General features: G+C 46.8%; 39 protein-coding genes. 24 read left to right on the top strand and 15 right to left on the bottom strand.

All coding sequences use genetic code 11. From position 1 onward, the window contains the following. Nucleotides 1-60: 60 nt before the first annotated feature. From AC1RR2_RS19575 to rlmF, 10 genes are all read right to left on the bottom strand, one after another. Nucleotides 61-657 (bottom strand): hypothetical protein, encoded by a 597-nt coding sequence (locus AC1RR2_RS19575; protein ID WP_493223960.1) that lies wholly within the window; start codon nt 655-657, stop codon nt 61-63. An 84-nt stretch (nt 658-741) separates the two neighbouring features. Further along, nucleotides 742-1056: a c-type cytochrome gene (locus tag AC1RR2_RS19570; RefSeq protein WP_493223963.1), complete on the bottom strand. Its 315-nt coding sequence runs from the start codon at nt 1054-1056 to the stop codon at nt 742-744. Nucleotides 1057-1072: 16 nt separating this feature from the next. Continuing rightward, nucleotides 1073-2788, bottom strand: a complete 1716-nt coding sequence (locus tag AC1RR2_RS19565; protein WP_493223962.1) for a cytochrome D1 domain-containing protein — start codon at nt 2786-2788, stop codon at nt 1073-1075. 261 nt (nt 2789-3049) lie between these two features. Further along, on the bottom strand, nt 3050-4912 hold the full coding sequence (locus AC1RR2_RS19560; protein ID WP_493223959.1) for a nitric oxide reductase activation protein NorD: 1863 nt from the start codon (nt 4910-4912) through the stop codon (nt 3050-3052). 20 nt (nt 4913-4932) lie between these two features. Continuing rightward, on the bottom strand, nt 4933-5970 hold the full coding sequence (locus AC1RR2_RS19555) for a 4Fe-4S binding protein (protein WP_493223958.1): 1038 nt from the start codon (nt 5968-5970) through the stop codon (nt 4933-4935). Nucleotides 5971-5991: 21 nt separating this feature from the next. Further along, entirely contained in the window at nt 5992-6399 is a 408-nt protein-coding gene (locus AC1RR2_RS19550; RefSeq protein WP_493223957.1) for a magnetosome magnetite crystal formation protein family, read from the bottom strand. Beyond that, the gene (locus AC1RR2_RS19545) at nt 6396-7247 is read right to left on the bottom strand and encodes a CbbQ/NirQ/NorQ/GpvN family protein (protein ID WP_493223956.1); all 852 of its coding nucleotides are present in this window, start codon (nt 7245-7247) and stop codon (nt 6396-6398) included. The genes AC1RR2_RS19550 and AC1RR2_RS19545 overlap by 4 nt, the downstream gene beginning before the upstream one ends. Nucleotides 7248-7328: 81 nt before the next feature. Continuing rightward, entirely contained in the window at nt 7329-8717 is a 1389-nt protein-coding gene (locus tag AC1RR2_RS19540) for a cbb3-type cytochrome c oxidase subunit I (RefSeq protein WP_493223955.1), read from the bottom strand. Between the two features lie 36 nt (nt 8718-8753). Further along, on the bottom strand, nt 8754-9179 hold the full coding sequence (locus AC1RR2_RS19535) for a c-type cytochrome (protein WP_493223954.1): 426 nt from the start codon (nt 9177-9179) through the stop codon (nt 8754-8756). Nucleotides 9180-9461: 282 nt separating this feature from the next. Further along, nucleotides 9462-10451: a 23S rRNA (adenine(1618)-N(6))-methyltransferase RlmF gene (gene rlmF / locus AC1RR2_RS19530; RefSeq protein WP_493223953.1), complete on the bottom strand. Its 990-nt coding sequence runs from the start codon at nt 10449-10451 to the stop codon at nt 9462-9464. 283 nt (nt 10452-10734) lie between these two features. Between rlmF and AC1RR2_RS19525 the strand changes: the two genes are divergently transcribed. Continuing rightward, entirely contained in the window at nt 10735-11571 is an 837-nt protein-coding gene (locus AC1RR2_RS19525; RefSeq protein ID WP_493223952.1) for a beta-keto acid cleavage family enzyme, read from the top strand. Nucleotides 11572-11574: 3 nt separating this feature from the next. Continuing rightward, entirely contained in the window at nt 11575-12252 is a 678-nt protein-coding gene (locus AC1RR2_RS19520; RefSeq protein ID WP_493223951.1) for an acetyltransferase, read from the top strand. Nucleotides 12253-12498: 246 nt separating this feature from the next. Here the strand turns inward: AC1RR2_RS19520 and AC1RR2_RS19515 are convergent, their stop codons facing one another. The 3 genes from AC1RR2_RS19515 to AC1RR2_RS19505 form a co-directional block, all read right to left on the bottom strand. Continuing rightward, nucleotides 12499-12915, bottom strand: a complete 417-nt coding sequence (locus AC1RR2_RS19515) for an SWIB/MDM2 domain-containing protein (RefSeq protein WP_493223950.1) — start codon at nt 12913-12915, stop codon at nt 12499-12501. 670 nt (nt 12916-13585) lie between these two features. Beyond that, nucleotides 13586-14944 carry a signal recognition particle protein gene (gene ffh, locus AC1RR2_RS19510; protein WP_493223949.1) on the bottom strand — a complete coding sequence of 453 codons (1359 nt, stop codon included), beginning with the start codon at nt 14942-14944 and terminating at the stop codon, nt 13586-13588. A 286-nt stretch (nt 14945-15230) separates the two neighbouring features. Further along, nucleotides 15231-17393: a S46 family peptidase gene (locus tag AC1RR2_RS19505; protein WP_493223948.1), complete on the bottom strand. Its 2163-nt coding sequence runs from the start codon at nt 17391-17393 to the stop codon at nt 15231-15233. 351 nt (nt 17394-17744) lie between these two features. On the opposite strand from AC1RR2_RS19505, the gene AC1RR2_RS19500 reads away from it, so the two are divergent. The 11 genes from AC1RR2_RS19500 to AC1RR2_RS19450 all read left to right on the top strand — a co-directional run bounded on the left by AC1RR2_RS19500 (nt 17745) and on the right by AC1RR2_RS19450 (nt 32472). Then, the gene (locus AC1RR2_RS19500; protein ID WP_493223947.1) at nt 17745-18554 is read left to right on the top strand and encodes a cytochrome C assembly family protein; all 810 of its coding nucleotides are present in this window, start codon (nt 17745-17747) and stop codon (nt 18552-18554) included. Next, nucleotides 18551-18832, top strand: a complete 282-nt coding sequence (locus tag AC1RR2_RS19495; protein WP_493223946.1) for a PP0621 family protein — start codon at nt 18551-18553, stop codon at nt 18830-18832. Before AC1RR2_RS19500 ends, AC1RR2_RS19495 begins: the two co-directional genes overlap by 4 nt. Before the next feature lie 15 nt (nt 18833-18847). Further along, a complete protein-coding gene (locus AC1RR2_RS19490) occupies nt 18848-20584 on the top strand; it encodes a sensor histidine kinase (protein ID WP_493223945.1) in 1737 nt (578 codons plus the stop codon). Continuing rightward, complete coding sequence (locus tag AC1RR2_RS19485) at nt 20581-22149, top strand: sigma-54-dependent transcriptional regulator (RefSeq protein WP_493223944.1); 1569 nt, start codon at nt 20581-20583, stop codon at nt 22147-22149. Before AC1RR2_RS19490 ends, AC1RR2_RS19485 begins: the two co-directional genes overlap by 4 nt. Continuing rightward, nucleotides 22133-22762 (top strand): 1,6-anhydro-N-acetylmuramyl-L-alanine amidase AmpD, encoded by a 630-nt coding sequence (ampD, locus tag AC1RR2_RS19480; RefSeq protein ID WP_493223943.1) that lies wholly within the window; start codon nt 22133-22135, stop codon nt 22760-22762. The genes AC1RR2_RS19485 and ampD overlap by 17 nt, the downstream gene beginning before the upstream one ends. Nucleotides 22763-23448: 686 nt before the next feature. After that, a complete protein-coding gene (locus AC1RR2_RS19475) occupies nt 23449-26373 on the top strand; it encodes a ribonucleoside-diphosphate reductase subunit alpha (protein WP_493223942.1) in 2925 nt (974 codons plus the stop codon). A gap of 156 nt (nt 26374-26529) precedes the next feature. Beyond that, complete coding sequence (locus tag AC1RR2_RS19470; protein ID WP_493223941.1) at nt 26530-27726, top strand: ribonucleotide-diphosphate reductase subunit beta; 1197 nt, start codon at nt 26530-26532, stop codon at nt 27724-27726. Nucleotides 27727-28246: 520 nt separating this feature from the next. Then, nucleotides 28247-29185, top strand: a complete 939-nt coding sequence (locus tag AC1RR2_RS19465; protein ID WP_493223940.1) for a transcriptional regulator — start codon at nt 28247-28249, stop codon at nt 29183-29185. 87 nt (nt 29186-29272) lie between these two features. After that, nucleotides 29273-29827, top strand: coding sequence for a YggT family protein (locus tag AC1RR2_RS19460; RefSeq protein WP_493223939.1), 555 nt, complete (start codon nt 29273-29275; stop codon nt 29825-29827). A 59-nt stretch (nt 29828-29886) separates the two neighbouring features. Then, a complete protein-coding gene (locus AC1RR2_RS19455; RefSeq protein WP_493223938.1) occupies nt 29887-31335 on the top strand; it encodes a DUF4139 domain-containing protein in 1449 nt (482 codons plus the stop codon). Nucleotides 31336-31536: 201 nt separating this feature from the next. After that, on the top strand, nt 31537-32472 hold the full coding sequence (locus tag AC1RR2_RS19450) for an exopolyphosphatase (protein WP_493223937.1): 936 nt from the start codon (nt 31537-31539) through the stop codon (nt 32470-32472). Nucleotides 32473-32693: 221 nt separating this feature from the next. Here the strand turns inward: AC1RR2_RS19450 and AC1RR2_RS19445 are convergent, their stop codons facing one another. Further along, nucleotides 32694-34013, bottom strand: coding sequence for a hypothetical protein (locus AC1RR2_RS19445; RefSeq protein WP_493223936.1), 1320 nt, complete (start codon nt 34011-34013; stop codon nt 32694-32696). 138 nt (nt 34014-34151) lie between these two features. Further along, entirely contained in the window at nt 34152-35039 is an 888-nt protein-coding gene (locus tag AC1RR2_RS19440; RefSeq protein ID WP_493223935.1) for a hypothetical protein, read from the bottom strand. A 567-nt stretch (nt 35040-35606) separates the two neighbouring features. Here AC1RR2_RS19440 and AC1RR2_RS19435 point away from each other — a divergent pair. The 11 genes from AC1RR2_RS19435 (at nt 35607) to AC1RR2_RS19385 (ending at nt 47723) form a co-directional block, all read left to right on the top strand. After that, entirely contained in the window at nt 35607-37091 is a 1485-nt protein-coding gene (locus AC1RR2_RS19435) for a M20/M25/M40 family metallo-hydrolase (protein ID WP_493223934.1), read from the top strand. Nucleotides 37092-37357: 266 nt separating this feature from the next. Further along, nucleotides 37358-38506, top strand: a complete 1149-nt coding sequence (gene dgoD / locus AC1RR2_RS19430) for a galactonate dehydratase (RefSeq protein WP_493223933.1) — start codon at nt 37358-37360, stop codon at nt 38504-38506. After that, nucleotides 38500-39495: a 2-dehydro-3-deoxygalactonokinase gene (locus AC1RR2_RS19425; protein WP_493223932.1), complete on the top strand. Its 996-nt coding sequence runs from the start codon at nt 38500-38502 to the stop codon at nt 39493-39495. Before dgoD ends, AC1RR2_RS19425 begins: the two co-directional genes overlap by 7 nt. After that, the gene (locus AC1RR2_RS19420; RefSeq protein ID WP_493223931.1) at nt 39492-40181 is read left to right on the top strand and encodes a 2-dehydro-3-deoxy-6-phosphogalactonate aldolase; all 690 of its coding nucleotides are present in this window, start codon (nt 39492-39494) and stop codon (nt 40179-40181) included. The genes AC1RR2_RS19425 and AC1RR2_RS19420 overlap by 4 nt, the downstream gene beginning before the upstream one ends. Nucleotides 40182-40184: 3 nt before the next feature. Beyond that, on the top strand, nt 40185-41087 hold the full coding sequence (locus AC1RR2_RS19415) for an SMP-30/gluconolactonase/LRE family protein (protein WP_493223930.1): 903 nt from the start codon (nt 40185-40187) through the stop codon (nt 41085-41087). Between the two features lie 46 nt (nt 41088-41133). Continuing rightward, nucleotides 41134-42126 (top strand): arabinose ABC transporter substrate-binding protein, encoded by a 993-nt coding sequence (locus tag AC1RR2_RS19410; RefSeq protein ID WP_493223929.1) that lies wholly within the window; start codon nt 41134-41136, stop codon nt 42124-42126. 13 nt (nt 42127-42139) lie between these two features. Continuing rightward, the gene (gene araG, locus AC1RR2_RS19405; protein ID WP_493223928.1) at nt 42140-43633 is read left to right on the top strand and encodes an L-arabinose ABC transporter ATP-binding protein AraG; all 1494 of its coding nucleotides are present in this window, start codon (nt 42140-42142) and stop codon (nt 43631-43633) included. 464 nt (nt 43634-44097) lie between these two features. Then, a complete protein-coding gene (gene araH / locus AC1RR2_RS19400) occupies nt 44098-45027 on the top strand; it encodes an L-arabinose ABC transporter permease AraH (protein WP_493223961.1) in 930 nt (309 codons plus the stop codon). After that, complete coding sequence (locus tag AC1RR2_RS19395) at nt 45020-45796, top strand: SDR family oxidoreductase (protein WP_493223927.1); 777 nt, start codon at nt 45020-45022, stop codon at nt 45794-45796. Before araH ends, AC1RR2_RS19395 begins: the two co-directional genes overlap by 8 nt. A 49-nt stretch (nt 45797-45845) precedes the next feature. Then, nucleotides 45846-46790 carry a LysR substrate-binding domain-containing protein gene (locus AC1RR2_RS19390; RefSeq protein WP_493223926.1) on the top strand — a complete coding sequence of 315 codons (945 nt, stop codon included), beginning with the start codon at nt 45846-45848 and terminating at the stop codon, nt 46788-46790. An 18-nt stretch (nt 46791-46808) separates the two neighbouring features. Then, nucleotides 46809-47723 (top strand): aldose 1-epimerase, encoded by a 915-nt coding sequence (locus AC1RR2_RS19385; RefSeq protein ID WP_493223925.1) that lies wholly within the window; start codon nt 46809-46811, stop codon nt 47721-47723. The last annotated feature ends 404 nt before the right edge of the window (nt 47724-48127 follow it).

The raw sequence follows: 48127 nt of genomic DNA, 5'->3' as shown, positions 1-48127 counted from the left end.
CCAAACAAAATCGAGCTGGAACCCGCGCCGTTATGGTGTTTCTTAAGCTTTTATTGCAATTTAACCGGACACTAGTGAAGTCGCCTCTGTGTTTTCTATCTTGCTTTCACATGGATAGACTGGATGCGCAAATTGCTGTTCGACGATCTTGCGTCGTATATCCAAATTGATGATTTGTAGTTTCCCGTATTGATCTGCTCCTGCCGCATAATTGCCACTAGCATCGAAAATAAAACAAGCCAACGCAAGCTCTAGTTGGGTTTTACGTGGCGCAAATAATTGGGTATCGGCGATGCCTTCTCCCATTTGATAATCATGCACCCAGCCTTGATAGACGGGTTCTGCTTTGGGGTTGTAACTGAGTTCCCATAATTCAGCGATATCATTTAAAACGAGGATAAAACTCTGGCGTTGAGGATTGGAATAGAGTGCGCTGACAGCCGATAATTTTCCATCCTTGTTTTGTAGTCTTAATTGCCGGACGATGGCGTTGGTACGCAGATCGATTGCTTGTGCGCGATGATGCATTTCGTCGATGTTGAGCGCGTACCTGCCATCCGCAGAGATAAGTTGTTGTGGAACGCTCGTTTGCGCTAGCAGTGCAACTGGCGCCAGCGACAAGAGTAAGAAACTCAGATATCTGATGAATACTTGCATAGTGTGAATTCGACCAATAAAAAAGCGTGCAGCTTTTCAGTCTGCACGCTAGTTATGCTTCCATAACAGTGATTGCTGCTAGTGTTAGTTCAGCGCCAACACGTATTCCACCATCACTTTAATATCCGCATCGCTGACTGCCTTATTCGGTGACATAGGGATTGGACCCCAAACACCGCTGCCGCCATCTTTCACTTTTTTCGAAAGTAAGGCCACTGCATCGGCATTACCCTTGTACTTTTTGGCGACATCTTTAAAGGCTGGGCCGACGATTTTTTTGTCGACGCCATGGCAATTCATGCAGTTGTTTTTCTTAGTGAGATCGGCACCACTATCCGCCATTGCGGGTAAGCTTGCTACCGCCAGTGCACAAGTCGCCAAGATTGTTGAGAGTTTCAAGTTCATAAATCGCTCCTTAATACACATCATGTTGAGTATTGTTGACGTTGAATTTACCCGTTGGTGTAATCAGTTTTGGATCACGGATGACTTTTTTCAATTTACGTGTTTTATCGTCAACGATCACAATAGCAGATTCTTTGTCTTTTGCACTCCAGACGGAGAACCAGACTTCATCACCAGCTTGATTGTATTCAGGTTGTACGATGCGTTTTGCGCCTTCGCCTAAACCTGACCATTCGCCGATAGGCAATACTTCAAAGCCTTTGCCGAAATTGTTGATGTCATACACGGCAACGGATTGGCTGATTTTTGCATCAGGATTTAAAGGTGTATCGATCCACAGATTTTTGGATTTTGGATGCGTCTTGATGAATAAAGAACCACCGCCTTGACCTTTAATCGTATCAACGACTTTCCATGCCTGCGCTTTGTGTTTAACTGGATCGGTACCGATCATGGAGATGCTTTCATCACCCAGATGGCTAGTTGCCCACACTGGACCAAACTTAGGATGGACAAAGTTAGCGCCACGACCTGGATGCGGTGTCTTGCCGACATCAACAATCGCTGCCATCTTGTCTTCTTTAGTATCAACGACCGCGATCTTATTCGACGCATTTGCTGCGACTAAGAAGTAACGACCAGTTGAATCGAAACCACCATCATGCAAGAATTTTGCCGCATCTAAAGTCGTGACTTTCAGATTGTTCAAATCTGAATAGTTGACCATCATGATTTTGCCGGTTTCTTTGGCGTTGATCACGAATTCTGGATGATAGTGAGAAGCCACAATCGATGCCACGCGTGGTTCTGGATGGTATTCATTATCCACTGTCATACCGCGTGTAGAAACGATCTTCAATGGCTTGAGTGTTTCACCTTCCATCATCACGTATTGTGGCGGCCAGTAAGAACCCGCTACCGCGAATTTATCTTCATAGCCTTTGAACTTGGATGTTTCAACGGAACGAGCTTCCAAACCGACTTTGATTTCAGCGACGTTATCTGGTTTCTCCATCCACAAGTCAATCAGATTCAAACGTGCATCGCGACCGATGACGTACAGATAGCGACCAGAGGCGGAAATGCGGGAAATATGTACGGCGTAACCCGTTTTAACGATGTTGATAATCTTCTTGGTATCGCCATCGATCAAGGCAACTTCACCAGAATCACGTAAAGTGGTGGAGAAGATATTCGCGATGTTGTACTTATTCATCTTCTTGGTCGGACGCTTAGCCGGCGGGATGATGTCTTTCCAGGTCGCCAGCATTTCTTTCATACCGAATTCTGGTGGGGTTGGTGGCTCTTGCTGAATATAGCGCGCCATCAGGTCGACTTCTTTTTCGTTCAAGTCACCCGAGGTTCCCCAGTTTGGCATACCGGCAGGTGAGCCGTAGGCGATAAATACTTTTAAATACTCTGTACCTTTTTCTAAGGTGATATCGGGTGTTAAGGCTTTACCTGTCGCACCTTTACGCAACACGCCGTGGCAACCAGCACAACGTTGGAAATAGATTTGTTTACCGATTTCAAATTCAGCTTGTGTCATCGCCGGTGCTTTGGGATTGATGTTTTGATGCATCGCTTCGCTGGCTAATGGCGAACCACCTGCCTGATATTTTAACTCTGCCGCTGTGTGCGTTTTTTCATCTTTCTTTTCTTGCGCATACGCGAAACCGAACGTGAGTGGCAGACAAGCAAGAGCGGCGACGAGAGGGCGCAGCATGGGAGTTTTGTGTTTGAGTAAAGAGCTCGATAAATTTATTGACTTCATTTTAGATCCTCTTTTTTTGTTGAAATTACGATAAAAAACCGGTGCGAATAGTGTCAGGCTACGCCGCTGGTTTTTGTAAATCATTGACCGCAATCAAGAACAGTTTTGATTCGAGAAAAGTCTGCGTTAGATCAAACTAAGATCAAACTCAGGAGAGGAAATCACCAAGAAATAGACGAATTCGCAGAGGAAAAACAACGATTTTATTAATTTCTATTCTTGCGTCAGTTGGGCATATAGGCGCGGTAATAGTTGCGGCAATTCCGCAGCATTGTTGACCACGATATAGCCCTTGGCACCAAATAGATGTGGCAAATAATCTTCTGCTTTTTCATCTATCGTCACGCAAAAGGGAATCAGTCCTAATTGACGCGCTGCATGAATCGCGACATGCGTGTCTTCAATGCCATAACGACCTTCGTATTGGTCGAGATCATTCGGTTTGCCGTCCGTGAGTATTAAGAGTAAACGGCGGGCATTTTTTTGCTGTTGCAAAATCGCAGAAGCATGGCGGATTGCTGCACCCATGCGCGTATAAAAACCTGGTTTGATATCAGCTAGACGGCCGCGTATTTGGTCGTTGTATTGTTCGTCAAAGCCTTTGAGTAAATGGAAGCGCACATTGTCGCGTCGCACAGAAGAGAATCCATATAAAGCGAAGCGATCACGGGTTGCGGCTAAAGCTTCGCACAGTAAATATAAACTATCGCGTATCACATCAATCACACGCGCCTGATTATTTACCCAGGTATCGGTAGACATCGATAAATCCGCGAGTAAGAGGCAAGCCAGGTCGCGGTTTTGTTGACGATTATCCAGATACAAACCGGGGCTCGCTACTGCTAGTCCATGACGATACGCACTGCACCGTTCGGCACTGAAACGCACGCAGGCATCGATATCAATATCGTCGCCATTCACTTGTCCGCGCAGGTGTTGCCGTTCTGGCGTCAAGCTTTGAAATTGTTGGCGTAATCGTTTGGCGGTGGCGCGTAAATGCGCGGGTAAGGCTTGTGCCTGAGCATCACGTGCCAACAACATTTGTACGCAGGCATGTTTTTCTAAGAGTTGCTGTTTTTTGTAATGCCATTCGGGATACAAGATGCCATCGGCGAGTAGTAAGTCATCGTCGGCTTCGGCGGGTAAGTCGAGATCAAAGCGCACGCGACTGGCGGTACTTTTTCCATCATTGGCAACACTTAAGACATCAAAGTCATTCGCTGCTCGTTGTGCATCGGGATTGTCATCTTCATCCAATGGGCGATTGACTTTCACATATTCTGCCCAGGAAAACAAACTCTCGGCGCGGAATAAGAGCATGAATGGACTAGGGTTGTCGGGCATGTCGGTGTGCTCTGCCATGCGCTTGCGCTGCTCGGTATCTTTTTGTGTGGTGCTGTTTTGTGCTTGTTCTGGCGTGAGTTTGCTGGCGGGTTTACTATTTTTAATAGTATTCTTGGGTGGCGTATCCAACCACATCGGAACAGGAACGAAGTTGAATTCTTTACGTCCGACTTTTTTTAATTCAGCATGAACGCTGCCCGGTTGTAACAGCGCTTGACGCAGTATTAATTCGTTTTCTGCTTCGTATTTTTTTAAGTCATTAGGATCAGGGCGGCGCAGCAAGCTCGCTTCTACCAAACGGTGATAGCGTTCTAGCAAAGAGGGAAAAGCAATTAACAGTGCCAGCGTTGCAGTTTGATTGCGCTGTAGGTAGGGGGCATCGGGTCTGACATCGTGCGCGACTAGGGCCAGCAGCCATAAATACAATTCACGATTAAGTTCGCGTTCTGGAAAATAATCGATAAAAGCAGGTAGGTGTAAGGTAGTGTCATCTGCCCAAGTCAGTTCGGTTTTTTCACCGATACCTGCAATTCTTTCCAACCAACTGCGGCGTGCGCCATGGGTACTAGCCGAGCCAGATTGCAGATTGATGCCAGGATCGCCACCGAGCGCGCGGAAGAAGGTCGCTGCGATGTTTTTCATCTGCGCTAGTTCAACCCGGGCTTCTGGATAACCTTGGTATGCGACACGGGTGATTAATTTATCCCACAAGCCGCCTATATATTCTTCCATTACTGTGCTTTCCTATGCATTCAATTTTGGCTAGTTTCCGTCGTGGCGTGGCGAGAGTTTTTCGCGGTAATTACATTACTTTTCTCTAGCTTAATTTGAATTACCCGCGCCGTGCTGCCATTTAATGCGGCTTCTGATTCGGCATAAGCTTGATTCACCCATTCCAGTAAATTACCTTGCGGATTGTCGCTTTGGGTTTGCGTGCAGGCGTCGGTGCATTGTCCGCATTGCACGCAGGCGAACATCAGACGTTTGACATTGCGGGGATTGAGGCGCATGGGGCAAACGTGATCGCAGGCCGAGTAACAGCTTGAACAATCTTTCGCTCGTTCGCGTTTGAAACCGATCACCATCGCTTTGTCATTCGACATCCATGCCAGACTTTGAAATAAACCGAGGGCGCAGGCATAGCGGCAAAACAGATGGCGCGCGAACATAAATTCAACGAAAAAGGCAATGCTGCCAGCGATCAGAAAGATGCTCTGATTCCGCGTCAATGTGCCATGCCAGAGATTGCTGTAGATTTCTGCTGGCGGTAGTAAATACGTCAGTAACACCGTTGCCCAAGTGATCGCACACAGGATTACCAGTGGGATGACGCCGAACCACCAGATCGCGTCTGGCTTAGTGTTGCTGCCATCAGGATTGCGTGTTGGCAGGGCTTCTTTATCCCATAAGCTTTGTTTGCCTATGGCGCGGCGCAGCGTTTGATTGATGGTTTCGACGATAGAAAAATGTGGGCACAACCAGCCGCAATAAATCCGCCCCCATTTCCAGGCGACATAAATCACGGCAGCTGCGACCAAAATTAAGGGCAAGATCGCATGTAGGAAAATCGCTTTTGCCGCTTGTCCTGCTGTGTCTTTTCCGGCGACGAAATCGTTCAGACCTAAAGTCCAATCCATGCCAAAAATGATGAAGTGTTTGAGATGTAAATCTAGCCGGAAGATATCAAATATGGGCGCAATGACGAACAGCAAAAAGAAGCCGACTTGTGTCAAGCGTCGCCATTGTTGGACAGGAACGCCCCATAAACCTGTATGTGTTTTCACTTGCATGCTGAAACTCGTTTAGCTCATTTAGCTCATTTTTGCGCGTTGACTCACAGATTTTCCTATCAACGGATAGAAATATAATTTTCCAGACAATGCCTTGGTCAGTGCAAAAACACCGAATAAGATGAAGACCGAGTGCACACACAAGACGTACAAAATCAACACTATCCAAGTAATTACTTGATGTAAATCGCCAAATAATAAGATACCGACGCTGACCAAGATCAGCATAAAGCCAGCGCAGATGCTGGCGCGCAGAGCCTGAATCAGATGGCATTGCACCAGTGTTGATACATTGTGACGCTGACGTTGATAAAGTAATAGCAGTAACACGAAAGCGGCAAATGGCAGAAGTAAGATATTCAATAGGTACAGCGTTGCTGCTGCACTTGCGATCTGAATTTCTTGCTCGGTGGGCTCCAGAATTTTCATACGGTTTTACCTGACAACTTAGCACTGCCAAAATGTAGTTTGACGACTTCCATTAAAGCAGTAATGGTGTCGAGATCGTCAGTCAAAGGCTCAACCAGTGCGGCGGCACAGGCTTCAATTGCTGGGCAACCAGCAGCGATTAAATTGGCAGCATAGACCAGCAAACGAGTGGAAGCCGCTTCATCTAAATCATGTTGCTTAAGCTGACGGAAGCGTCGTGCGATATCGACTAAGCGTGTCGCTAGTGCCAGATCGATGCCAGCTTCTTTCATCAAAATACTTTGCTCTAATTCCGCATTGGGATAATCAAACTGTATCGCGAGAAAACGTTGGCGCGTAGAGGGTTTGAGATTCTTTAATAAGTTTTGATAGCCAGGGTTATACGATACGACCAGCATAAATTCATTCGGTGCAGTGAGTTCTTCACCAGTACGTTCGATAGGCAGTATACGTCTGTCATCGGTGAGTGGATGCAATACTACGGTGGTATCTTTGCGTGCTTCGACGATTTCATCCAGATAGCAAATCCCGCCTTGACGCACGGCACGTGTCAGCGGACCATCTGACCACAAAGTTTCACCATCGCCAATCAAATGGCGGCCAACCAGATCTGCTGCTGTCAGGTCATCATGACATGCAACGGTAATGAGTGGACGCGCTAATTTCGCTGCCATGTGAGCCACGAAACGTGTTTTACCACAACCAGTTGGGCCCTTAATTAATACAGGTAATTGACGTTGATACGCAAGCTCAAACAGGGCGCATTCATTCGCAACTGGCTGATAGTAAGGAATGCTTAAATCCTTATCCAGCGCTGTAAGGTAGGTCTGCTGGCTTAAATCGTTCATACAAACTTTCGCTCTATAGTGCAAATTAGACTGACATTAAATTAAAAACGCCCGACGATGTTTTGTCGGGCGTTGCTCTGCTTATGAAGCCTGAGATTGATTCTCGGCTTGGTCTCCACCTACAAAGAAGCTAAAGATATACAGCCCCAATCCGATCAGGAAGATCACACCGGAGGCTAGACGTAACCAGTAGAAAATCATGAGTTGATCTTGGGTCGCCATGAAACTCAGCGGTGACGTCGCTACACGTTGTAACCAGACTTGCAAAATACCCGCAGCGGTCAGGAACAAGGTAATGAAGACCATCGACACTGTCATCAACCAGAACGACCACATTTCTACTACTTGCGATTTGTTGCTATTCGCTTGGCGACCACGCATGAGCGGCATGGTGTAGCTGATCATAGTCATCACCACCATCGCATACGCACCATAGAACGCCATATGACCATGGGCAGCGGTAATTTGTGTACCGTGTGTGTAGTAATTGACTGGGGATAAAGTATGCAAGAAGCCCCATACACCCGCACCTAAGAATGCCATTACGCCAGTACCCAAAGCCCACAATACTGCCGCACGATTTGGATGGTCACGACGACGGCGGTTAACCATATTGAATGCAAACACGGTCATCATGAAGAAAGGAATCGGCTCTAAGGCTGAGAATACACTACCCCACCATTGCCAGTATTCAGGAGCACCTATCCAGAAATAGTGGTGACCAGTACCGATAATGCCTGTGATTAAAGACATTGCAATAATGGAATACAACCATTTTTCGATGACTTCACGATCAACTCCAGTCACTTTAATTAAAACGAAGGCCAACATTGCGCCGAGGATGAGTTCCCACACACCTTCTACCCACAAATGCACAACCCACCACCAGTAAAATTTATCTTTGACTAAATTGTGTGGGTTGACGAAAGAGAATAGGAAGAAAATCGCTAAGCCCCACAAACCTGCCAACATCACCAGACTGATACTAGTCTTGCGACCACGTAAGACGGTCATCGAGATATTGAACAAGAACACCAGAGCAACGATGACGATACCGACCTTGGTTGGTAACGGTTGTTCGAGGAATTCGCGTCCCATGGTTTCGAGCAGATCATTACCTGTCATCTTTGCCAGCGATGCATAAGGCACCGCCAGATAACCAACGACAGTTAAAGCACCAGCAACCAAAAACACCCAGAACATTAACATCGCCAGTTTTGGGCTATGTAATTCACGTTCCGATTCTTCGGGAATTAAGTAATAAGCTGCTCCCATAAAACCAAATAGCAGCCAGACGATTAGCAAGTTGGTGTGCACCATCCTTGCTACATTAAATGGAATCAAAGGAAACAAGAAGTCGCCTATGATGTATTGCAAGCCCATGATCAGACCAAATAGGATCTGAGCAACGAACAGGGCGATTGCCGCGATAAAGTAGGGCTTCGCGACGGCCTGTGATTTGTATTGCATAAAATTCTCCACGAATCGTTGAAAGGTGTCGCGCTCTTAGCCTTCGATATTTGGGGGCCAGTTATTGGTATTGATCTCTGAGCTGTATTTCAGAAACTCGACCAAATCGTTCATTTCTTTTTCATTCAAATTGAACTGTGGCATTTGGCGACGACCTGGTGCACCCGTAGGTTGAGCGGCCATCCATGCTTTAATAAAATCTGGCCCACGACGCTTATAGACATTGCCTAACTCAGGTGCGAAATAAGCACCTTCGCCAAGCAGAGTGTGGCAACCGATACAGTTACGCGTTTCCCAAATTTTCTTACCACGGATGGCAGATTCAGTCAGGTTGGCACTGTTATCACGCTTGGGTAGCGTATTCATCGTATCGAATGTGAGGCCGAGAAATAACAGAAAGAAAAATACAGAGCCGCCATAAAAAATATTTCTGGCGGTTGACTTGGTGAACGTTGAGCTCATGTCGAGTTAACCCCTAGTGAATGTAAATCATAAAAAGCGCAGGCAGACAAATGCGATATGTCGACGCTAATTGATGTTGTGGATGTTATTTCCCCACGTCATTGAGTGTAAGTGGCTAAGGCATGGCTTTCCTTGACTGCAGTCAATTTTGGAAAGATGGCAACAAATTGATGAGAGATAATTGAGGAGTTTTCGAACAAGCTTTGCGACGTATCAAAGCTTATCGATATTTGTGAAGTGACCTACTTTTCTCGAGGGTATTGTTTGGTAGTGCCAATTGGATTAGCGCCAGCGTAATTTTGACCAAGCTATTTGTTGTGCTGGAGTGAGAAATGTCCAGGCAATAAAGCGGCTTTGCTTACTTCCCTGTTGCATGGAGATTAGTTTATGATCACTTACACTAGCTTGCCTGAGTTTGGCTCTTATAGGGGGGAGATTAGCAGACTTAGAAACCAAGCTACTAAACCAAAAGCACTGCGTAGAAAAATGCTGGCTTTCTTCTATCATCTGTGTGATAAATTGCAATTCGCCGCCAGGACACCAGAGTTCCGCAGCTTGACCGCCAAAATTGAGTTTGGCTTCAATAGGTAGCGCAGACTTCCCCAGATTTTGCCATTTTCTGTTAGTGCCGCTTTGCGCTTCGGCGGCTGAAGCGTGAAATGGAGGATTGCACATAGTGAGATCGAACCATTCATTTAGTTGCACGACATTGTGAAAAACATGATCGCGATTTTTCTGCAGGCGTAGTTCTATCTTTTTTTCAACTTGTGGATTCGCTCGCAAGATGTTTTGGAGATTCGCTAGCGCATCTGGATTAATATCAGCCGCGACAAAATTCCAAGTGTATTCCTGGTTGCCTATCAGCGGGTAAATGCCATTCGCCCCAGTTCCAATGTCCAATACGTGGACACTATTTTTCTTGGGCGCCTTGCCTTGATTCGATGCGATTAGTAAGTCTGCCAAACCGTGAATATAGTCAGCTCGACCGGGTACTGGTGGGCATAAATAATGGTCGGGAATATTCCACGCCTTGATTCCATATTGATGCTTAAGTAAAGCTCGGTTTAGGGCTTTGACGGCATGTGCGTTAGAGAAATCGACACTCAGATCGCCATAAGAATTGGGATGAACGAAATGGCCAAGCGCCATCGCGCCTGCATCTTGATCCGCCGTGATCAGGGCTGCGAGTTGGTATTCACCTTGATGTCGGTTGCGTGGATGAAACCCAACTTGTTTAAGGTCTTTTTGTGGCTTATGACTTGGGTTAGGCATAAAAAAATAGAAAAAAATAAGCAGAGTTGCGCTTATATATTTCATTTGTAAGTTGATTTCAATTATTCAATCTATGAAAGGCATCTTCGTTAAGTATCTTGCACTTTAGCACGATAGCTTGGCATGTAGGCGCTCCTCTTCGCGATGCTTACTGGAACAGCTGATAACATATTCCTTTTGGGAATTAGAGCGGCAAGAGATTGATTTTCTCGATATGATATAGGTTCAATCGATTGTGAGACTAACAAGGTCTGTTTAGCGGAACTTATGGTAAAAGATTTCAATGCAAGATTTAATAATTAATTTAGCTCCTACTGGCATGATCCCATCTAAGGATAAGACGCCTCATGTCCCGATTACGCCTTCAGAAATTGTTGAACAGGTGCTTAGTTGCGCTGAATTGGGTGTATCGATGGTGCATCTACATGCCAGAGATGAAAATGGTGCGCCTACTACAGACGAGAATATTTTTGCCGACATCATTGCCAGGATTCGCCAGCAAAACTCTGAGCTCATCATTACCACCACCACTAGCGGGCGTCGAGTCAGTGATGTCAATGAAAGAGCTAAGAGCCTTTTGTTAGCACCTGACTTGAGGCCTGATATGGCTAGCCTGACTCTAGGTTCTATGAATTTTGCCACTGAAGCGAGTGTCAATTCTCCAGCGACAATTATGCGTTTGGCGGAAATGATGCTGGAGCGAGATATCCGCCCTGAGTTGGAGGTGTTTGATTTGGGGATGATCAATTTCGCTAAAATATTGATAGAAAAAGATTTGATCAAGCCGCCATATTATTTCAATATTTTATTGGGAAACCCTGCCACGGCGCAGGCTTCATTATTGCATCTCGCTGTCTTGGTGAATGAACTGCCTGCCAATTCTGTGTGGGCATTGGCTGGTATTGGCCGTTATCAAAAGACTGCTAATGCGCTCGGTGTAGTAATGGCTGATGGCGTCAGACTCGGACTAGAAGATAATTTGTGGTTGGATGATGAAAGAACCCAGTTAGCTAGCAATGTCCAGTTGCTTGATCGGGTGCGAGCACAAGCATCTGCGCTAGGCCGCTCGATTGCAACAGCAACGGACGTACGTCAACGTTTGCAATTAAAGACATGGTAAAAAATGATGGCAACTGATTTGGTAATTCTTGGAAGTAGCAATATTCTCTCTGATATTTTTGACTGTGCGATCGCTAATCAACTCAAGATAAAGAAAATCGTATTGCATCACCCCGAAGTGGTCGGTGCGCGCGATCGTAGTCTAAAAGATCGTGTACAAGATCTGGCGTTGTTGGGACAATTTCCTGAACTTGTTTCTATGAGTGCTTTTCAGCCACAAGCAGGCGAAATTTATATTTTGGGGCCAACCACACCGACACGAGCACAGCTTGCTGAAGAATTACAACAAGGATTTCAATTGGCTTTTACAAGTCTGATACATCCTAGTGCTTATGTTTCGCCACTCGCTAAAATTGGTTCAGGCGTGTATGTTGGGGCAAACAGTGTGATTGGTCCCGGCGTGATTTTGGCTGATCACGTGTTTGTCAATCGGGGGGTGACAATAGGTCACGATACGGAGATTGGCGCTTATAGCCGAGTTCAGCCCGGAAGTAATCTTGGTGGATTAAGTAAAATCGGTGTCGGTGTCACTATTGGTATCGGCGCCACATTAATTGAACGTCTGGTGGTGGGTGATCGTGCCTTCATTGGTGCAGGTGCCGTGGTGACAGAAGATGTCAGCTCTGACGTGTTGGTGGTGGGAATTCCTGCAAAATTAAAGAAAAGTTTAAAGTCATCTTAAATTGAGATTGGAAATTCTTAGACCTAGAATCATGATGTTTTACATTTCAATTTTGGTTGATGCTGGAGGAACGAAGAAATGTGCTTTTTAATTCAAGCTGATCTGCATCTCTAGTGAGTTTTTTAGAGAATTCGTGATTCTACTAAAACAAAAACGCCCGCGCGATGCGGGCGTTTTTGTTTGGGATTTGGGTAGTAAAATTTACGACCCAAGCATTGCCCAAAGCAATATGGAAATCAAATCCGATTAAGACAGATGACCAGAAATGAGTTTCGTCATTTCAAACATGGAGACTTGAGCTTTACCACCGAAAACGGCTTTCAGTTTGTCATCCGCGTTGATATTGCGTTTGTTTGCTTCGTCTTGTAGCTTGTGCTTCTTGATGTATTCCCAGATCTTCTTGGTCACCTCAGTACGTGGCATTGGTGCTGCGCCGATTACTGCTGCTAACACTGGAGATAAAGTCATAGGCTTCATGAAAGCCGCATTTGGCTTACGTGCTGCTGCTGGCTTTGCTGCTGCTTTAGCTGGTTTTGCGGCTGCCTTCGCTGCCGGTTTTGCTGCGGCTTTTACTACTGGTTTTTTTGCTGCTGGTTTCGCTGCTGCTTTCGCGGCAGGCTTAGCTGCTGGTTTTGCTGCTGCTTTTTTTGGTGCTGTTGCCATATTGAGGCTCCTTCACAATTGTCTTGGAAAATGCGCCATTTCACGCAGTGCTTATAGTGGTGCTGATTACAGAGTGATGCAAGTGTTTTTTTTTGCTTTTTGCGAAAAAAGTGTGAGAAATCATAAGAGACGTGGTTTTCAGAAGGAAAAATGTCGTTTTTCCTCTGCGCGGTGAGAGAAATGATCGCTTTGTTGCCGATGAAAATGGGTCTTGAAAAATGTAAAAACAAAACCTCTCAACACGGAGGCAGAGAGAGGTAGAGGAAAAACAGGGGGTGTTTTAGGCGGGAAATGATGTGATATTTGAAGAAGAATTTAAGACTCGAAGTCAATGTGTTATTCAAGAAATGTTGGGCTTCACTTCGTTCAGCACGAACCTACAATCTTGGAAAAGATTGTGCTGATGTTCTTGTTTTGTTCGAAAAAATAGCAAAGCGATTTGCCTGCAGAAATTCAATTTTAGGGATGTCGCGCTAGGCGCCAAGCACAGCAATACTCAGGTATTACGAGGATGGTCGATCAGTTGCTTAGAAATCAGAAGGCAAATAAATAGGCGGCTTTAGAAATTCAATTATGGGGATGCAGTGCAAGGCGCGGCCCGCAGCAATACTCAGGTATTGCGAGGAGGCGCAACGCCGCAATGCGCCCCAGAATTGGATTTATATGACGCCTATCGCATCATGCCTTTGAGACCCCGCATCATTTTCATCATACCGCCACCCTTCAGTTTTTTCATCATGCTTTGCATTTGATCAAACTGTGCCAGCATGCGATTGACTTCTTGTATCTGTACGCCTGCACCGGTAGCGATACGGCGTTTGCGCGAGGCCTTAATCAGATCGGGTTTGGCGCGTTCCAGTGGTGTCATGGAATTGATGATGCCTTCCATGCGACGCATTTGCTTTTCCGCATTGTCCATGTTGGCACCGCTGGCAGCCTGTTGGAATTGCGCTGGGAGTTTATCCATTAAACTTGATAAGCTACCCATATTTTTCATTTGAGCCAACTGCATTTTAAAGTCGTTCATATCGAACTTACCGCCGACTTTGATTTTTTCTGCCAAACCTTTCGCCGCTTCGACATCCATGCCTTTTTGCGCGGATTCGACCAAGGCCAGAATGTCGCCCATGCCGAGAATACGATTCGCCATGCGAGTTGCATCGAAAGCTTCCAGTCCATCAAGCTTTTCAGAGACACCGGCAAACTTGATTGGTTTTCCTGTGACATGACGTACCGATAAAGCTGCACCACCGCGTGAATCACCATCGAGTTTGGTAAGAACCACACCGGTCAAAGGCAGTGCATCGTTAAAGGCCTTGGCGGTGTTAACCGCATCTTGACCCAACATGGCATCGACCACGAACAAGGTTTCGATAGGTTTGACCGCAGCATGCACGGCCGCGATTTCTTGCATCATGGCTTCATCAATGCCGAGGCGACCTGCGGTATCGATAATTAAGACTTCATGATGATGTTTCTTCGCCCAATCGAGTGCGGCTAAGGCGATATCGACGGGTTTGTCGTTAATCGTGGTTGGGAAAAAATCCGCACCTGCTTGTGCTGTCACGGTTTCTAACTGACCAATCGCGGCTGGACGATACACGTCGGCAGAGACTGTTAAAACTTTTTTCTTTTTCTTTTCGCGCAGATATAGAGCCAATTTACCTACGGTAGTCGTTTTACCTGCACCTTGCAGACCGGCCATCAAAATGATCGCGGGTGGTTGGGTGGCAAAATTCAGTTCGGATGCGTTGTCACCTAAATCGGCGCCAATCAAAGAAGCTAATTCTTTTTGAACTACGCCCACCAGAGCTTGACCTGGCGTCAGCGAGCCAATCACATCTTCGCCCATCGCTTTTTCTTTGACGCGGGCGATTAATTCACGTACAGCAGGCAAGGCCACGTCGGCTTCCAATAAAGCCATACGCACTTCGCGCAGCATTTCGGCGGTATTCGATTCAGTTAAACGCGCTTCGCCGCGCATGGTCTTGACGACTTTGGCGAGACGTTGGGTTAGATTGTCGAGCATAGTAAACCTTCAATTGAATTACAGATGTAATGCAGACCTGCTGCACCGATAAGATCTTTGCAAGCGGATGGGTAAGGCCGCACCGCTACAGATAACGCGGTATTTTACTCGAAATGAGGGTGTTTCCTTAGACCTGTAGCGAGTTTTGTTAGGGTCGGCGCTCGCTGCTAAGTGTTGTAGGAGTTGATTTGTAAGTCAAAACCCCTCAACGCCCACTAATAAAAAAGCCACGTTAAACTGATTAACGTGGCTTTTTGACTACTTTTGCGATTCAGAACTGAGCAGCTTATTCCGCGCCCATTTCTTTCAACAAGTTATCTGCTTTATCGACATGTTTCATCTGCCACAGCATGTAGCGCAAATCGACCTGGATAGAGCGGCTAGACGCTTTGTTGTAGTCCCAATCGGCAATGATGGAATCCAAAGTGCCGTCAAATGCTAAGCCTATGAATTCGCCTTTAGCATTCAAAGCGGCTGAGCCCGAATTGCCGCCTGTGATATCCAAAGTGGCTAAGTAATTGACTGGTACTGTTTTCAACATAGGGTCAACATATTTACCAAAGTCTTTGGCTTTGATTGCTGCTAACTGATTGGCTGGTGCATTGAATTCGCCGGTACCAGTTGCTTTTGCGGTAATGCCTTTTACTGTGGTGAACGCAGTCCAGGTGGTGCCATCCGCGCCAAATGGACGACTCGCGACTTTACCGAAAGTCACGCGCAAAGTGCTGTTTGCGTCTGGATAAACTGCCTGACCCTTGCTCTTCATGTAAGCGATTTTTGCTTTCATGTAGCTAGCGTAGGCTTTTTGCATATCGCCTGCAGATTCTTGATCCGCCACTTCGCGTTTCATGCCTTCCTCAAACATGCCGACAGCGGCTTTGATAAAACTATCGTTGCTGGCTTTGAAGTCATCCACGGATTTTTCTAACCAAGAGGCGCGGAACGCTTTGTCGCCAAATTGGCTGCCTGCATACATTTGATCGAGCAATGCTTTCAGTTGATCTTTGCTCATGTCATCTTTGATGCCCATGGCATTGTCGAAGTTCGCATTGCGCTCTGCTGCTGGCGCTGCTGCGTATTTGACTAAGCTGTTCAGCACTAACGCTTTATCGACTTTCTCATCGTAACTACGTTCTACGCCATCGACGCTGGCTTTGAAACGTGGCAAATCACGATTCTGGAAACCAGCACGACGCTCCGCATCTGGTTTGGCTTTTTCATGTGCCAGACGATATAAAGTACGCGCTGTACCTAAGAAACGTGGATAGGAAGAGGCAAGGAAAGATTCCTTTTTCGCAGTCGCATCACGTTTTGCGTAGATCGCTTCAATTTTTTCGATATCAGCGGCGTATTCGGCTTTGGTCTTAGGATTGGAATTAACCCAAGCTTTTAAATCAGCATGTTCTTTGGATTTGCGTTCCAAGATATCGCTGCCCGCATAGCTATCCAACATACCTTGACGGTTTTTGTAATAGTTATTGATGTTGGCAACCATGCCTGCGTATTTCAGATTGGCATCCTTGTTATCCTTGGTTTCATTAGCAATAATTGCTAAAGTTTCCGCAGAGCCTTTGACGAAATTCGGGTATTCGAAATCGAAGGTGTAAGCAATTTCAGATGGCAGGCGATGGCGGTTAGTGCGACCTGGGTAGCCGAGAACCATCACGAAATCGCCTTCTTTCAAGCCATCTTTCGCCAGTTTCAATACATGTTTAGGTACGTAAGGGACATTGTCTTTGCTGTATTCTGCTGGCTTGCCATCTTTGCTGACATAAGCACGGTAGAAACCGTAATCGCCAGTGTGACGTGGCCACATCCAGTTATCGGTGTCGCCGCCAAATTTGCCTACACCTTCAGCAGGTGCGTGAACCAAACGCACGTCTTTGATTTCCATTTGTTTGATCAAATAGAATTCCAGTCCACCGTAGTAGGATGCGACGTTACAGCGATAGCCGGCTTCTTTTTCGCAAGCTGCGACGATGGCTTTTTGATTTTTTTCGATCGCATCAACGCGTGCTTTACCCATTAATTTGGCGGCATTGCTATCAATGATTTTGTCGCTGACGTTGGTCACCTCAGTGGTGACGAAGATGCGTGAGCCAGGACCGGCTGGCAATTCTTCTGCCAAAGTTTTGGCCAGGAAACCATCGGCTAAGAGATTTTTTTGTGGCGTAGAGTTGCGTGCTACGCTGTCATAAACGCAGTGATGATTGGTAGCGACTAATCCTTGTGTGGAGACGAAAGAAGCAGAGCAACCGCCCAGACTGACGATGGCTCCCATAGGGAATTCTGTCAATTTAGTCAGCGAATTCGGGTCTAATTTGAGACCAGCTGCTTTGAGTTGTTTAGCTACTTGTGGTAACTGTTGTGGCATCCACATACCTTCATCGGCTTGCGCATAGCCGCCGATGAGTGTGAGTGCAGCTAAAGCGAAAAGTGATTTTTTCATTTTAATTCCTGCGAAAAGATAATCTGATTGTCCAAATAGCGTTTTTGTACTTTGTATGCATGGCGATTGAAATGCATGGCTGTGCATATACATAGACTGATTTTGGGTGCTTCGCAGTATCTAGAAGCCAATACGCTTAGTCAAGAGATTCACTTGGTGTTTTTGGGTATGCATTGCTTCTTGTTGTAATTGTGCTTAGGATTGTGCATAAGTATATGTATCTAGGCGGAAGAAAGTTTCCTTGGAGGATTTTTTGCCCATTTTGGACATGCGCTCCGCTTTGATTTTGACGCAGCGCAGTTTCATCACGAAAGCAAAAAAAGAAACACTGACTTAGTGTAAACTTGGCATATGTTAACTAATCTCTCTTTAGTGGCAGCGCTGCTTTATGTAGTCTGCCCATTTATCCCAACTAGCCGCAAGTTGCTGGGTCTTAGTCTGACCGCGATTGCATGGTGTCTACACGGTCTGGCACTAGGTTTGAGTATTTATGAGCCGCACGCATTGCGCATAGGTTTCGCGGTGATGTGGTCGTCGGCGATCTGGATTTCTATATTGGTGTTTCTGGTTGAGAATCGTAACTTCTCTTTAGATGGTTTGCGTATTTTGGTGTTGCCGCAAGCTGCTGTGACGGCGGTGATGCCGCTTTTCTTTCCTGGTAGTCTGATCGATTTGGTGAATAAACCTGCGATGTTTCCCTGGCATATAGGAATCGCTTTGCTTGCCTATGGGACTTTGACGGTTGCTGCGTTCCATGCCTTGGTCATGTATGTACAAGATTTGCATCTGCATCGTATGCGTGGTGCCCAGACACAATCTTGGTTGGAAAAAGCACTCGACAGATTGCCTGCTTTACTAAAGATGGAACATATATTGTTCTTATTGGTGACATTGGGATTCATATTTCTAAGCTTGACGGTTTTGTCAGGTGTGATTTTTTCAGAGCAATTTTTAGGCCTGGCCTTCACGTGGAATCATAAGACGGTTTTGTCTTTGCTCTCCTGGCTATTGTTTGCCATATTATTGGCGGGACGTCAGTGGCGTGGCTGGCGCGGTAAATCAGTTCTTAGAATTACTTTGTTCGGCTTCCTAAGTTTGTTGCTGGCCTACGTTGGTAGTCGTTTCGTCTTGGAAGTGTTGTTGCATCGGAGCGTGTTATGAAGTTACTGGTTTGGTTGCTATTGGGTGTGCTGGTGTATTTTGCGCTACGTAAGAATTTGCGCGCTGCTTCGGACAAAAAAACGCAAGCTCAAGCCCCCGCAAATGATTGGGCTGATGCCAGTACGACTTATAGTGCAAATAAAAAGGAAAGTGAGGCAATGTTGAATTGTGCGCATTGTCAGGTCTATTTTCCAGCCTCTGAAGCAGTGGTGCGTGGATCGCAAAGTTTTTGTTGTCTAGAGCATGCGGAGCTTTCCACAAATAAGAAATCAGACTAATTCGATGACTCATTGATGATTAATAGCCAGCACCCCGCTAGCGTCAGTGCCACATTGTGGCGTTCACTACAGACGCTGAACGCCTCGCGAGTTGTAATGGCGCTGGTGTTATTAGGTTTTTTGAATTTTAAGTTTTTCCGTGAGAACTGGGTTTTTGACATCGCTTCGCTGCGAGTTTTAAGCCTTAGCTATCTATGCATCGCATTGACATTTGTTGTATTAAAAGTGCGCTGGTCAGGACACTTTTACCTACAGCTTGTCACACAGATCGCGATCGACTTGATGGTTATTTCCATTTTGTATGTCGGATCAGGCGGTAGTAAAAGCGGACTTGTCATTCTTTATTTGTTCCCTTTGGCCGGAGCTGGTGTGCTGGCACCTATGCTGCTGGCTTTATTCTTTGTGTCAGCGGTTTCTTTGTTCGTGCTCTTGGTGAATACCTATCAAGTTCTGCAAAATGAAGATAGTCAGCTGATTTCTCAGGCGGGTCTGTATGGCGCAGCGTATTTTGCAGTCGTATATGTACTGAATCGATTGGCAAAAAATTTGATAGGGCAAGAAGAGCTGGCTATACAGCGCGGTTTTGAACTCGCTTTGCAACAGGCGATCAATCGTACGGTTATTGCCGACATGGACGATGGTGTTTTGGTGATAGATCAAGATGGTCAATTATTCGAGTCCAATCCGGCAGCTGACCGTATGTTAGGAGTTAACCCGCTGAGTTTTGCGAATGGTCGTAAGATAGGTTTACATCAAATTCCTGCTTTAGAGCCAATCGCTGCTGCCTTGGTACGCTGGAATGAAGGGCAGCGACCCGATACCACGAGTTGGCTCAGGAATGAAGCTTCATCCTTCGTGGTGTTAAGGCATTTTGTCGATGATAAACATAGATCCTCAGACTATTCCTGCGCAGAAGAGGCACATGAGGCAGTTACCCACCTCAAGTTACGTTTTATTCGTATTGAAGAATATGATTTTGAACATGTGGGCGGACAAGTTGCACCTTGCACGATTATTTTTATTCAAAACGTCTCGGATATAGAAAACCAGGCGCAGCAATTGAAATTGGCGTCGATGGGGCGACTCACGGCGAGTATTGCGCATGAGGTACGCAATCCCTTATCTTCGATTTCTTATGCGGCTTCTTTGTTAAGTGAAGACGTGCATAATGAAGTTCAGTCTAAGCGCTTGTTGAAAATTGTTGACGATAATGTCATGCGCTTAAATCAATTAATCGAAGATATTTTGAAATTGTCGCGTAAAGCGCAAATGAATTTGCAACCTATCTTGCTGATGGATGCATTGCGCGATATCGTGCAAGAATTCGTTGAGACACGAGGTATCTCGGATCAGATCATTCATTTAAGTGATTCGGGACGATTCTATATTGTGTTCGATCCGGGGCATTTGCACGAGGTCGTGACAAACTTGCTGTCAAATGCTTTACGCTACGCCAGTGGTAGGCCCGGCTGTATTCGTTTGATTATTAAGCTTGCATCCGGTAATCGGCGTGAGCTGCATATACAGGATGACGGTCCCGGAATCTCATCTGCGGTAAGGGCGCACTTATTTGAGCCATTTTATACAACGTCGAGTAAAGGCACAGGCCTGGGTTTATATATGGCACGTGAATTATGTTTGAATAATCATGCACTGTTAGATTATGAGTATAGAAATGATGAGACCGCGAGTTTTGGTATTGAGCCTGGTGGTCGTTTTGTGATCAATTTTTCTTCGAATGAAAAATCATGAGTCATGCGGTAAATAATACGCCATCTATTACACCGGCCAGAATTCTTGTCATCGATGATGAGGCGCATTTGCGCGAGCTATTGGAAATCACGCTGATTAAAATGGGATTGGAAGTGGATAGTGCGGAGTCACTTGATGCAGCGCGCCGTTATTTGAGTAAGCATAACTACTCATTGATTTTGACCGATATGCGTTTGCCCGACGGCTCGGGTTTGGAAATGGTGGAAGAGGTAAATTTGCATCACAAAAATATACCGATTGCGGTGATCACTGCTTTTGGTAGCACCGATAATGCGGTAGTTGCATTGAAAGCAGGCGCGTTTGATTATGTTTCCAAACCAGTGGCTTTAGATCAATTGCGTAAATTGGTGCGGTCGGCATTACAGATACAAAATGTAAAACCCATAGAAGAGGTCAGCATAGTCGCAACCAAACCGTCTAGCCCCTCTTTTCTCATCGGTCAGTCAAATGAAATTCAGCAAGTCAGATCGCAAATTAGTCGTTTAGCGCGCAGTATGGCGCCAGTCATCATTACCGGCGAATCAGGTAGTGGCAAAGAATTGGCTGCACGGGAGATCCATAGAAATAGTCCCAGAGCCGATAAACCCTTTGTTGCGGTCAACTGCGGTGCGATACCGGAAATGCTGATGGAAGCAGAGTTTTTTGGCTACCGCAAAGGTGCATTTACTGGGGCGAATGACGATAGAGACGGCTTTTTTCAGGCGGCGAATGGCGGTACCCTGATGCTCGACGAGGTGGCCGATTTACCCCTGGCGATGCAAGTCAAGCTCTTGCGTGCAATACAAGAGCGCCGCGTGCGCAAAGTCGGTGCGACGACGGAGGAGCCGGTGGACGTGCGTATACTAAGTGCGACTCACCAGAATCTCGAAAGTTGTGTCAATGCAGGTAAATTTAGGCAGGATTTGTATTACCGTTTGAATGTGATTGAGCTGGTATTGCCACCTTTACGCCAGCGATTGAGTGACGTGCCTGAGCTGGCCGGCAGTATATTACTGAAACTTGCTAGCCCAGGTTATCAAATAGTTTTGAATGAAGCGGCACTATCTGCATTGCAGAATTATGATTTTCCCGGCAATGTGCGCGAATTAGAAAATATTCTGGAACGTGCAGCGGCATTTGCTAATGACGGTTGCATCGATGTGATCGACCTTGGATTACGCAGTGCCATGCGCCATGAAGTACAACATGAAGCGCAGCATGAAGTACCACTGCATTCACAGTTTAAAGCCGTATTCACCGCAAATCAGGATGCTGTTTTTTTGCCAGAGCACCAGGCTGTGGCGGTCGACTCAGGTCTTATTGCCCAGAGTGTAGAGCAAATTACAGATAGTGGGATTTCAAACGCCGCCTCCTTATTTTTGGCGCCCACATTGCCCTGCAGCTTGCCGGCGTATCTCGAGAAAGTGGAGCGCGAAGTGATACGCAGCGCGCTCAAGCAAACCCGGAATAATCGCACTCAGGCGGCGGAATTGTTGGGGATTAGTTTCCGTCAACTGCGTTATTCGATTCAAAAATTAAAAATCAGCGATGTTGAAGCGAACTAAGCCCGGTATTTTGCTCCTACCTAGTGAGCTAGATAATAGTTGGCAAATTGATGAGCGGGGCTGGTGTCCCCAAGTGCCGCATTTACCTTCACCCAATTTCGGCGTTCGCCCGGCGCAGACAGAAGTGTCTATGCTGGTGATACATAATATTAGTTTGCCCGTAGGTGAATTCGGCGGAAGCTATATTGCGGAACTTTTTCAAAATACACTCAATTGCGATGCTCACCCCAGTTTTGCCAGCCTGCATGGCTTGCAAGTATCGAGTCATTTCTTGATTCAACGTGATGGCAAGGTGCAGCAGTTTGTCTCAGCGCTTGATCGCGCCTGGCATGCAGGGGTTTCGCATTTTCAAGGCCGTGATGGCTGTAATGATTTTTCTATCGGGATAGAATTAGAGGGCAGCGATAACTGTCCGTTCGAGTCTCTTCAATATGCAAGTTTGATTAGACTTAGCCAGACACTTATTAGTCATTTTCCTATCGAGCATATTCTTGGGCATGAGGAAATTGCACCTGGACGAAAAACCGATCCTGGGCCTCACTTTGACTGGTTTCGATATCAGCAGGGACTTTGTCTACCTGCTTTAACTGACTGGACTTACTTGGTCGTTTAAAGCCAAACCAAGCGCGACGAAATCTGAAACTAACTTATCGTGCCTGCGCTTTCATCTTGTCTCAGCAAGGTATTTTTTAAGTGCTAAAAAGAATTGCTTAGTCCTTATGATGGATTTGAATTTCCATCGTCTTTATCTTTTATCGCGTATTTTTTAATGCGGCACTTTATTTTTGTGCAAATAATTTAGGTCGAAAAATTTTTCTCTCAGACCAGATTTGCACAAAATATCAGCACCCTATGTTAGTGGTCACTTACCTTGTAGTCCGCATTGATTTGTGGGCTGTGCAATGTCAAACAGAACTATACAAAATTATCAAAATAAAAGCGTACCAACTTTTAAAAAGCGGTTGCGCTCTCGTACTTGAGACACTAGAATTAGTGCAAATAAAAATAAATGCACTAGATGTAGTGTTTTTTGGAATGTTTCCCAAAATTATTTTTTTCGTGTTCTTCTTCGATTAAAGCTGTATGACGGAGGTCATTGTGGTCATCAGTATTTGATATGTGACCATCAAGTAGTCAGCATCTACATCGAAATTGAGAGCACGTTTTCACCGAAGTTGAAGTTGGACTTGATGAATTTCAAGCTTATGCAGTACAGCATTTTGGTAGATCACGCAGTACATACGCAATATTCACTTTAGTAAATAAGACCCTTAATAAGACCCTGAACCTGGAGGCGAAATGCACTCTTCACTAGAAATATCACCATTGCAAGCTTATGACTCAGCCGCAGCACAAGCAAGTTTGACGGCGCAATCATATGTTGTCCCGACCGCTAGCTTTAACGACTATCGTATTATCCGCCGGAACGGCGCGGTAGTTGGATTTGAACCATCGAAAATTTCGATTGCGGTCACTAAAGCATTCTTAGCAGTGAATGGTGGTCAAGGTGCAGCCTCAGCAAGAATTCGTGAACTCGTCGAACATTTGACCTTCAATGTAGTTAACGCCTTGATGCGCCGTCAGCCCAATGGCGGTACTTTCCATATCGAAGATATTCAAGATCAGGTCGAGCTGGCCTTGATGCGTTCCGGTGAACACGATGTGGCACGCGCTTACGTTTTGTATCGTGCTAAACGCATGGACGAGCGCCGCCAACAACTGGAAGCACAAGCAGCAGGCAAGCCTGATGCAGCGGCGCCGCAAATTCATGTTCTCGTCGATGGTCGTCCGCAAGTGTTGGAAGTCGGTCAAGTACGCGCCTTGATTTCTGCAGCTTGCGTAGGTCTGGAAAAATTGGTCGATCCAGAAGCGATACTGATTGAGACGCTAAAAAATCTGTATGACGGCGTGCCAGTCGAAGAATTACACAAATCTGCTATTTTGGCGGCTCGTGCCATGATGGAAAAAGAGCCTGCCTACAGCCAGGTGACCGCTCGTTTGTTATTGCATACAGTCCGCAAAGAAGTGTTTGCTAAAGAAGTTGCGCAACAAGATGCCGCGACTGAGTATGTAGAATATTTCCCGAAATTTATTAAGAAGGGAATAGACGCAGGTTTGTTGGATGCCAAATTGGCGCAATTCGATTTGAAGAAAATGGCCAATGCGCTGGTGGCTGACCGCGATTTGCAATTTGGTTACATCGGTTTGCAAACTTTGTACGATCGTTATTTCTTGCACATCCGCGATGTTCGTATTGAAATGCCTCAGGCTTTCTACATGCGTGTTGCAATGGGCTTGGCCTTAAATGAGATTGACCGCGAAGCGCGAGCAATTGAGTTTTATAACTTGTTGTCGAGTTTTGATTTCATGAGCTCAACGCCGACGCTATTTAATAGTGGCACGCAGCGCTCACAATTATCTTCATGCTATTTGACCACAGTGGCGGATGATCTCGACGGCATCTACGAAGCGATTAAAGAAAACGCGCTGTTGGCGAAATATGCAGGTGGTTTGGGTAATGACTGGACGCCAGTGCGTTCTTTGGGTGCGCACATCAAAGGCACGAATGGCAAATCACAAGGTGTGGTGCCTTTCCTGAAAGTGGTCAACGACACCGCGGTCGCCGTCAATCAGGGTGGCAAACGTAAAGGCGCGGTCTGCGCTTACCTTGAAACTTGGCACATGGACGTGGAAGAGTTCTTGGAACTGCGTAAGAACACCGGTGATGATCGCCGTCGTACGCATGATATGAATACGTCAAATTGGATTCCAGATCTGTTTATGAAGCGCGTGATGGAAAAAGCTGACTGGACTTTGTTCTCACCTTCAGATGTGCCTGATCTGCATGATAAATTTGGCAAATCTTTTGAAGAAGCCTACACCGCTTACGAAGCTAAAGCAGCTAACGGTGAAATCAAGCTATCTAAAAAAGTCGCTGCCTTAGACTTATGGCGCAAGATGTTGTCTATGTTGTTTGAAACAGGTCATCCTTGGATTACATTCAAAGATCCATGCAATATTCGCTCACCACAGCAACACGTAGGTGTCGTGCATAGCTCTAACTTGTGTACAGAAATCACTTTGAACACGAATGACAGCGAAATCGCCGTCTGTAATCTTGGCTCTGTGAACATGCCTGCGCACATGAAGGATGGCAAGCTCGATCACGACAAACTCAAACGCACCATCACGACAGCGATGCGTATGCTCGATAACGTGATTGATATTAATTACTATGCGGTGAAAAAAGCACGTGATTCTAATTTGCGTCATCGTCCGGTCGGTCTGGGTATCATGGGTTTCCAAGATTGCTTACATATGATGCGGATTCCTTACGCATCGATGGATGCCGTGCAGTTTGCTGACACATCTATGGAAGCCGTCTGCTATTACGCTTATCTGGCTTCGACTGAGTTGGCGGAAGAGCGTGGCCGTTATAGTTCTTACACGGGTTCCTTGTGGGATCGTGGCATCTTGCCGCAAGATTCTGTGAAATTATTAGCAGAAGAGCGTGGTGGTTACTTAGAAGTCGACAATTCAGAAGCGATGGATTGGTCCATAGTGCGTAGCCGCATTAAGCAATTTGGTATGCGTAATTCTAACTGCGTAGCGATTGCGCCGACCGCGACGATTTCTAATATTATTGGTGTGGCTGCTTGTATCGAACCGACTTACCAAAACTTGTATGTGAAATCGAACTTGTCTGGTGAATTTACTGAGATCAATGAACATCTGGTTCGTGATTTGAAAGAACGCGGCTTGTGGGATGACGTCATGATCTCTGACTTGAAATACTTCGATGGCAGCTTGGCGAAGATCGATCGTATTCCAGAAGATTTGCGTGAGCTGTATGCAACGGCCTTTGAAATCAGCCCGACCTGGTTGGTCGAAGCCGCTTCCCGTCGTCAAAAATGGATAGACCAAGCACAGTCTCTAAATATCTATATGGCAGGTGCGTCCGGTAAAAAATTGGATGAAACTTACAAGCTGGCATGGTTGCGTGGCCTGAAAACGACCTACTACCTGCGTACTATAGGCGCGACTCATACCGAGAAATCAACTAGTAAGACAGGCGCATTAAATGCCGTAGCAGTTGACGGTGGTAATAGCGGATATTCTGCCAGCACAGAAGTGGCAGCGGCTTCCGCAATCGAAGCGGATGGCGCAGCTTGCTACCTGCGCCCTGGTGATCAAGGTTTCGAAGAGTGTGAAGCCTGCCAGTAAACCTCAGGTCGGATCTCTGTACATGGCATGTGCAGAGATTCAGACTATTTAATTTAACTCATTTAATCATTGTCTTGGCGCTTACCCATTTATCTATATTTAGATGTGTAACAAATAAGCGCCAACTCATCAACAGTACATCGTAAGGAAAATCACATGCTTTCATGGGATGATGAAGTAGCTCCAGCGGCACCGGCACCACGTCCAGTTGTGCAAGCAAATACGCAAACACAAACTGCGTTTGATCAATATCAAACGCGCATGCAAACGCAAGATGTGGCTTTGAATCCAGCTCTCGTGACTAAGCCTGAGCTTGTGACACCTGAAGAAATTGGTCGTCGTGTGAACGCCGCAGACAAGCGCATTATCAATGGCCAGACCGATGTGAATCAGTTAGTGCCATTCAAATACAAATGGGCTTGGGATAAATATCTGGCGGGTTGTGCGAATCATTGGATGCCGCAAGAGATCAATATGCAGCGCGATATCGAGCTGTGGAAAAATCCAAATGGCTTGACTGAAGATGAGCGTCGTTTGGTAAAGCGTAATCTTGGATTCTTCGTCACGGCTGATTCTTTGGCCGCCAATAATATTGTGCTCGGTACCTATCGCCACATCACTGCACCTGAGTGCCGTCAATATTTATTGCGCCAAGCGTTTGAAGAAGCGATCCACACGCATGCATACCAGTACATCGTTGAGTCACTTGGCTTGGACGAAGCTGAGATATTCAATGCGTATAACGAAGTCGAATCGATTCGTGACAAAGATCAGTTTTTGATTCCGTTTATCGATGTGCTGACTAACCCTGAATTCAAGACAGGGACTATCGAAGCGGATCAAACGCTGTTGCGTTCTCTGATTGTTTTTGCCTGCTTGATGGAAGGTCTTTTCTTCTACGTCGGCTTCACACAAATTCTCGCGCTAGGTCGTCAAAATAAAATGATGGGCGCCGCAGAACAATACCAGTACATCTTGCGTGATGAATCGATGCACTGTAATTTCGGAATCGATTTGATCAACACCATCAAAATGGAAAATCCACATTTGTGGACCACTGCATTTCGCGATGAAATTAAATCGTTGTTTTTACGTGCGGTAGAGTTGGAATATCGTTACGCAGAGGATACAATGCCGCGAGGAGTACTAGGCTTGAATGCGCCCATGTTTAAAGGCTATTTACGGTTTATCGCAAATCGTCGCGCACAACAAATCGGTCTCGATGTTTTGTTCCCACAAGAAGAAAATCCGTTTCCGTGGATGAGCGAAATGATCGATCTGAAAAAAGAGCGGAACTTCTTTGAGACCCGTGTCATCGAATATCAAACAGGTGGTGCTCTCAATTGGGAATAAATCAGTAGGAATAATTTTTTGTAGTCGAAAGTGTTCAAGACAAGAAATCGTAAAGACAGTAAAATGCGACCAAAGTAATTGAACAAGAAAGGCTTCACAAAACTGAATGAACTTTTTAGACTCATTCGATGTGGTAAGTTGACATAGCGCGACCCCGGCGATGCTGGGTGTTGCGCTTTTGTGTTTGGAAATTCTGTAAGCCGAATTTCGAATCGCTGATCACGTGAGTCTTGAATTGAGCATTGAATAGTAAAGAATTCCGACGCTAGTTTTATACAAGTAGCGTTTTGGCTGTTGTCATAAATCGTTAAGGTCTGCCTGTTATTAAGAATAAAAAGGGGCAAACGACAAAGCCATATGACCATCTTATTAGCCTGTAGGAGTTAATAAGTGGTTGGTGCCGAATTCATTAGCGCAACCAGAAATCATGTTTGTGCCGATGAATAATCCGCTTACCAGAAAGCGAGCGGATTTTAACTTTAATCTGATTTTTTTCCGACTAACGTGAAGGAGAAACAAAATGGCAACAGCACCAGAAGCCAAGAAAGCAGCAGCTAAGCCTGCGGCGAAACCGGCGGCAAAGAAAGCAGCAGCGAAACCTGCGGCGAAAAAAGTAGCGGCTAAACCAGCAGCAAAAGCAGCGGCAAAACCAGCAGCTAAGCCAGCAGCAAAAGCAGCAGCTAAACCAGCGGCAAAACCAGCAGCGAAAAAAGCAGCAGCTAAGCCAGCGGCAAAACCAGCAGCTAAGCCAGCAGCGAAAAAGGCAGCAGCTAAGCCAGCGGCAAAACCAGCAGCTAAGCCAGCAGCGAAAAAAGCAGCAGCTAAGCCAGCAGCAAAACCAGCAGTGAAAAAAGCAGCAGCTAAGCCAGCGGCAAAACCAGCAGCTAAGCCAGCAGCGAAAAAAGCAGCAGCTAAGCCAGCGGCTAAACCAGCAGCGAAAAAAGCAGCAGCAAAGCCAGCAGCTAAACCAGCAGCAAAAAAAGCAGCAGCTAAGCCAGCGGCTAAACCAGCAGCAAAAAAAGCAGCAGCTAAACCAGCAGCTAAGCCAGCAGCAAAACCAGCAGTGAAAAAAGCAGCAGCTAAACCAGCAGCTGCTAAGCCAGCAGCAAAAAAAGCGGCAGCTAAACCTGCAGCTAAGCCAGCAGCGAAAAAAGCAGCAGCTAAACCAGCCGCAGCTAAACCAGCAGCAGCTAAGCCAGCAGCAAAAAAAGCGGCAGCTAAACCTGCAGCAGCGAAGCCAGCAGCAGCGAAGCCAGCAGCAAAAAAAGCGGCGGCTAAGCCAGCCGCTAAAAAGGCCGCAGCAACACCAGCAGCGAAACCAGCAGCAAAGAAAGCCGCAGCTAAACCAGCTGCAGCTAAACCTGCCGCTGTAGCAGCAGTACCAGCGCCAGCAGAAGCAAAGACAGTTGTCAGCCCAACGGCAGCTTGGCCTTTCCCAACTGGAACTCGTCCAGCGTAATATTCTTACTTGGACGCCTGGTTTTATTCAGGCACAATACCCACTGTGTGTTAATCACCCAGTGGGTTTTTTTTTGAGGATACGTACATGTTGTTTGAAATGTTTAGCTTCGTTATCGAGATCGTGGCGGGCATTTTCGCCGGTTTTCTTTTACTCCGGTTTTGGATGCAAGCCTTAAGAATTCGTCCGCCCGCTTCATTGGGCCAGGCTATTTTTCAAATCACGGACTGGCTAGTCAAGCCCATACGTCGCATTGTGCCGGGCTTTCTTGGCTTGGACTGGGCGAGTTTGATTGCCGCTTTTTTAGTGTCGTGTTTGTCTTTTATGCTGGAGTCCCTATTCAGCGGGCAATTCAATATTGCCTTGATTTTGCTCTTGTCGCTGGTTCGTCTGTTGCAATGGATTATTTATGGCTTGATGGCGCTCCTGGTATTTGAGGCGATACTCAGTTTCGTCAATCCTTATGCGCCATTGGCGCCGGTCATCAGGGCTTTGAATCAACCATTATTGGCGCCTTTACGTCGTGTTATTGCGCCGATAGGCAATATTGATTTCTCGCCTTTAGTCGCTTTAATCGTATTGCAGCTATTAAGCCGTCTACTTATTTCCCTGGTGCCGCGTTTGTATATGTATGTGGTGTAGTGGCATAGGAAGGTCTAGCCTGCACCGTCTTTGTTGTGAACTCTCAGTAAGGATTTTCTATGTATCGTCCCGCTTCTTGTATCTCTTTATTACTCGCCTTGAGTGCAGCTACCAGCCTCCCCTTGTATGCACAGGAAGTCGAACAACGCACCGGCCTTGCTGATCAGCGTGAAGTCGCAGTGACTATTTATAATGAAAATCTAGCTTTGGTCAAAGACGCTCGTAAGCTGACTTTAAAGCGTGGTGCGTCTAGCTTGGCGTTTCGTGATGTCAGTGCCAAAATGCGACCGGAGACCGCCTTACTGCGCAGCATTTCAGCGCCAGGTAGTTTGTCAGTGTTGGAACAAAATTTTGACTTCGATCTACTTACGCCGCAGAAGTTATTGGAAAAATACGTAGGTCAGAGCGTCAATATCATACGCACCAATCCCGCTACTGGCATAGAGACGACCGAAGTCGCTCAGGTACTGGCTGCGAATGATGGCGTGGTTTTGAAGATAGGCAATCGTATAGAAACCGGTCTGCCAGGCCGTATCGTCTATAACGATGTCCCAAGTAATTTACGTGATCGGCCAACCTTGGTGATGTCGCTCAATAATACTAGCACCGCGCCACAAGATGTTGAGTTGAGTTATCTGACCGGTGGCTTAGCCTGGAAAGCCGACTATGTAGTCGAGCTCAATTCTGCCGAAGATAAATTAGATATTTCAGGCTGGGTCACTTTAACCAACACTAGCGGTGCCAGTTATCGAAACGCTAAATTGCAATTGGTGGCGGGTGATGTGAATCAAGTCAAAGAAAGTGTTGCGGCTGGTGGCTTTGTCAGATCGATGGCGGCAGCACCGCTGGCGAAGAAGAATGATATGGCAGAAGAGTCTTTGTTCGAGTACCACTTATATACCTTGAATCGACCCACCACGATCGCCGAAAATCAAACCAAGCAAGTCGCATTGTTGAATGCGTCTGCGGTGCCAGCACGCAAAGAGTTCTTATTAAAGGGTGCTGATTATTATTATCAAGGCAGTTACGGTGATCTCGGTCAAAAGATGAAGATAGGTGCTTTCATAGAGTTTGATAATAAAGAAAGCTCACAGCTAGGCATGCCTTTGCCGAAAGGGGTGATCCGTGTCTACAAAAAAGACAGTAATGGTAATGCTCAGTTTATCGGTGAAGACCATATTGACCATACGCCCAAAAACGAAAAAGTAAGACTTAAACTAGGCGATGCATTTGATGTGACTGCTGATAAAAAACAAACAGACTTTAAGAAAATGGCAAGCTCTTCTAAGTACGTCTATATCTTCGAAAGTGCTTATGAAATCACCTTGAAGAATGCAAAGAAAGAAGCGGTTACCGTGACAGTACAAGAACCTATGCCGGGTGATTGGCAAATGTTGAGCAGCAGTCACACGCATGTGAAAGGGGCAAGTAATACCGCCGTGTGGAAAATCAATGTGCCTGCTGAAGGGAGTACCAAATTAGTGTATCGTGCCCAAGTTCGTTATTAAAAAGTAAGCGCTTCGCTCACCGTAATTTGGTCTTACCTAAGCTCTGAAACCAAGGCCTAGCCGCGTTTCATTATAAAAACCTCCATAGAAATTGATGGAGGTTTTTTTATGGTTTTTTTGTTTCAGTTTCTTTGCAATAATTGTCGAAATCTTGATGGCTTTGAGTTAGACTAGAAATTCCTTCTTGCATAGAGGTGTGATATGTCAGCAGAATCTAAATATCGTTTAATTACACGTAGTGATTTTGATGGTCTGGTTTGTGCGGTGTTACTTAAACATCTGAACTTGATTGACGATATCAAGTTTGTCCATCCCAAAGACATGCAAGACGGTAAAGTCGAGGTCAACGAAAAAGACATTACGACCAATCTACCCTATGTACATGGTGTGCATTTGGCATTTGACCATCACTACTCAGAGACCTTGCGCAATCCTGGCGAGCGTACCAATCATATTATCCACCCAGAAGCACCGTCTGCAGCGCGTGTCGTTTATGACCACTATGGTGGGCGCTCTGCTTTTCCTGCGGATTGGGATGAGATGATGGCCGCGGTAGATAAAGGTGATGCGGCTCAGTTCAATCGGGAAGAAGTATTAAACCCCGAAAAATGGGATTTATTAAATTTCTTAATGGATGCACGGACGGGGCTAGGGCGTTTCCGTGAATTTCGTATCTCCAATTACAATCTGATGATGGATTTGATTGATTATTGTCGCAATCATCGCATTGAACAAATTATGGAGCTGCCCGATGTGAAAGAGCGGGTGGAAATCTATCAAGAACATACGGCAAAATGCAAAGAGCAGATTCAACGTTGTTCTCAGTTGCATGGCAATCTGGTCGTGCTTGATTTGCGCAAGGAAGAAGTGATTTTTGCAGGCAATCGTTTTGTGATTTATGCCATGTATCCAGAGATTAATATCTCTATCCATGTCTTGTGGGGATTGAAACAACAGAACACCGTTTTTGCCACCGGTAAGTCGATATTGAATCGCAGCTCAAAAACCAATATCGGTGCTCTGATGCTGGAATATGGCGGTGGCGGTCACGAAAATGCCGGCACCTGCCAGGTCGACAATGATAAGGCGGAACAAGTCTTGGCGACTTTGATACAGCGAATTAATCAGGATGGATAGCTGAGCTTCGCGGTAGTGCCGAAATACCGCTGTGGATAGAATGTAAATAAGAATGATGGTTTGAGATCCATAAATCTGTTCAGTGAAGTCACAAATTTTGTTTGGAAATATCGCTTGTATAGAGAGCTATTGCTTAGCCAATCGTTTTTCATTTCCATCTTAACGGAACGGCATTCGTTCGCGAACAGTCTCTTTTATTTGGTGCGCAATACCTATAGAAATCACCGTTTTGCTAAAGACTTCGTGCTTTTTAAGCTGCAACTACTTTGTGGAAAAGGCCGTTGCGCCTGATCAGGGTCAAAGGCGACTAATGCGGCTTTGGCCAGTGCCACATCTTTTGCGAATTCTGTTAAGTGACGATGGCGCTCTTCTCCATTCCATTCTGCGTCTGAAAAACTTTTTAAACTATAGTTTTTACTGACATGTGCGACGCCTTCCATGCGTGCTATTAAGGCACGATCGGGATCAACATTTTCTTTGAGTAAATAGCCATCTACATCGCGTAGGCTCACAGGAAAAATGGCTTCTTTATCTCGTAGTAAATTGCCCGCAACACTAAGGCGAATTTCATTGCGTCCGAGTGGCAGTAAGTCATTAAAGGTGAGTAGTGCAAATGGCGTCGCTTTGGCATCATCCAACCTGGCGTTGACAATATAGCGTCCCGCTTGTCGTACCTCGATTGGTAGATAAAAGACCAAGCTACCATTCTCTAAGACTTCACGAATCTTACCCGCCCAGATTGCGGGCAATTCAGGTGAATAGATCACATCAAAATACACCACACCGACCTGACCATTCACAGTGAAATTCACCTCGGTACGTATCGTTCCATTAAAACTCGCGAAGCCATTGCTGCCAGGACTCAGAGTGCCACCCGCAATGCCATCGTTGGCGAGTAAGTCACCATCGCGCCCATTGTCGGCGAATGTCATGGGGATTTTGGTGGGCGCTGGATGATTATCGAAATTCAGACCGGAAGCGACTGCGCGATTGACGAAGACGGGTAGCATTTGCTGATCTTTATCGAACGCTTGTACACTGAAATTGACAGCTTCGCGCGCCGCCATATACACCCGCGATTGACTGGTCGAAATCTGAATTGCCGCATTGCTGCTACCATCTTTATTGCGCATGGCATGCGATTCTTTTACTGCTTGATTGGGGTAAATTTGGTCAGGATGCTCTGAGATTGGTCGTGAGCTCAAAGGGTATTTGCTGCTCTCACTATAGCTACATAAAGTGTGATCTACTTCTTCCAATTGGCGTACCAGATTGCTATGAATTGCATCGCGGCTAGGAAGCGTTGCCGCATTAAGCACTGGCGTCATCACGGCTTGATCCGCATTCCTTAGGTTTGACTGAATGGCCCCGGTACGAATGCCAGTGAGGTCTTTGTCGTTCGCAGAGCCCTGCAACCAGGTAAAAATTGCTAAGCATAATAATAGCCCGACGCTCAGCCCTAGCATTGTGCGCCAGGTCTTTTTCTTAGCGCTAAGCGAGACTGGATTTTCAGTTTTGCTGGTTGTTCTTTTTGCGGACATGGATGTTGTTGGGGTTGTAGTTCGGGCCGTAGTTCTGGTTGTAGTTCGACCTAACGAGGCTAGGCTAAGTGGAGCACTCAAACTCGATGAGTGCTCCCTGTATCATTAAGACCGCACTAGAGCGACATTGCCCTTGGCTTAAAGTGCACTACTAACCATGGCACTTCGAACCACCGAAATAATGCCCTGCCAGTTGCTGTTGGCATAGTGATTGTAAGCTTCATTATTATCTCGGAAGGCTACCGAGTGGAACGACCATTTCACCGAGCCGCCTTCGTTGGCCGCTGTTCCCATATTCAAATCATTACATAGCCAATCGCTGGGATTACACAGGGAGCTGCCAGCAGAGCCTGCTACGCCGCCGCTGCTGTGATAGGCCACCGCCTCATCATCTTGTCCTGGTAAGATGCCTGAATATACGGTGCCTTTTGCTCCCGCATACATGTAGAACCAGACATTTGCCGTATTGTTGTGGTTGTACATGGCACGTGCAGTCGTGGTTTTCAAATCTTTGACCAAGGGCTCTGAGACTGCCCATGAGCCCGCGTCGGATAATTCCGATCCGCCACCCGCGCCAGAGGCGGCACGTACCCATTTAATATTCCAACCGGTCTGTGCAGTACCGTCGCTATTGCCACACTGTCCTGAGGAATTCGCGGAGGCATTTTTCTTCATGCGGGAAGAGCTGCCATAGTTGGCGAGCGTGTAACCGAGCATCAGATCGCCGGCGCTATGCGTAGCGATGTAGCACCAGTTATTACCAGTACAAAAGCAATCCAAGGCGTCGCGGATTTTGCCATTTTGTGAAGCGATACTATTGTAGCCATCCCAGTTAACCGATTTTTTGTTGACACCTGCTGCCGTGGTAGCAGGTCCCCAATAGGTAAAACTATTGTAGTTGCCGACCACACCGCCGCCAGTGCGACCATTGATCCACAAACTGTAATTGTCAGCACTGGCTATATTCGATAAGGCACCAGCCGCCAGTAAAACTAAAGAAAATAACAAACGTTTGAACTTCATCATGCGACTCCCATTGAGTACTACTTGAATGAAAAAACGAAGAAACTGTTCAGGTTAAGTAAAGCAAACGAAGGCAAACGAAGTTAATTTTGCTAGTACCTGACAGCAGACGGAAAACCAGTCTTTTTTAAATGTAGTGGGCAACTGGTCTGTTCGCGATTATCAAAATCGCGCCGTCTCGGGTCAATTTGCGATGCAACAAAAAAGCACGCTGAAACCGAGTGTTTGAGGCATATAAAAAATGCTTCTTGCTATGAGAAGGCAGAGATTCTTTCAATTAGAGAATTGGTTCTAATCACTTCAATGCATGAAAAAAGTGTTGGGAAACGAGAACAATACTTTTTGCCAGTGATTGTTGTTTGCTGTCGTGTCTCGCGTTGAAAGCGCTAGGTTTTTTTGAGTTCACATGATTAGATAGTGTCTCGAAAGATTTTCACATCTTAATAGGACTTACGCAAAACAGACGCTGGCGTTGTTGTGTTCGCCTCGCCGTGCAATTGCACTGTCTTCGGCCCCACGCCTAGCCAGCGCATTTTTGCGTAAGTTCTACTTAAAAAATAAGGATAAAAAATGCCAAGTAAAATTCCATTTAAATTTAATCAAAAGCTTTTGCGCAAACCCTTGTTGGCTTGTGCATTTGGTTTAAGCACAGGCTTAACATGTTTAAGTCTTGCCGCCACAGCTCATGGTCAGCAGACTGTCCAGGCACCGCCCGAAAATGCGACCCAAGCGCGTGACCTATTGCGAGATCTTATCGCCGCCAAAGCGACGCATGCCAATGGCTCGACCAGATCAGCACAAATGATCGCAGAGCGCTTAATTGCGGGGGGTTATAGCCGAGAAGATGTACAAGTGCTGGCACCCAAAGAACATCCGACTAAGGGTAATGTGGTGGTGCGTCTGCGCGGAAAATCGAATACTGATGCAACTACAAAACCAATTTTGTATATCGGCCATTTAGATGTGGTTGACGCCAAACGGGAGGATTGGAATTTTGATCCTTTTACCTTGACTGAAAAGGATGGCTGGTTATACGGTCGCGGTACCATTGATATGCTGGGACAAGCAGCAGCTTACGTCACAACGATGGTGCGCTTGAAGAAGGAGGGCTTCATCCCTGAGCGCGACATTATCCTGGCACTGACCGCAGACGAAGAAGCGGAAGGGAATGCCAATGGTGTCGCATGGCTATTGAAAGAACATAGAGCTTTGATTGATGCAGGTCTGGTAATTAATCCCGATGCGGGTGAAGCGGCGATCAAAAATGGTCGCAAATTGTATTTGACCGCACAAACCAGTGAAAAAGTTTTTTTGACCTTCGGTTTAGAAGTCACCGATAAAGGTGGACACAGCTCCCGGCCCACTGCGCAAAATCCGATTGATAGGCTGGCTAAAGGCTTGCATAAATTATCGGCATTTAGTTTTCCCTTACATCTGACGGAGACTGTAAAACTGTATTTCGCCGGACGATCTGCTTTAGAAAGTGGTCAGAAAAAAGCGGATATGCTGGCCGTCAGTGCAAGCAAACCTGATCTCGCAGCGGTGCGTCGTCTGTCGCAAGAAGTGGAAACGAATATTATGCTGCGCACCACTTGCACTACCACTGAGATCAGTGGCGGTCATGCCGAGAATGCCTTGCCACAAAGAGCGCGCGCTACCGTGCAATGCCGTGTGATACCTGGCGAATCACAGGCCCAGGTCGAAGCGCAATTGCGCAAAGTTTTGCAAGACGACAGTATTAAGATCTCAGTGATCACTGCGGCGAAACCGACACCAGAATCACCACCTTCGCCAGCGATCTTCAAAGCCGTTGCGAGCGTAGCAAAGGGAATGTGGCCAGAGGTCATTGTTTTGCCCAATATGTCAGCAGGCGCAAGTGACAGTGTATTCACGCGCAATGCTGGATTGCCGACCTACGGTATTGACGCCATGTTTGATGACCTTGATGATTCCAGGGCACACGGCAGAGATGAAAGAATCAGCGTCAAAGGATTTAACGAGGAGATAGAGTTCGTTTATCGTTTGATGAAAGCGATTGATAAACTACCAAAATAACCCGTTTTTTCAGGCGACGATAGTCAGGATTGTTGACTATCGTTGCCATCCTAATTCCCCCTCACTGAGTTTCAACTGAGTTTCAACTAAGTTTCCTCTCACTTCCTTTGTAATTGACAGGCCTTAAAATCTGCACCCGACTGTTGTCAAGCGTGCGAAATTGTTTCTACCTATTCCAAATTAATATATTAGGCATCATATAATTCATATTTATGATCTAGCTACTGGTTCTACACTGCAGTTTGTTCTTTTACTGTTATCGCATTATGCAGATTACCAAACTGACGACTTATCGCATTCCGCCTCGCTGGATGTTGTTGAAAATAGAAACCGATGCTGGGATTACAGGCTGGGGTGAGCCAGTCATCGAAGGACGAGCTCGTACCGTGGAGACCGCGGTGCAAGAATTTGCGCCGAATTTGATTGGCAAAGATCCCGCGCGTATCAATGATTTGTGGCAAGAAATGTATCGCGGTGGTTTTTATCGTGGGGGCGCGATTTTAATGAGCGCGATTGCCGGTATCGACCAAGCTTTGTGGGATATCAAGGGCAAAGCTTTAGGCGTACCGGTGTATCAGTTACTGGGTGGTCTGGTGCGCGACAAAATGAAAACCTATAGTTGGGTGGGGGGTGATAGACCAGCCGACGTGATCGCCAGCATGCGTCAATTGCGCGAGCTTGGTTTTAATACTTTTAAGATGAATGGCACAGAAGAATTAGCGATGATTGATACTTCGATTGCTATCGATGCAGCGGTATCCCGGGTCGCGGAAATTCGTGCTGCCTTCGGTACAGAAGTTGAGTTTGGACTCGATTTTCATGGCAGGGTAAGTGCACCGATGGCGAAAGTTTTGTTGCGAGAATTAGAGCCTTATCGACCTTTGTTTGTGGAAGAGCCCGTGCTGGCAGAAAACGCCGAATACTATGCGCGTTTGGCCGCGACCACATCGATCCCTTTAGCCGCAGGTGAGCGCATGTATTCTCGCTATGAATTTAAGCGTGTCTTCGAACAGGGTGGCCTCTCTATCGTGCAACCCGATTTATCTCATGCAGGTGGGATTACCGAGTGCGTCAAAATTGCAGCTATGGCAGAAGCCTATGATGTTGCGTTGGCACCGCATTGTCCGCTTGGGCCGATTGCGTTGGCCGCTTGTTTGCAGGTGGATTTTGTGTCGCATAACGCTGTGCTACAAGAACAAAGCATGGGCATTCATTACAACCAGGGTGCGGAGCTGCTCGACTATGTTGTTAATCGCGAGGATTTTGCGCTTGATGAGGGATATATCAAACCCTTTACTAAGCCCGGTTTAGGGGTAGAAATCGACGAGGCGCGGGTGATTGCCGCCAGCAAAAATGCAAGTGATTGGCGCAACCCTATTTGGCGTCATGCCGATGGGAGTATGGCTGAATGGTAGCGCTAGATAAATTAGATCCGCAGCTCATCGGTGTTGATTGGGGTAGCACTTGTTTGCGCGTATTCTTAATCGGGACTGATGGTGATGTACTCGCGACACGCACCAGTGCTCAGGGCAGCTCGAGTATGAATGGGTCGGCCTGGGCTTATGAGCAAAGTCTGGAGCAACTGGCGGGTGACTGGTTGCAAGAGTATCCGGATATTAATGTGCTCGCTTGTGGCATGGTGGGTAGTAAACACGGATGGCTGGAAGTGCCGTACGTGCCTTGTCCGGCGGACATAAATGCGATTGCCGCCCGAATCATGACGGTGAAAGGTGTGGATCAACGGCGCTTTGAGATCGTGCCGGGCATGGCTTATCGACCATCGATAGGTGCACCCGATGTGATGCGTGGCGAGGAAACGCAAATTGTGGGCGCGCTGTCCTTACGTCCTGAGGCACGTCAGCGTTCTTGCATTATTTTGCCGGGCACGCATTCTAAATGGGTGCAGATAGAGCAGGCCAAGATTAGCGCTTTAGCGACGCATATGACGGGCGAATTATTTGCTATTTTGCGTCAGCATTCCGTGCTGGGACGCTTGATGCCGAGTCAACAAAACGAACTTGATCCTATCGCTTTCATTCAAGGTGTAGAAGATGCGCGCCAAGGTATGTACCTGGGATTGAGCCATCAGCTATTTGCCGTAAGGACTTTAGGGCTGATGGAAATGATGCCCGGTTCGTCTTTAACCGATTACTTATCCGGCTTGTTGATCGGTCACGAAATTCAAGCTGGATTGGGATGGCGTCTGGCCGCCGGATTGGAGCAAGCGCCATTAATCTTAGTCGGTGATCCGACTTTGTGTTCGCATTATGCGCAAGCTTTATCACATTGCGGCGTGCATGATGCGAGCATTTTGTCGAATACGGCGCCGATAGGATTGTGGGCGATAGAGCGTGCCTATGCAGAAACACAAACCCGTCAGAAAGTACAAAAGGTGGCGTCATGAATCAAGCCGCGATTGCGAGGAGCTCTCCAAGTTTGCTTGAGGCGATGCAAAGCTTGCCTTTGATTGCCATTTTGCGTGGCATACATCCGCAGGAGGTCAGAGATGCTGCCCTCAGTTTGTATGCAACAGGATTTCGTATCATAGAAATACCGTTAAACTCACCCTCTGCATTTACTTCCTTAAAAATCTTAGGAGAATGCTTGCCCTCCGATGCTTTGCACGGTGCTGGCACGGTGCTTCGTCTGGAGGACGTATTTCGCTTGCATGCACTAGGCGCGAAACTAGTCATTATGCCGCATGCAGACAGAGAAATTATTCAGGCGGCAAAAGCAGCGGGTATGATTTGCATTCCCGGCGTTAGCTCGCTTACCGAGGCTTTTGCCGCTTTAAGTGCAGGTGCCGATGGTTTAAAGCTATATCCGGCTGAGTTGATCAGTTCTCCGGTATTAAAATCGATGCGCGCGGTGCTGCCGTCGCAAGCAGTGGTATTTCCTGTCGGTGGGATAGACGGCAGCAATATGAGTCAATATTTGCAAGCCGGCGCTAGTGGTTTTGGTATCGGAGGCAGTTTGTATCGCCCAGGTATGCCGCTGCCCGAATTAGTGCTGCGTGCACAAGCACTCATTCAAGTCTATCGTAATGCTATGGATGAATTGCATCCAGAACGAATCGTCAGGAGTAATTAAGGCATGTCTATGACTGAATCGCCAATTCAGAGATCTATGCAATTGAGCATTCCTCAATCCGACATTTTGGGTGAGTGTCTGCTCTGGCATGCCGGGCAATCTGCCTGGTGGTGGACCGATATTGAGTCGAGTCGTATCTTTTGTAGCTCGACGGATGCCGATGTGCGTAGTTTTGATATGCCAGACCGGGTTGGGTCTTTTGTGTTTTGTCGCTCTGGTCGTTTGATTTTAGGGACGGCGAAGGCCTTGTTTAGTTTTGATGTACAGCGAGGCCTAAGTCAATTGCTAAGTCCCGTGGAGGCTGATGAAGTACGAACCCGAATTAATGATGGTCGTATTGATCGTCACGGCAATTATGTGTTCGGTGGTTTTGATCAGCCTGAGGATAAGCGGCCTATAGCTCACTTTTATCAGTATTCACAGCAATATGGTTTGCGTCGCTTAGCGCTGCCTGGGGTTGCGATTGCAAATAGTATTTGCTTCAGTCTGGATGGAAGAACCATGTATTTCACTGACACTGGCTCGCGTCAGATTATGCAATGTGACTACGATGCCGAGCGCGCTGTGGTGAGTCATATACGCTTATTTACTGAAACGCAGATGTACGCCTATCCGGACGGTTCTGTGATTGATAGTGAAGCTTGTTTATGGAATGCGCAGTGGGGCGCTGGACAAGTAGCGCGTTATGCACCGGATGGCCGTGAGTTGCAGCGCATCACTGTTCCTGTAAAAAATCCTACCTGCCCAGCCATAGGCGGCGACAATTTGGATGTGCTGATGGTGACCAGCTCACGTAAGGACATGAGCGATCAGGAATTATTAAACATGCCGGATGCGGGAGCCTTGTTTAGTATTCAGCTAGAACAGTCTTTGGGTGTACCCGATGCCTTATTTGAAGATGTGTGATGTGATTTTCTAAAAAGTAAAAAACAAATAATGTGGAGATAGAAAGATGAAGATGCGTTTTTTAAATGGTTTGAAAATCTTATGGCTAGCCTCGGCATTGCATTTCAGTATGCAAGTCCAGGCGGCAGATCCGGTAAAAATCGGTTTCTTAGTCAAACAGGCAGAAGAACCCTGGTTTCAAGATGAATGGAAATATGCCGAACAAGCAGCGCGTGAAAAAGGATTTGCGTTGGTGAAAATCGGCGTGCCGAACGGTGAAAAATTAATGGCTGCAATTGATAATCTGGGCGCACAAAAAGCGCAAGGATTCATCGTCTGCGCGCCCGATGTCAAACTGGGTAGTGCGATTGAACGCGCAGCGAAACGCCATCAACTGAAAGTATTCTCGGTCGATGATCAGTTGCAAGATGGTAAGGGTAAAGCGATTGCCAGTATTCCGCATATGGGGATTTCGGCTTACGAGATAGGCAAGCAAGTCGGCGAAAGCTTATTGGCAGAAATCAAAACACGTGGCTGGAAATTAAACGAAGTTGGCGCTATGCGTATAGCTTACGACCAATTACCAACAGCACGTGAACGTACGATGGGCGCAGTCGATGCCTTGAAGGCAGGTGGCTTCCCTGTCGCCAATCTGATCGACGCAAATCTGGTCAAGAGTGATACCGAAAGTGCCTACAACGCCGCGAATATCGTACTCACTAAGCAAAGTGCTTTTAAGCATTGGATTATGTTCGGTATGAACGACGAAGCTGTATTAGGTGCAGTACGTGCCGCAGAAGCGCGGAAATTTACGCAAGACACTATGCTGGCTATCGGCATAGGCGGCAGTAAGAGCGCCTTAAATGAATTTGCCAAACCAAAACAAACGGGTTTTTTCGGCAGCGTATTAATCAGCCCTAAGCGTCACGGCTATGAAACCAGCATGATGATGTATCAATGGATCACCACTAATCGTCAACCACCCGCGTTGACCTTGACGAGTGGCACTTTAATGACACGCAGCAATCAGCAAGATGTACGCAAACAATTTGGTTTATAAGGTGTGATGGTCGATGTCTGCGTATTTAGAATTCGAGCAAGTCTCCAAATTTTTCCCCGGAGTGACTGCGCTTAATCAAGTCAGCTTTAGCGCACAAGCTGGTCGTGTGCACGGCTTATTGGGCGAAAATGGCGCGGGTAAATCTACGCTACTCAAAATCCTTGGCGGCCAATATAAACCTGATCACGGCTGTTTGCGCATCGCTGGTCAGGCGCAGGCATTTCACAGCGCCGGTGATGCGATTGCCGCAGGTGTGGCAGTGATACACCAAGAACTGCAATACGTGCCGGAATTGACTGTCACAGAAAATATTTTACTCGGTCGTTTGCCGCGCCGTTTTGGTTTCGTCGACAAAGCTGCCGCGCGCAAATTGGTGAGCGAACGTTTGCAAACGCTGGGAGTCGACCTTGACCCCGATCAGCTATTAGTGAATCTGTCGATTGCGCAAAGGCAGATGGTTGAGATCTGCAAAGCGCTGATGCAAGACGCACAGATCATTGCATTTGATGAGCCGACCAGTAGCCTATCGCATCGCGAAACGGAGATCTTGTTTCGTATCATTCGTGACTTGCGTGAACAAGGACGTACGATCATTTATATCTCACACCGGCTAGAAGAGTTATACGCTTTATGCGATGCCTGTACGATTTTTCGAGATGGAAAAAAAGTTGCCACGCATGCCGTAATGGCCGAGGTCGCGCAAGATACTTTGATTAGCGATATGGTGGGACGTGAGCTTAGCGATATCTATGATTACCAGCCACGCCAAGTCGGGGCAACACGTTTGCAGGTAACAAACTTAGGCGCAAAATCAGGTGAAAAGCCGCAAAGTTTTTTTGTGCGTTCGGGTGAAATTGTGGGCTTCTTCGGCTTGGTCGGTGCCGGTCGTAGTGAATTGATGCGCTTACTGTATGGCATAGATCCGGCTGGCGCTGGTGCGAGCATTTATCTGGATGGCAGTGAGCTACAACCAATGAGCGTGAATAAAGCCATTGCGGCTGGAATCGTGTTATGCCCTGAAGATAGAAAAGAGCAGGGCATATTGGCGCAAGCATCGGTGGCAGAAAATATCAATATCGCCAACCGTCGCGGTAACTTGATTGGCGGACTATTTTTACGTCATGCGCAAGAAGCAAAATTAGCCGACAAGTTCATACAAAAACTCAATATCAAAACCCCAACTCGTGAACAGACGATAGCGAATTTATCCGGCGGCAATCAGCAAAAAGTGATCTTGGCACGCTGGCTGGCGCATGAGGATTTAAAAGTATTGATCTTGGATGAACCTACACGCGGCATCGATGTAGGCGCAAAAAATGAAATCTATCGCATCATTTACGAAGTAGCAAAAATGGGTTGTTGTGTGATTGTGATTTCCAGCGAGTTACCAGAAATACTAGGCATCTCAGACCGCATCATCGTCATGCGCGATGGACAGATCAGCGGTGAGTTAAGACGCGACGAAGCGAACGAAGCGGCAGTGTTGAAACTGGCTTTGCCTGATTGAGAAATGGTGAATAGAAATAGGTGCTTAACAGTTTGGTTGGAATGACAATGATACGAAATCTGAATTGATCTAGGTATTACCGGACAAATCGAGATGCGGATAAAACCCCCTCTCCCGCAGGCGGGAGAGGGTTGGGGTGAGGGTAGTTCAGAAACAGCATACTGGTTTTAACGATAAAGTAGTCAAGAGACCAGCCGTAGATTTTTAATTATCGCTATTTGAGCCTGATGCGCCCTCATCCCCGACCCTTCTCCCGCTTGCGGGAGAAGGGAGTTTAAAACCAGCACTGTCAAGAAATTCATTCACGATAGCAGTCAGATCAAGCCAAGTAAAACGAATAAACTGAAATTGTCAGTCAAAAACATAAAGTAAAAGAAAAATTTTCGGAGTAAGAAAAAATGTCATCCCAGAACCAAGTAAGCGCAGTACAAACAAGCACAATAATAAGGCGACAAAATCCCCTCATCAGCATCCTGGCGAAGCAAGGCATGCCACTCGCTTATCTGATCTTGTTCGCGGTCTTATCCCTCACCGTAGAAAATTTTTTCTCCGGCACTAATCTGATCGGCTTGATGTTATCGGTCTCGCAGATCGGCATGGTCGCCTGCACCATGATGATGTGCCTGGCATCGCGTGATTTTGATTTGTCGGTGGGATCGACCATTGCCTTTGCAGGTGTACTGGGCGCATTGGTCTTAGAGCGCAGTGATAGCGTCGCGCTGGCGATAGGCGCTGCGGTATTGGCCGGCGCTTTGATCGGCGCTGGTAATGGTGTCTTGATTGCGTATTTGCGGGTGAACGCCTTGATCGCGACTTTAGCGACTATGCTCATGGTGCGCGGCTTGGCCTTTATCGTATCGAACGGTCAGGCAGTCGGGATCGCGAATGAAAGCTTCATGAGCTTTGGCGATGCGCGTATTGCTGGCTTACCTATGCCTGTCATCGTCTTGGCGATTTGTTTTCTCATTTTTGGCGTACTGTTGAATCACACCGTGTTCGGGCGTAACACTTTGGCGATAGGCGGCAATCCGGAAGCGGCTGAATTAGCCGGTGTCAAAGTACGCGCATTAAGAGTATGGATATTTTTGATACAAGGTGTCGTCACTGCCATCGCAGGTTTGATTTTGGCGTCAAGAATCACCAGTGGTCAGCCCAATGCTGCGCAAGGATTTGAGCTCGATGTGATCTCCGCTTGCGTATTAGGCGGTGTCTCGCTGCAAGGCGGTAAGGCAAAAATTTCCGGGGTGTTGATCGGCGTCTTGATCATGGGCACAGTCGAAAATGTGATGAACTTAAAAGATGTCGACACCTTTTACCAATATCTCATGCGCGGTCTAATTTTGTTGGCAGCGGTGATGTTTGATCAATTCAGAACGCGGGGACGTCATGGCTAATTTAAGACTAGAAGGGAAGGTGGCGATTGTCACAGGATCGACACTGGGCATAGGTGCGGCTACTGCCAGAGCCTTTGTGCGCGAAGGCGCTAAAGTGGTTTTGAATAGCCACTTGAACGATGCGGCGGCACAGGCAATCAGCGCAGAGCTGGGCAGTGAGAACAGTCTGTTTGTGCAAGCCGATGTGGCCGATAGAAAGGCGATGGAAAGCTTGGCAGAACAAGCTTTTGCGCGCTTTGGCAAGATCGATATTTTGATCAATAACGCTGGCATGAATGTGTTTGCTGATCCCTTAGAAATGACGCAAGAACAATGGCAACGCTGTTTCGCGGTGGATCTGGATGGCGTCTGGAATGCCAGTCGCGCTGTGTTACCGCAGATGCTGGCGCAAGCTGCCGGCTCCATTGTGAATATCGCCTCGGTGCATGGGCATAAAATTATTCCCGGTTGCTTTCCCTATCCAGTAGCCAAGCACGCTTTGATAGGTTTGACCCGCTCTTTGGGTATTGAATATGCGAGACGCGGCATACGCGTGAACTCGATTTCTCCCGGGCTGATATTGACCGAAGCCATACAAGCTTGGTTAGCCTCTTGCCCCGATCCAGAAGCAGAGCGGCAACGTCAGGCTGATTTATTGCCTTGTGGGCGTATAGGTTTGCCGGACGAAGTAGCACAGACTGCCTTATTTCTAGCCAGCGACGAAGCGCGCTTTATTAATGCGACGGATATTTTGATCGACGGTGGACGCAGTCAGCTTTATCACGAATAAGTGTACATAAGCGTGCGAACAATCAGTAAAATAATTGACAGGTGAAACCATGAGAGACCCGATTGCTGACCGTTTTGTCCGCACCCATCTAAAAACCCGTCACCTTGTTTTGCTGGTCGAATTGGGCAGACATGGTTCTATTTTGCGCGCCGCCGAAGCGGCACACATGACGCAACCTGCGGCGTCGAAATTATTAGCAGAACTTGAATACGCCTTGGGTGTGCAATTATTCGAGCGTTTAGCACGCGGCATTTCACCGACTTGGTATGGTGAAATCATGGTGCGGCGTGCAGGCACAGCATTGGCAGAAATGAATACCGCGCATCAAGAAGTGATGGAGTTATTTTCTGGTTTGCGCGGGCAAGTTGCGATTGGCACGGTGATTACCCCATCGACTAGTCTGGTACCGCGCGCCGTGAAAAAATTCAAAGAAAACCATCCCAAAGTGAATGTCTCCATCGCGGTAGACACCAGTACGCTGTTACTGCAACAACTGCGCTCAGGCGAACTCGATATGATGATAGGACGTTTGATTTCGGGGAATGATAGCTACGCCGAATTGAAATTTGAAGCACTGCAAGACGAGCCACACCGACTGATCGTGCGGCCTGATCATCCCTTAGCAAAACGCGATGATTTGCAATTAGCTGACTTGGCCGAAGCGGCCTGGATCTTGCCACCATCAGGCAGTATTTTGCGTGAGCGTTTAACGGCATTGTTCCTAGCGCAAGGCGTTGATTTGCCTTCTGATGCAATAGAAACTTCCGCGATTCCGGTGATCACTAGCTTATTGTTGGCTAGTGATTTAGTGATCGCTTTACCGCCTGAATCGGTGCAGCATTATCTGGATTCCGGTCTCTTGGTCGAGCTGAAATTTGATCTGGGTTTGCGCATGGATGCCTACGGTATCATCACACGCAAGCAACATCGCCTGTCACCCGGTGCGCAAGCCATGCTTGATGTTTTACGCCAGGTCGCCGATCAGCGTAATTAAGATCGCAAAACTTAGCGTATGTTGTCGTCTGAAGTTTTGGCTATTAGTAGCGGTGATTTGCATCTGACAGTGGCACCCTCTATCGGCGGTTCTATCGCCGAATTTTTTCAAATGCGTGATGGCCGTCGGCGCGATATTTTGCGCCCCGCGAAACCTGCTGCTTTTACTCAAAACGACGCCAGAGCAATGGCGAGTTTTCCGCTACTACCGTTCTGTAATCGCATCCGCGATGCTAGCTTTTCTTTTGATGATCAATTGATCAGTCTGGTCGCTAATCTGCCACCATCCGCGCATGCGATTCATGGCATAGGCTGGCAAGTGCCATGGCAAGTCATCGCGCACACAGCCGATACCATCGTGCTGGCGCTAGCCTATGGGCAGTCAGCGCAACGCCAGCAATTTGGCTGGCCGTGGGCTTTCTATGCCGAGCAAAAATTTCACTTAAGCGAGCAGGGTTTGTGCGTGACTATGCGTTTACAAAATCGCTCATCGAGTGCGATGCCATTGGGTATCGGTCATCATCCTTATTTCCCTAAGACGGAAAATACATCTCTACAAACTGAGCTGAGGTCTATGTGGGTGACCGATGCTGAGGTATTGCCTATGCATTTGCAAGCGACACCTTTACTCAAACAACTAGCGCGTGGTGTCCGTATCGATCAACACGTCATGGACAATAATTTCACAGGCTGGAATCGCGACGCAAGCATTCAGCTCGATGCACAACATCCGCCGATACGTCTGCAAGCCGATGCAGGTTTGGGATTTCTGGGTATCTATGTACCCCCAGCAGAAAATTACTTTTGTGTAGAACCAGTCAGTATGTGTACCGATGCCTTTAATCTGATCAGGACGCACAGCAGCGAGCAATGTGGCGCACAATCATTATTGGCTGGCGCTAGTTTTGAAACGCGGTGGTCTTTGTTGGTGTAGGACGAACCTAAATTCGGCGAGCGGATGTTGAAATTGGCAAATTGTGCCATCACAAGATCGGATTACGTAGATCTTCGATTCTAGTAGTTGGAAGAAAGGAATGAGAAGTAGAGTTCAGACATCTCATGTGATGTGAACCTCTTTAATGCTGTTCTGCAAGCGCTTAGTATTGTGCTGTTTCAATTGCTAGTTTTTTGTTTCGATAAGATAGGTTGGGGGCCCGTGAGTAATGCCGCTCAGTTGAACGGATACGTTCATAGTTTGTCGTTCCCGCGCAGGCGGGAATCCAGCGACGTAAAAGCTTAAAGACACTAGATTCCCGCCTGCGCGGGAATGACAGTTCATCTTGCAGGGCTTAACTGAACCCCATTCGGGACTCGGCTGCCATTTTTTTGAAGTGGCTT

The organism is Undibacterium sp. GW821-FHT11H02, assembly GCF_058808015.1.
Note: the sequence above shows the minus strand (reverse complement) of the source record. Positions and strands in the feature narration are given on the sequence as shown.

Bases quoted from the DNA above. Each gene is read 5' to 3' on its own strand.
- AC1RR2_RS19385 (WP_493223925.1), top strand. From the start codon at position 46,809: ATGTTGTCGTCTGAAGTTTTGGCTATTAGTAGCGGTGATTTGCATCTG.
- AC1RR2_RS19445 (WP_493223936.1), bottom strand. From the start codon at position 34,013: ATGTCCGCAAAAAGAACAACCAGCAAAACTGAAAATCCAGTCTCGCTT.
- AC1RR2_RS19565 (WP_493223962.1), bottom strand. From the start codon at position 2,788: ATGCTGCGCCCTCTCGTCGCCGCTCTTGCTTGTCTGCCACTCACGTTC.
- AC1RR2_RS19495 (WP_493223946.1), top strand. From the start codon at position 18,551: ATGAAGTTACTGGTTTGGTTGCTATTGGGTGTGCTGGTGTATTTTGCG.
- AC1RR2_RS19420 (WP_493223931.1), top strand. From the start codon at position 39,492: ATGAATCAAGCCGCGATTGCGAGGAGCTCTCCAAGTTTGCTTGAGGCG.
- AC1RR2_RS19460 (WP_493223939.1), top strand. From the start codon at position 29,273: ATGTTGTTTGAAATGTTTAGCTTCGTTATCGAGATCGTGGCGGGCATT.
- AC1RR2_RS19540 (WP_493223955.1), bottom strand. From the start codon at position 8,717: ATGCAATACAAATCACAGGCCGTCGCGAAGCCCTACTTTATCGCGGCA.
- AC1RR2_RS19555 (WP_493223958.1), bottom strand. From the start codon at position 5,970: ATGCAAGTGAAAACACATACAGGTTTATGGGGCGTTCCTGTCCAACAA.
- AC1RR2_RS19450 (WP_493223937.1), top strand. From the start codon at position 31,537: ATGTCAGCAGAATCTAAATATCGTTTAATTACACGTAGTGATTTTGAT.
- AC1RR2_RS19390 (WP_493223926.1), top strand. From the start codon at position 45,846: ATGAGAGACCCGATTGCTGACCGTTTTGTCCGCACCCATCTAAAAACC.
- AC1RR2_RS19425 (WP_493223932.1), top strand. From the start codon at position 38,500: ATGGTAGCGCTAGATAAATTAGATCCGCAGCTCATCGGTGTTGATTGG.
- AC1RR2_RS19470 (WP_493223941.1), top strand. From the start codon at position 26,530: ATGCTTTCATGGGATGATGAAGTAGCTCCAGCGGCACCGGCACCACGT.
- dgoD (WP_493223933.1), top strand. From the start codon at position 37,358: ATGCAGATTACCAAACTGACGACTTATCGCATTCCGCCTCGCTGGATG.
- AC1RR2_RS19505 (WP_493223948.1), bottom strand. From the start codon at position 17,393: ATGAAAAAATCACTTTTCGCTTTAGCTGCACTCACACTCATCGGCGGC.
- AC1RR2_RS19465 (WP_493223940.1), top strand. From the start codon at position 28,247: ATGGCAACAGCACCAGAAGCCAAGAAAGCAGCAGCTAAGCCTGCGGCG.
- AC1RR2_RS19475 (WP_493223942.1), top strand. From the start codon at position 23,449: ATGCACTCTTCACTAGAAATATCACCATTGCAAGCTTATGACTCAGCC.
- AC1RR2_RS19525 (WP_493223952.1), top strand. From the start codon at position 10,735: ATGCAAGATTTAATAATTAATTTAGCTCCTACTGGCATGATCCCATCT.
- AC1RR2_RS19535 (WP_493223954.1), bottom strand. From the start codon at position 9,179: ATGAGCTCAACGTTCACCAAGTCAACCGCCAGAAATATTTTTTATGGC.
- AC1RR2_RS19550 (WP_493223957.1), bottom strand. From the start codon at position 6,399: ATGAAAATTCTGGAGCCCACCGAGCAAGAAATTCAGATCGCAAGTGCA.
- AC1RR2_RS19515 (WP_493223950.1), bottom strand. From the start codon at position 12,915: ATGGCAACAGCACCAAAAAAAGCAGCAGCAAAACCAGCAGCTAAGCCT.
- AC1RR2_RS19410 (WP_493223929.1), top strand. From the start codon at position 41,134: ATGAAGATGCGTTTTTTAAATGGTTTGAAAATCTTATGGCTAGCCTCG.
- AC1RR2_RS19490 (WP_493223945.1), top strand. From the start codon at position 18,848: ATGATTAATAGCCAGCACCCCGCTAGCGTCAGTGCCACATTGTGGCGT.
- AC1RR2_RS19560 (WP_493223959.1), bottom strand. From the start codon at position 4,912: ATGGAAGAATATATAGGCGGCTTGTGGGATAAATTAATCACCCGTGTC.
- AC1RR2_RS19455 (WP_493223938.1), top strand. From the start codon at position 29,887: ATGTATCGTCCCGCTTCTTGTATCTCTTTATTACTCGCCTTGAGTGCA.
- ampD (WP_493223943.1), top strand. From the start codon at position 22,133: ATGTTGAAGCGAACTAAGCCCGGTATTTTGCTCCTACCTAGTGAGCTA.
- AC1RR2_RS19395 (WP_493223927.1), top strand. From the start codon at position 45,020: ATGGCTAATTTAAGACTAGAAGGGAAGGTGGCGATTGTCACAGGATCG.
- ffh (WP_493223949.1), bottom strand. From the start codon at position 14,944: ATGCTCGACAATCTAACCCAACGTCTCGCCAAAGTCGTCAAGACCATG.
- AC1RR2_RS19440 (WP_493223935.1), bottom strand. From the start codon at position 35,039: ATGATGAAGTTCAAACGTTTGTTATTTTCTTTAGTTTTACTGGCGGCT.
- AC1RR2_RS19500 (WP_493223947.1), top strand. From the start codon at position 17,745: ATGTTAACTAATCTCTCTTTAGTGGCAGCGCTGCTTTATGTAGTCTGC.
- rlmF (WP_493223953.1), bottom strand. From the start codon at position 10,451: ATGCCTAACCCAAGTCATAAGCCACAAAAAGACCTTAAACAAGTTGGG.
- AC1RR2_RS19520 (WP_493223951.1), top strand. From the start codon at position 11,575: ATGATGGCAACTGATTTGGTAATTCTTGGAAGTAGCAATATTCTCTCT.
- AC1RR2_RS19575 (WP_493223960.1), bottom strand. From the start codon at position 657: ATGCAAGTATTCATCAGATATCTGAGTTTCTTACTCTTGTCGCTGGCG.
- AC1RR2_RS19415 (WP_493223930.1), top strand. From the start codon at position 40,185: ATGTCTATGACTGAATCGCCAATTCAGAGATCTATGCAATTGAGCATT.
- AC1RR2_RS19545 (WP_493223956.1), bottom strand. From the start codon at position 7,247: ATGAACGATTTAAGCCAGCAGACCTACCTTACAGCGCTGGATAAGGAT.
- AC1RR2_RS19435 (WP_493223934.1), top strand. From the start codon at position 35,607: ATGCCAAGTAAAATTCCATTTAAATTTAATCAAAAGCTTTTGCGCAAA.
- AC1RR2_RS19485 (WP_493223944.1), top strand. From the start codon at position 20,581: ATGAGTCATGCGGTAAATAATACGCCATCTATTACACCGGCCAGAATT.
- araG (WP_493223928.1), top strand. From the start codon at position 42,140: ATGTCTGCGTATTTAGAATTCGAGCAAGTCTCCAAATTTTTCCCCGGA.